The organism is Pseudomonas sp. GW821-FHT02A08 (assembly GCF_059422045.1).
Window position 1 is genome coordinate 1 of the sequence record NZ_JBWKWD010000033.1, and the last position, 52,525, is coordinate 52,525.

The 52,525-nt window shown below is 62.2% G+C and carries 54 protein-coding genes; 21 read left to right on the forward strand and 33 right to left on the reverse strand.

Going from position 1 to position 52,525, the window contains the following annotated elements; translation table 11 throughout:
* Positions 1-149: 149 nt before the first annotated feature.
* Together AC07W4_RS21015 and AC07W4_RS21020 are read right to left on the reverse strand one after the other, a co-directional pair.
* Complete coding sequence (locus tag AC07W4_RS21015) at positions 150-1,466, reverse strand: ATP-binding protein (RefSeq protein ID WP_495033822.1); 1,317 nt, start codon at positions 1,464-1,466, stop codon at positions 150-152.
* Positions 1,463-2,203, reverse strand: coding sequence for a response regulator (locus AC07W4_RS21020; RefSeq protein ID WP_008050458.1), 741 nt, complete (start codon positions 2,201-2,203; stop codon positions 1,463-1,465). Before AC07W4_RS21020 ends, AC07W4_RS21015 begins: the two co-directional genes overlap by 4 nt.
* Positions 2,204-2,509: 306 nt before the next feature.
* Between AC07W4_RS21020 and AC07W4_RS21025 the strand changes: the two genes are divergently transcribed.
* The 3 genes from AC07W4_RS21025 (at position 2,510) to AC07W4_RS21035 (ending at position 4,458) form a co-directional block, all read left to right on the forward strand.
* A complete protein-coding gene (locus tag AC07W4_RS21025; RefSeq protein WP_495033823.1) occupies positions 2,510-2,773 on the forward strand; it encodes a DUF2790 domain-containing protein in 264 nt (87 codons plus the stop codon).
* Between the two features lie 48 nt (positions 2,774-2,821).
* Positions 2,822-3,076, forward strand: coding sequence for a hypothetical protein (locus AC07W4_RS21030; RefSeq protein ID WP_495033824.1), 255 nt, complete (start codon positions 2,822-2,824; stop codon positions 3,074-3,076).
* 164 nt (positions 3,077-3,240) lie between these two features.
* Positions 3,241-4,458, forward strand: a complete 1,218-nt coding sequence (locus AC07W4_RS21035) for a cytochrome c biogenesis protein DipZ (protein ID WP_495033825.1) — start codon at positions 3,241-3,243, stop codon at positions 4,456-4,458.
* A 9-nt stretch (positions 4,459-4,467) separates the two neighbouring features.
* On the opposite strand, the gene AC07W4_RS21040 is transcribed toward AC07W4_RS21035, so the two are convergent.
* Entirely contained in the window at positions 4,468-5,460 is a 993-nt protein-coding gene (locus tag AC07W4_RS21040) for an AraC family transcriptional regulator (protein WP_495033826.1), read from the reverse strand.
* 179 nt (positions 5,461-5,639) lie between these two features.
* Between AC07W4_RS21040 and AC07W4_RS21045 the strand changes: the two genes are divergently transcribed.
* Together AC07W4_RS21045 and AC07W4_RS21050 are read left to right on the forward strand one after the other, a co-directional pair.
* The gene (locus AC07W4_RS21045; RefSeq protein ID WP_008050467.1) at positions 5,640-5,909 is read left to right on the forward strand and encodes a DUF4242 domain-containing protein; all 270 of its coding nucleotides are present in this window, start codon (positions 5,640-5,642) and stop codon (positions 5,907-5,909) included.
* Between the two features lie 44 nt (positions 5,910-5,953).
* Entirely contained in the window at positions 5,954-6,766 is an 813-nt protein-coding gene (locus AC07W4_RS21050; RefSeq protein ID WP_495033827.1) for a class I SAM-dependent methyltransferase, read from the forward strand.
* 126 nt (positions 6,767-6,892) lie between these two features.
* Here AC07W4_RS21050 and AC07W4_RS21055 read toward each other — a convergent pair whose 3' ends face one another.
* Both AC07W4_RS21055 and pcsA read right to left on the reverse strand, forming a co-directional pair.
* Positions 6,893-7,279 (reverse strand): DUF488 domain-containing protein, encoded by a 387-nt coding sequence (locus tag AC07W4_RS21055; RefSeq protein WP_495033828.1) that lies wholly within the window; start codon positions 7,277-7,279, stop codon positions 6,893-6,895.
* Positions 7,280-7,281: 2 nt separating this feature from the next.
* A complete protein-coding gene (gene pcsA, locus AC07W4_RS21060) occupies positions 7,282-8,004 on the reverse strand; it encodes a phosphatidylcholine synthase (protein ID WP_495033829.1) in 723 nt (240 codons plus the stop codon).
* Between the two features lie 257 nt (positions 8,005-8,261).
* Between pcsA and AC07W4_RS21065 the strand changes: the two genes are divergently transcribed.
* Positions 8,262-8,999: a tellurite resistance TerB family protein gene (locus AC07W4_RS21065; RefSeq protein WP_495033830.1), complete on the forward strand. Its 738-nt coding sequence runs from the start codon at positions 8,262-8,264 to the stop codon at positions 8,997-8,999.
* A gap of 101 nt (positions 9,000-9,100) precedes the next feature.
* Here the strand turns inward: AC07W4_RS21065 and AC07W4_RS21070 are convergent, their stop codons facing one another.
* The 8 genes from AC07W4_RS21070 to potE form a co-directional block, all read right to left on the reverse strand.
* A complete protein-coding gene (locus tag AC07W4_RS21070; RefSeq protein ID WP_495033831.1) occupies positions 9,101-9,775 on the reverse strand; it encodes a DUF3313 domain-containing protein in 675 nt (224 codons plus the stop codon).
* Positions 9,776-9,825: 50 nt separating this feature from the next.
* On the reverse strand, positions 9,826-11,094 hold the full coding sequence (locus AC07W4_RS21075; protein ID WP_495033832.1) for an OmpP1/FadL family transporter: 1,269 nt from the start codon (positions 11,092-11,094) through the stop codon (positions 9,826-9,828).
* Positions 11,095-11,163: 69 nt separating this feature from the next.
* Positions 11,164-12,777, reverse strand: a complete 1,614-nt coding sequence (locus AC07W4_RS21080) for an arylsulfatase (RefSeq protein ID WP_495033833.1) — start codon at positions 12,775-12,777, stop codon at positions 11,164-11,166.
* Positions 12,778-12,994: 217 nt separating this feature from the next.
* On the reverse strand, positions 12,995-13,273 hold the full coding sequence (locus AC07W4_RS21085) for a DUF3303 domain-containing protein (RefSeq protein ID WP_116583166.1): 279 nt from the start codon (positions 13,271-13,273) through the stop codon (positions 12,995-12,997).
* 202 nt (positions 13,274-13,475) lie between these two features.
* Complete coding sequence (locus AC07W4_RS21090) at positions 13,476-14,015, reverse strand: HD domain-containing protein (RefSeq protein ID WP_495033834.1); 540 nt, start codon at positions 14,013-14,015, stop codon at positions 13,476-13,478.
* Positions 14,015-14,416 (reverse strand): hypothetical protein, encoded by a 402-nt coding sequence (locus AC07W4_RS21095; RefSeq protein ID WP_015094584.1) that lies wholly within the window; start codon positions 14,414-14,416, stop codon positions 14,015-14,017. Before AC07W4_RS21095 ends, AC07W4_RS21090 begins: the two co-directional genes overlap by 1 nt.
* A gap of 182 nt (positions 14,417-14,598) precedes the next feature.
* Positions 14,599-16,884, reverse strand: coding sequence for an Orn/Lys/Arg family decarboxylase (locus AC07W4_RS21100; RefSeq protein ID WP_495033835.1), 2,286 nt, complete (start codon positions 16,882-16,884; stop codon positions 14,599-14,601).
* Positions 16,881-18,290 carry a putrescine-ornithine antiporter gene (potE, locus tag AC07W4_RS21105; RefSeq protein ID WP_495033836.1) on the reverse strand — a complete coding sequence of 470 codons (1,410 nt, stop codon included), beginning with the start codon at positions 18,288-18,290 and terminating at the stop codon, positions 16,881-16,883. The genes AC07W4_RS21100 and potE overlap by 4 nt, the downstream gene beginning before the upstream one ends.
* A gap of 183 nt (positions 18,291-18,473) precedes the next feature.
* On the opposite strand from potE, the gene AC07W4_RS21110 reads away from it, so the two are divergent.
* Positions 18,474-18,803, forward strand: a complete 330-nt coding sequence (locus AC07W4_RS21110) for a hypothetical protein (RefSeq protein ID WP_008050484.1) — start codon at positions 18,474-18,476, stop codon at positions 18,801-18,803.
* A gap of 124 nt (positions 18,804-18,927) precedes the next feature.
* Complete coding sequence (locus AC07W4_RS21115; protein ID WP_046040328.1) at positions 18,928-19,344, forward strand: organic hydroperoxide resistance protein; 417 nt, start codon at positions 18,928-18,930, stop codon at positions 19,342-19,344.
* Positions 19,345-19,444: 100 nt separating this feature from the next.
* On the opposite strand, the gene AC07W4_RS21120 is transcribed toward AC07W4_RS21115, so the two are convergent.
* From AC07W4_RS21120 to AC07W4_RS21155, 8 genes are all read right to left on the reverse strand, one after another.
* On the reverse strand, positions 19,445-19,954 hold the full coding sequence (locus tag AC07W4_RS21120; protein WP_495033837.1) for a copper chaperone PCu(A)C: 510 nt from the start codon (positions 19,952-19,954) through the stop codon (positions 19,445-19,447).
* Position 19,955: 1 nt separating this feature from the next.
* A complete protein-coding gene (locus AC07W4_RS21125) occupies positions 19,956-20,561 on the reverse strand; it encodes an SCO family protein (RefSeq protein WP_495033838.1) in 606 nt (201 codons plus the stop codon).
* A gap of 179 nt (positions 20,562-20,740) precedes the next feature.
* Complete coding sequence (locus AC07W4_RS21130) at positions 20,741-21,625, reverse strand: ChaN family lipoprotein (RefSeq protein ID WP_495033839.1); 885 nt, start codon at positions 21,623-21,625, stop codon at positions 20,741-20,743.
* 55 nt (positions 21,626-21,680) lie between these two features.
* A complete protein-coding gene (locus AC07W4_RS21135; protein WP_495033840.1) occupies positions 21,681-22,448 on the reverse strand; it encodes a heme ABC transporter ATP-binding protein in 768 nt (255 codons plus the stop codon).
* The gene (locus tag AC07W4_RS21140) at positions 22,448-23,431 is read right to left on the reverse strand and encodes a FecCD family ABC transporter permease (protein WP_495033872.1); all 984 of its coding nucleotides are present in this window, start codon (positions 23,429-23,431) and stop codon (positions 22,448-22,450) included. The genes AC07W4_RS21135 and AC07W4_RS21140 overlap by 1 nt, the downstream gene beginning before the upstream one ends.
* A 50-nt stretch (positions 23,432-23,481) precedes the next feature.
* Positions 23,482-24,366 carry a heme/hemin ABC transporter substrate-binding protein gene (locus AC07W4_RS21145; protein WP_495033841.1) on the reverse strand — a complete coding sequence of 295 codons (885 nt, stop codon included), beginning with the start codon at positions 24,364-24,366 and terminating at the stop codon, positions 23,482-23,484.
* 12 nt (positions 24,367-24,378) lie between these two features.
* Positions 24,379-25,449 carry a hemin-degrading factor gene (locus AC07W4_RS21150; RefSeq protein ID WP_495033842.1) on the reverse strand — a complete coding sequence of 357 codons (1,071 nt, stop codon included), beginning with the start codon at positions 25,447-25,449 and terminating at the stop codon, positions 24,379-24,381.
* 17 nt (positions 25,450-25,466) lie between these two features.
* Positions 25,467-26,276, reverse strand: coding sequence for an energy transducer TonB (locus tag AC07W4_RS21155; protein WP_495033843.1), 810 nt, complete (start codon positions 26,274-26,276; stop codon positions 25,467-25,469).
* A gap of 239 nt (positions 26,277-26,515) precedes the next feature.
* On the opposite strand from AC07W4_RS21155, the gene AC07W4_RS21160 reads away from it, so the two are divergent.
* The 3 genes from AC07W4_RS21160 to metE all read left to right on the forward strand — a co-directional run bounded on the left by AC07W4_RS21160 (position 26,516) and on the right by metE (position 31,725).
* Positions 26,516-28,744: a TonB-dependent hemoglobin/transferrin/lactoferrin family receptor gene (locus tag AC07W4_RS21160; protein WP_495033844.1), complete on the forward strand. Its 2,229-nt coding sequence runs from the start codon at positions 26,516-26,518 to the stop codon at positions 28,742-28,744.
* A 175-nt stretch (positions 28,745-28,919) separates the two neighbouring features.
* Positions 28,920-29,291 (forward strand): nuclear transport factor 2 family protein, encoded by a 372-nt coding sequence (locus AC07W4_RS21165; protein ID WP_495033845.1) that lies wholly within the window; start codon positions 28,920-28,922, stop codon positions 29,289-29,291.
* Positions 29,292-29,436: 145 nt separating this feature from the next.
* The gene (gene metE, locus AC07W4_RS21170) at positions 29,437-31,725 is read left to right on the forward strand and encodes a 5-methyltetrahydropteroyltriglutamate--homocysteine S-methyltransferase (protein ID WP_495033846.1); all 2,289 of its coding nucleotides are present in this window, start codon (positions 29,437-29,439) and stop codon (positions 31,723-31,725) included.
* A 184-nt stretch (positions 31,726-31,909) separates the two neighbouring features.
* Here metE and AC07W4_RS21175 read toward each other — a convergent pair whose 3' ends face one another.
* The 8 genes from AC07W4_RS21175 to AC07W4_RS21210 all read right to left on the reverse strand — a co-directional run bounded on the left by AC07W4_RS21175 (position 31,910) and on the right by AC07W4_RS21210 (position 38,294).
* Positions 31,910-32,581, reverse strand: a complete 672-nt coding sequence (locus tag AC07W4_RS21175) for a class I SAM-dependent methyltransferase (RefSeq protein ID WP_495033847.1) — start codon at positions 32,579-32,581, stop codon at positions 31,910-31,912.
* Positions 32,582-32,676: 95 nt separating this feature from the next.
* Positions 32,677-32,895 carry a DUF4287 domain-containing protein gene (locus AC07W4_RS21180; protein ID WP_046040348.1) on the reverse strand — a complete coding sequence of 73 codons (219 nt, stop codon included), beginning with the start codon at positions 32,893-32,895 and terminating at the stop codon, positions 32,677-32,679.
* A gap of 91 nt (positions 32,896-32,986) precedes the next feature.
* Positions 32,987-33,508: a cytochrome C gene (locus AC07W4_RS21185; protein WP_495033848.1), complete on the reverse strand. Its 522-nt coding sequence runs from the start codon at positions 33,506-33,508 to the stop codon at positions 32,987-32,989.
* Positions 33,509-33,727: 219 nt separating this feature from the next.
* Positions 33,728-34,249 (reverse strand): methylamine dehydrogenase light chain, encoded by a 522-nt coding sequence (locus tag AC07W4_RS21190; RefSeq protein ID WP_008050506.1) that lies wholly within the window; start codon positions 34,247-34,249, stop codon positions 33,728-33,730.
* A gap of 18 nt (positions 34,250-34,267) precedes the next feature.
* Positions 34,268-34,894, reverse strand: a complete 627-nt coding sequence (mauD, locus tag AC07W4_RS21195; protein ID WP_495033849.1) for a methylamine dehydrogenase accessory protein MauD — start codon at positions 34,892-34,894, stop codon at positions 34,268-34,270.
* A gap of 5 nt (positions 34,895-34,899) precedes the next feature.
* The gene (locus tag AC07W4_RS21200; protein ID WP_495033850.1) at positions 34,900-35,439 is read right to left on the reverse strand and encodes a MauE/DoxX family redox-associated membrane protein; all 540 of its coding nucleotides are present in this window, start codon (positions 35,437-35,439) and stop codon (positions 34,900-34,902) included.
* Positions 35,440-35,450: 11 nt separating this feature from the next.
* On the reverse strand, positions 35,451-36,599 hold the full coding sequence (locus AC07W4_RS21205; RefSeq protein ID WP_495033851.1) for an amine dehydrogenase large subunit: 1,149 nt from the start codon (positions 36,597-36,599) through the stop codon (positions 35,451-35,453).
* 222 nt (positions 36,600-36,821) lie between these two features.
* On the reverse strand, positions 36,822-38,294 hold the full coding sequence (locus AC07W4_RS21210; RefSeq protein ID WP_495033852.1) for a PAS domain-containing sensor histidine kinase: 1,473 nt from the start codon (positions 38,292-38,294) through the stop codon (positions 36,822-36,824).
* Positions 38,295-38,630: 336 nt separating this feature from the next.
* On the opposite strand from AC07W4_RS21210, the gene AC07W4_RS21215 reads away from it, so the two are divergent.
* The 9 genes from AC07W4_RS21215 (at position 38,631) to feaR (ending at position 46,576) form a co-directional block, all read left to right on the forward strand.
* Positions 38,631-39,794, forward strand: a complete 1,164-nt coding sequence (locus tag AC07W4_RS21215; protein WP_495033853.1) for an acyl-CoA dehydrogenase family protein — start codon at positions 38,631-38,633, stop codon at positions 39,792-39,794.
* A gap of 32 nt (positions 39,795-39,826) precedes the next feature.
* Positions 39,827-40,198, forward strand: a complete 372-nt coding sequence (locus tag AC07W4_RS21220) for a hypothetical protein (RefSeq protein WP_413705119.1) — start codon at positions 39,827-39,829, stop codon at positions 40,196-40,198.
* A gap of 3 nt (positions 40,199-40,201) precedes the next feature.
* Positions 40,202-40,687, forward strand: coding sequence for a nuclear transport factor 2 family protein (locus AC07W4_RS21225; protein ID WP_495033854.1), 486 nt, complete (start codon positions 40,202-40,204; stop codon positions 40,685-40,687).
* Positions 40,684-41,832 (forward strand): amidase, encoded by a 1,149-nt coding sequence (locus AC07W4_RS21230; protein ID WP_495033855.1) that lies wholly within the window; start codon positions 40,684-40,686, stop codon positions 41,830-41,832. The genes AC07W4_RS21225 and AC07W4_RS21230 overlap by 4 nt, the downstream gene beginning before the upstream one ends.
* A gap of 23 nt (positions 41,833-41,855) precedes the next feature.
* Entirely contained in the window at positions 41,856-43,139 is a 1,284-nt protein-coding gene (locus AC07W4_RS21235; RefSeq protein ID WP_495033856.1) for an aromatic ring-hydroxylating oxygenase subunit alpha, read from the forward strand.
* Positions 43,136-43,636, forward strand: coding sequence for an aromatic-ring-hydroxylating dioxygenase subunit beta (locus AC07W4_RS21240; protein ID WP_495033857.1), 501 nt, complete (start codon positions 43,136-43,138; stop codon positions 43,634-43,636). The genes AC07W4_RS21235 and AC07W4_RS21240 overlap by 4 nt, the downstream gene beginning before the upstream one ends.
* A gap of 10 nt (positions 43,637-43,646) precedes the next feature.
* Positions 43,647-44,387: an SDR family NAD(P)-dependent oxidoreductase gene (locus AC07W4_RS21245; protein WP_495033858.1), complete on the forward strand. Its 741-nt coding sequence runs from the start codon at positions 43,647-43,649 to the stop codon at positions 44,385-44,387.
* 165 nt (positions 44,388-44,552) lie between these two features.
* The gene (locus AC07W4_RS21250; protein WP_495033859.1) at positions 44,553-45,503 is read left to right on the forward strand and encodes a PDR/VanB family oxidoreductase; all 951 of its coding nucleotides are present in this window, start codon (positions 44,553-44,555) and stop codon (positions 45,501-45,503) included.
* Positions 45,504-45,655: 152 nt separating this feature from the next.
* Entirely contained in the window at positions 45,656-46,576 is a 921-nt protein-coding gene (gene feaR / locus AC07W4_RS21255; protein ID WP_008050526.1) for a transcriptional regulator FeaR, read from the forward strand.
* Positions 46,577-46,859: 283 nt separating this feature from the next.
* Here the strand turns inward: feaR and AC07W4_RS21260 are convergent, their stop codons facing one another.
* Entirely contained in the window at positions 46,860-47,489 is a 630-nt protein-coding gene (locus AC07W4_RS21260) for a response regulator transcription factor (RefSeq protein ID WP_008046301.1), read from the reverse strand.
* A gap of 259 nt (positions 47,490-47,748) precedes the next feature.
* Between AC07W4_RS21260 and hpaC the strand changes: the two genes are divergently transcribed.
* A complete protein-coding gene (gene hpaC / locus AC07W4_RS21265; protein ID WP_095057684.1) occupies positions 47,749-48,261 on the forward strand; it encodes a 4-hydroxyphenylacetate 3-monooxygenase, reductase component in 513 nt (170 codons plus the stop codon).
* 245 nt (positions 48,262-48,506) lie between these two features.
* Here hpaC and AC07W4_RS21270 read toward each other — a convergent pair whose 3' ends face one another.
* The 3 genes from AC07W4_RS21270 to AC07W4_RS21280 are packed head-to-tail and all read right to left on the reverse strand — an operon-like array spanning position 48,507 to position 52,119.
* A complete protein-coding gene (locus tag AC07W4_RS21270) occupies positions 48,507-49,523 on the reverse strand; it encodes a phosphotransferase enzyme family protein (protein WP_495033860.1) in 1,017 nt (338 codons plus the stop codon).
* Between the two features lie 9 nt (positions 49,524-49,532).
* Entirely contained in the window at positions 49,533-50,813 is a 1,281-nt protein-coding gene (locus AC07W4_RS21275) for an aspartate aminotransferase family protein (RefSeq protein ID WP_495033861.1), read from the reverse strand.
* Positions 50,806-52,119: an amino acid permease gene (locus AC07W4_RS21280; protein WP_495033862.1), complete on the reverse strand. Its 1,314-nt coding sequence runs from the start codon at positions 52,117-52,119 to the stop codon at positions 50,806-50,808. The genes AC07W4_RS21275 and AC07W4_RS21280 overlap by 8 nt, the downstream gene beginning before the upstream one ends.
* Between the last annotated feature and the right edge of the window lie 406 nt (positions 52,120-52,525).

A 52,525-nucleotide genomic window follows, 5' to 3' on the forward strand; every position in this document is an offset into this window, starting at 1 on the left:
GAAGGCGGCCTGCCAGCCGACCAATTTCTTTCGAATGTACCCAGCCCAACTGTGGGAGCGGGCTTGCCCGCGAAGGCTGCCTGCCAGCCGACCAATTACTCACAGGTATACTCAAGCCAATTGTGCGAGCCTGACAGCCGACGATTCTTTTACGGCTGCACTGGCAATCGTAGCTCCGCACACAACCCGCCCCCTTCGCGATTGCTCAAGGTCAACGACCCACCAATCGCTATCGCCAGTTGCTGGGCAATCGCCAGCCCCAGCCCGGTGCCACCGGTGCTGCGGTTGCGGGAGTTCTCCACGCGGTAGAACGGTTCCATCACTTGCTTCAGTTCTTCCTCTGCGATCCCCGGGCCACGGTCGAGGATCTTGATCGACAGCTTGCCGTCCGCCTGTTTTTCCACGCGCATCTCGGCAGCTCCGGCAAATTTCAACGCGTTGTCCGTCAGGTTGACCAGCACTCGGCGCAAGGCGTGGGGACGAGTGTCGATGACGGCCGCACTCTTGCCGGTGAGCTGAACGTCCTTGCCCATGTCCTGATAGTCGAACACCAGGCTGTCGAGGAACGAGTCGAGGTCGGTGCGGCGGCTTTCTTCGGTGGCGCCGTGGATGCTGCGGGCGTAGGCCACGCCTTCGCGTACCAGGTGTTCCATCTCGCCCAGGTCGTTCCACAGTTTGTCTTTCTCGCTGGAGTCGTCCATGAACTCGGCGCGCAGTTTCATGCGGGTGATCGGGGTTTGCAGGTCGTGGGAGATCGCCGCGAGCAATTGCATGCGTTCCTTCAGGTACGCCGCAATGCGTGCCTGCATCGAGTTGAAGGCCCTGGCGGCGTGGGCGACTTCGGTCGGGCCTTTTTCGTCCAGGAGCACGGGGTGGGCATTGGGGTCCAGGGTTTCTACCGCACCGGCGAGGCGGGTGAGGGGGCGGATGGCGATTCTGACCGCCAGCCAGGAGCAGGCCAGCATCAGCGCCAGTTGCCCGAGCAACACGATGGGCAGCCAGGGCGACAACGGCACCATCGCCGGGCGGACGTCGATGGTCAGCGGGCTGCCGTCCGCCAGGTTCAGGTGCACTTGAAAGTGTTTTTTCGGCCCGGGGATGTCGGTAAAGGTCATCGGGTAATCGTGGCCGATGGCATCTTTGATCGAGGCAATGGCAATGGGTGCATCGGGCATGTCGGTGCGGATGGGCGTGCCGGGCGAACCCTCGTTGAGCAGGTAACTGTAATTGCGCCGCTCCAGTTGTTTGAGCCAGGCGGCTCGCTCATCGACGGGCAAGCGGTCGAGGATGGCAATGGAGGTGGAAACATCGGTTTCCAGGTTGCCGAGCATGGTGTTTTTCGAGGATTCGTAGCGTTCGTAATACTGCGCGCCGAAGGACAATGCCTGGGCGAGGATCAGGCCGATCAGGAATATCAGCGACAGCCGCGAGGCCAGGGTCCGCGGCCAATGCAGCGCCCGCGTCATGATTGATCGCCCAGGATTTCCACCGGCAGGGAAAACACATAGCCTTCGCTGCGCACGGTCTTGATGTAGGCCGGTTCGCGGGCGTCGTCGAGCAAGCGCTGGCGCAGGCGACTGACCAGCAGATCGATGGAGCGGTCGAACAGGTCGGCGTCGCGGCCCTGGGTCAGGTTGAGCAATTGATCGCGGTTGAGCACCCGTTGCGGATGGTCGAGAAACACCCGCAGCAATCGATATTCGGCACCGCTCAGGGCAACCATGGTGCCGTCTTCATCGAGCAGGTGACGGGCCGAGGTGTCCAGGCGCCAACGGCCGAAGGCCAACAGGCGGCTGGCCTCGGTCACCACCAGGTTCGGCGGCAGCATGCGGGTACGTCGCAGCACCGCGTTGATCCGCGCCAGCAGTTCACGGGCGGCGAATGGCTTGACCAGGTAGTCGTCGGCGCCCATTTCCAGGCCGAGGATGCGATCGGTTTCATCGTTGCGGGCGGTGAGCATCAGTACTGGCGTGGCCTTGTGCTTGCCGGCGCGCAATTCGCGGCAGAGCAGCAGGCCATCGTCCCCCGGCATCATGATGTCCAGCACAATCAGGTCCACCGGGGTGGTTTCCAGAAACGCGCGCATCTGCCGTCCATCCGCCACGACCGTGGTACGCAGGCCGTTCTTCTTCAGGTAGTTGCCGACCAGTTCGCGGATTTCGCGGTCATCGTCAACGATGAGGATGTGATCAACGTGATCCATTGGGCCAAACCTCTGGTAAATGTGGAATGCCACACAGTCTATCGAGCCTGGGCGGGCTCGCCTGCCGCCCTTTGTATTGCAGTGTATCTGGCTTGCCTGCGGATACACACGAAGGCAAAAAAGCCGATTTTCAGGGGTTTTGTATTGCTCTGTATCTGCGCCCGGTTCTGATACGTACCGATTGATTCACGCCGATTCCCGACACAGACGAGATACCTCGCAGGCTTTTAATAGGTTCCATCGAGGCAAGCCAGACCGCCTCGGCCCAACGAACCAACGACCTGTTGAAACCTTGAGGAACTCGCCATGAACACCAAAGCCGTCTACGCCGCTTGCCTGTTTGCCGCCCTGAACATCTGCACCCTGTCGGCCCGCGCCGAAGCCGATGTCACGCCTAAAACCTACACCTACGGCACCCATCTTGACATCAGGAAAGTGGTGTCGCTGACCGAAGACGCTACGCCTTCCTGCGGCGTGGTGAATGCGCGGCTGACGTACCTCGACGCCCAGTCGAAAACCCAGGTGCTGGATTACCGCAAATTCGCCGACAACTGCAACTCGGAAAACTGAGTGTTGCGATCAACCACCGCTTAATCCATTTGAGACAGGAAGGACATCATGAACAACGTTTCCCGCTTTTTGACCGCCATCGCCTTTTCCGTCGCCGGTGCGGCGGCCCATGCCAACGCCGTTGTCGAGCAAAGCGCCTGCGCCAGCAACACCTGCTTCCAGCTGACGCCAGTGGCAGAGAAGGGCACCAATGGCTTCCTTGCGCAAGACGGTTCCAGCCGTACGCCGCAAGGGCAGATGCTCGCCGAGAACGGTGCCAGCCGCACGCCTCAGGGGCAGTTGCTGGGCAGCCAGACGGCTTGAAGCCTCACCCGTTGTTGAAAACATCACCGTTCAAATGTGGGAGCGGGCTTGCTCGCGAAGGCGGTGTGTCAGCCGCATCATCGCTGGCTGAAAGTACGCTTTCGCGAGCAAGCCCGCTCCCACAATGATTGTGTGTCGTCCTCTGATTTGTCTTAGGTGATCCCATGTTACTCATCGCTTTCCTGGGCGGCATATTGACCGTCCTCAGCCCGTGCATCCTGCCGGTCGTGCCCTTCCTGTTTGCCGGGGCCGACCGTACACGCTCCTCGATCCTGCTCACCCTCGGCGGCATGGTCCTGACCTTTGCCCTGGTCTCCAGCCTGGCCGTGGTCAGCAGCGAATGGGTGATCCAGGCCAGCAACACCGGCCGCCACGTAGCGCTGCTGGTGATGGTGCTGTTCGCCCTGTCGCTGATTTCCGCCCGGGTCGGCGACTGGCTGGCGCGCCCCTTCGTGTTGCTGGGCAATCGCATCGACCCGAACTCGCGCAAGATGTCCGGGCCGCTGGCGTCGATCATGATCGGTGTCGCCACCGGGCTGCTCTGGGCACCCTGCGCCGGTCCGATCCTCGGGGTGATTCTCACCAGCGCCATGCTGCAAGGGGCGAACGTCGGCACCAGTCTGCTGCTGGTGGCCTATGGCGCGGGTAGTGCGCTGTCCCTGGGCACCCTGATCTTTGCCGGGCGCGGCCTGGTCAATCGCTTGAAACCGTCGATTCCGGTCACCGGCTGGTTGCGCCGTGGCGCCGGGGTTGCGGTGCTGTCCGGTGCCGCTGTGATTGCAACGGGGGCCAATGACCTGTTGCTGGCCAACACCTCCTCGGAAGGTGTCAGCAGCGTGGAGAAAGGCGTGCTGGAAACCGTGCCGAAAGTCGTCGATTACCTGGTCAGCAAAGTCAAGGCCGACAGCACCATGGGCGATGCCCAGGGCGCCATGCCGTCGCTGTCCGGCGCGGTGGAATGGCTCAACTCACCGGCACTGAGCAACGAGGCCCTGAAAGGCAAAGTGGTGCTGGTGGACTTCTGGACCTTCGACTGCATCAACTGCAAGCACACCCTGCCGTACGTGAAGGACTGGGGAAAGAAGTATGAAAAGGACGGACTGGTGGTGATCGGCGTGCATACACCCGAATACGGCTTTGAACGCATCATCGACAACGTCAAGGCCAAGGTGAAGGAATACGGCATCACCTACCCGGTGGCGATCGACAACAACTACGCGATCTGGCGCAACTTCGACAACCAGTACTGGCCGGCGCACTACATCATCGATGCCAAGGGGCAGGTGCGTTACACCCACTTCGGTGAAGGCAGCTACGACACGCAGGAGAAAGTGATTCAGCAGTTGCTGGAGGAGGCCAAGGCCGCCACGCCAGCAGCGTAATCCGCTCGATCAATGGCCCACAGGTCTTGCCTCGTGGGCCATGCTTTTTCTCTCCTGACCGCGCCGCCACGCCGCTGGCGGCGCGCCGAACTCGCGACGGAAGGCCCGGCTGAAGGCGGTATCGGTCTGGTATCCCACTTCTTCGGCGATGCGCGTCAATGAGCTGTTGCTGCTGCGTAACAGGTTGGCGGCGAGCAGCATCCGCCATTGCGTCAGGTACTGCATCGGCGACACCCCCACCAGTTGCTGGAAGCGTTCGGCCAACACCGATCGTGAGGTGCTGGCGGTGCGCGCCAATTCGTCCAGCGTCCAGGCGTGGCAGGGTTTTTTGTGCAAGGCGTTGAGGGCGGCGCCGACGATGCGGTCACGTACGCCGGCCAGCCAGCCGGTGCGGCCTTCGCCCTGTTCGTTCATGTACAGGCGCAACACTTCGATGAACAGCACTTCGGCGAGTTTGGCCAATACCCCTTCGCCGCCAGGGCGGGGCGAGCGGGCTTCGGCGAGGGCATAGCGCACGGAGGATTCCAGCCAGATACCGGCATCCGAACCGCGCACATTGACCCGCACCACGGCCGGCAAGCCCTTGAGCAGCATGCCCGCCAGGCGCGTGTCGCACGCCAGGTAACCGCACACCAACCGGGTGACCGCGCCACCCCCGCCATAGCTCAATTGCCGGGGGCGGCGCGCCAGCACCGCGTCCAGTCGCGCACCCGTGGCCGGGGGCAATCCGGGATGTGAGCACATGCGATGGGCATCGCCCTGGGGGAAGATCACCACATCGCCCGCGCTCAGCAGCAGCGGCGGGTCATCGCCCAATTCCACGTAGCACTCGCCCTCGGTGATCAGGTGAAAGATCACCACCCGTTCCGCATTAGGCTCCAGAAACGGCGCGGCGGTGTCGGCGCTGGGCGACTGGTAGCACCAGGGCGCGGTGAACCGGGCGTTGATGAAGATCGCGCCGACCAGGTGCACGACGCGCAGGGTCTGTGACAGAGCGTCCATTGGGGTTTCCCCGTGGGAGGTTCCTGATTGTGAGCGCGCCTGCGCGCTACGTGGAATCTCCGGACGATCGGGCAGGCTCGGCCGACGATCGGACAGGACGCCAGCGCCCGTCAGGACGATAGTTTGTCTACGGGGCCAATACCGGCCCTGCCATCCAGAACAAGAAAAGAGAGGTTGCCATGCCGAAGTTCGTGATTGAGCGCGAGATCCAGGGCGCCGGAGCATTGTCGGACAGGGATTTGAAAGCCGCTTCGCTAAAGTCCTGCCAGGCGTTGCGTGAGTTGCCAGAGGTGCAGTGGCTGCAGAGCTATGTCACCGGTGACAAACTCTACTGCGTGTACATCTCGCCGAACGAGGAGCAGATCAGGGAGCACGCCAGGATCAGTGGTTTTCCCGCCAACCGCATTTCCCAGGTCATGAACGTCATCGATCCGACGACGGCGGAGTAACCGCGACCGGACCCGACTCGTGTTTCAACCCAGAGACCGTCTCCATGAGTACACCCATTGATCTGACTGCCTTGAAAAACCGCCAGATGGCCTCCTGGGCCAGCGGTGACTACGCCGTGATCGGCACCACCTTGCAGATCGTCGGCGAGCAACTGGCCGAAGCCTGTGACCTGTTGTGCGATGAGCGCGTACTCGACGTTGCCGCTGGCAACGGCAATGCGACCCTTGCGGCGGCACGCCGTGGCTGCCAGGTGACGTCCACCGACTATGTCGCCGCCTTGCTCGAACGCGGTGAAGAACGGGCCCGGGCAGAACGCCTGAAGGTCTCCTTCCAGGTCGCCGATGCCGAAGCCTTGCCCTTTGCCGACGGCAGTTTTGACGCCGTGCTGTCGACCTTCGGCGTGATGTTCACACCGGACCAGCCAAAAGCCGCCGCGGAACTGGCGCGGGTTTGTCGCCCGGGCGGGCGGATCGGCCTGGCCAATTGGACCCCGGAAGGATTCGTCGGCCAGATGTTCAAGACTCTGGGTCAGCACCTGCCACCCCCTCCGGGTGCGAGTCCGCCCTCACGCTGGGGCAGCGAAGCCTGGTTGCACGAGCATTTCGATGAGCGTGAATTCCTGCTCCAGGTGACGCGCCGCACGTTCAATTTCCGCTATCGCTCGGCGGCGCATTTCATCGATACCTTCCGCCAGTGGTACGGGCCGGTGCACAAGGCCTTCGCCGCACTGCCGCCGGACGGCGCCATGGCCCTGGAAACGGACCTGACCGACTTGATCAACCGGATGAACCGGGCGGGTGACAAGTCACTGGTGGTGCCGAGTGAATATCTGGAGGTGGTGATCACGCGGCGTTAAGCGATAACAATGCAAAACCCTGTGGGAGCGGGCTTGCTCGCGAAAGCGGTGTGTCAGTCGCATCAATGCTGGCTGAATGTACGCTTTCGCGAGCAAGCCCGCTCCCACATTGAATGGTGGTGCCGGCTAAATGACCTTCGCCCCACGCGCCTGCAGCAACTCGCGCAACACTGACCGATGACAATGCGCTTCATCCTCGCAATAACAGCCCACGGCCAGGGACGTCTGATGGGACAACGCGGCCAGAAGGTCCAGCAACTGACTGGCAGCGGGCTCGCTCATCTCGGCCTTGAACTTGCGCCGGAACACCTCCCAGGCCTTGGCATCCTGCGCAGCCTTGGCCTCGGCCACCAGCTGCGCACTGGGCGACAGCAGCGGCTGCCAGACATCGTAAAAATCCCGAAGGGCGAATTCGGCTTTCGGTACGCCACGGGGAGGGCGGCGTACTGTGCCCAGACGCAATCCTTCGTTGGGTCGTCGGGGTGAGCCGAGTTGAACGATATGGACCGCCATGGCTACTTGAGCCTCGATTCGTCGAACCACTCCAGCGCCGTGCGCCACAGGCAGATGCCCAGAAAGTACGCCGACATCAACAGCCACAGCCCCATCACCAACGGGTTGATCAGCGGATGGTTGAGCACCAGCGACAAACTGCACAGCAACCAGATGGCCGTCACCGCAATGTTTATCGGCATGAACCGGCGCACGCGGAACGGGTGCAGGAATTTCATCCGGGTCACGGTCAGCAGGGCCAGGCCGATCACGGTCATGAAGGTGATCCACGGCGACGGGGCGATGATGTACAGGCACAGGGCGACCACGTTCCAGGCGGCGGGGAAACCCTGGAAGTAGTTGTCGGTGCTCTTCATGTTGACGTTGCAGAAGCAGAACAGCGACGACACCAGAATCAGCGACACGCTCAGCAGCAAGGTGTAGTCCGGCAACGGGATGTAGCGGTAGATGAACAGTGCCGGGATAAACACGTACGTCAGGTAGTCGATCACCAGGTCGAGGATCGAGCCATCGAAGCTCGGCAACACCGACTGCACGTTGACCTTGCGTGCCAGCGCACCGTCCAGTCCATCGACGATCAGGGCGACACCCAGCCACAGCAGGCAATGGGTCGGCTGGTTATCCAGCAGGGACAGGGTGGCGAGGAAAGCGGTGACCACGCCAGTGGCGGTAAAGCCATGGGCGCCCCATGCTTTGAGCCTGGCGATGTACAGGGTTGAAATCACGGGGGCGTTCTCCAGTGAATGAAGCAAGCCAGTTGTCGTCCCGCGTACGGGGCGGTGGCAAACCGGGTCGGGTTGCAGGTATCGACCGGGTATCCGCGGATAAGGTTCACCACCTATGAATCTTAGCTGCGCCGCAAAGAAATACCCCGGAGCAATCCGCAATAGTGCAGGCGGGTCAGCCCAACGGTGCTGGCACATTCGCCTGCGGGGGCTATCGTTGCCTGACTGGATAAACGCCCTTCAAGAGGACAACCGTCATGAACACCAGCGATCTGCTCGAACAATTACTGCGCGCCGGCCAAGGCTCGATGGCGCAACAGGGGGGCGGTGGCGCGTCGGCCCAGGGCGGGCTCGGCGATCTGGGTGGATTGCTCGGCGGCTTGTTGGGCGGTGGTGCTGGTGCTGGTGCTGGTGCAGGTGGTGGTGGCGCAGGGTTGGGCGATTTGCTCGGTGGTTTGCTGGGTGGCGGTTCGCCGATGGGCGGCGCACCCCAAAGCCGCTCCGGTGGCGGCACCAATTACGCGGCGCTGGCGTCCCTGGGCATGATGGCGTTCCAGGCGTACCAGGCCTGGCAACGCAGCCAGGCGTCGGCACCGCAGGAAGCGCCGCGCACGGTGGACTTGCTCGCCGGCCCGGAAGCCGAGGAACACAGCCATGGGATCCTGCGGGCATTGATTGCCGCGGCCAAGGCCGATGGCCGGATCGATGAATCTGAAAAGCAGCTGATCAGCACTGAAATCGGCCGTCACACCGACGATCCGCAATTGCAGCAATGGCTGGACGACGAGGTTGCCAAGCCACTGGACGCCAAAGAAGTCGCGCAATCGGCCACCGACCCCGGTATGGCCTCGGAGATGTACCTGGCCAGTGTGATGCTGGTGGACGACCAGCAGGACGCCGAGCGCAATTATCTGGATGAACTGGCCGCGGCGTTGCAGATCGAGCCGGAACTGCAATTGCATCTGGAGCAGCAGGCCAAGGGCAGTGCGGCCTGAATCGCTTTGGGCAACACAAACGTGGGGATGAAGGAGTACTGCAAGGGGCAGGAAGGAACTCCAGGTGGCGAGGGCGCAAGATCCCTCGCCACAAGAGTGTGTTACTTGAGGAACGCCTGGAAGTCGGTACCCAGTTTGTCGATCGCCGCCTTGAAGTCCTTGGCGGTAATCTTCTGGCTTTCGTTTTCCAGGGCGGTACCGAACACCTTGCGCACCACTTTGGCCACGGTCTGGTTGCTCTTGGCGTCAACGAACTCGGCTTCGATGAACAGGGTAGTGTCCTGGTCACGGTGACCGGTAGCAGCCTGTGTTGCCCCGACTACGGCCGCGATGGGAACCACTTCATACCACTTCATGCCTTCGTTCTCGGCGTTCACCCCGGTAATTGCCGCACGCATGATCAGAGGGCGGGAACCCGCCGGAGCGGACGAGGTGTTGGACACTACGCGGTACTTCTGACCCAGGGAGGCCTTGGCCTTGCTGGTCATGTAGTTCTGAATGTCGGTCAGCGTCTGCTGGTTGACCCGCTCATCGGGTTTGGGCGCCGGGTACAGCTCCAGCTTGTTGAACACCACAGTGTCATACGCATTCGGGTTCCACGAAGGGCTGACCCAGCGCATCGCGGTGCCACCGCTCGGCGTTTCGACTTCCTGCAGGTTGTTGTAGTTGGACAGGAAGCCTGAGTACTGATCCTTCTCAGTCACTTTCGAGGTGCAACCGCCTAGCAACAGACTTGCCAGCGTGGCGCCGACCAGCAGTTTTCGGGACAGATTCATAGTGGTGTCTACTCCTTGGATAAAATCGTCGTTCTTTCGTTTACAAGATATCAAAATCGCCAGGTCATATTCCCGCTCAGGGCTTGAATCCAGGCATTGTCGAATTCACCGGAAATCTGATTGCCCGATACGGACTTGGCCTGGTCAACCGGCATGTCGCCGAGCCAGACCATGGCCCAACTGACGTTGATATCGGTGTCCTTGTTCAGAGCATAGGTGGCTCCTGTCGCAATGCGCCAGGATTCATTCATCGGCACGATCACGCTGCGGTTGCTGTCCGACACGGCGCTGCTGTCGTACGCCACACCAACGTTCCACAGCCATTGCTCGGTGGCCTGGTATTGCGCACCCAGGGACAGGTGCCAGGTGTCCTTGAAGCCGGCGTCGACCGTTGTCGATTGCGCACCCACCGCGGTGGTGTCGACCTGTACTCCGATGTCACCGAATTCCGACCAGTCCTGCCAGTTGACCGAAGCGAGCAAGGCCCATTGCCGGTCCAGTTGCTGGAACAGGCTCAGGGTGACGGTTTGCGGCACCTTCATGTCCAGTTCGGTCTTGGTGTTGTTGACGCGCTCGAGCAGTCGGCCATCGCCTTTCACATCCAGGCGGTCCTCGAAGTCCAGATCGACCTGGCTGGTGTAGGTCAGGCCAATGCGCGTGCCGGTTTGCGGGGCGTAGATCACGCCCACGTTGGCGCCATAGCCCCAGGTGCCGTCCTTGTATTTGTACTGGCCGTCGGTGCGGTCGGTGAAACCGAAGGGGGAGCGGTCGATGGCTGTTTGCGCCTGCAACATGCCGTACATGGCCTTGACGCCGAGGCCGACCGACCACTGCTCGTTGAAGCGATAAGCCACGCTCGGTACCAGCGACAGGCCGAGCAGGCTGGAGTTCTGCGCGAAGTAACGACCGGACCAGTCGTTGTCGTAGTTGACCGCCAACCCGAAGTCGCCGTACTGGCCGAAACCGACGCTCCAGTGCTCGTCCAGTTCATGGCTGATGAAAAAGCTGCCGCCGGGAATCGGGTCGAGGGCGTTGCCACTGCCGCTGCCCGGGGTGTTGGTGCCGGCGTCGCGGTCGAAGCTCAAGTCGCCGTACAGCACCTGCAAGCCGGCGGTGATTTGCGTACCTGGCAGGTAGCTCATGCCCGCCGGGTTGCTGGCGATGGTCGAGGGGCCTTGGGCGCGGGCAGCGGCACCGGCGTTGGCCAGGCCAGCGTTATCGGTGCCGATTTCGTAAAGCATGATGCCGCCGGCCCAGACCGGCTGGCAGCACAGGGCAAGTAGCGTACAGGCGGGTAGGGCCAGTGTGCTTGTGCGCATGTAACTACCTCAGCAAATGTCCATTTCGAATGTGGGTGGCCTGTGCCGGCCACCCATGATTTCGGCTGTTTACTTGGCCATGGCTGCCCGGGCCGCTTCGATCTTGGCCTTGACCGCTTCAAGATTGAAGCTCGCGCCTTTCTGCATCGGCGGAAACTCCACGGCTGTTTCGGCCAGTTTGACCACTTGTTGCTGCACGAACACATAACGCCAGAACTGGAATTTGAACCACTCGAAATACTCCAGCGAACCATTGGCTGCCATGTTCTCCGGCCATCCGGCACGTTCGAACGGATCGAGGCGCAGGTTGGTCAGGATCGGCATGTCCAGCGTGACCTTGGCCCCCAGCCAGCCTCCGGGCTGATCGATGAAGCGGTACTTGAAGTCATCGATGCGGATCGCACCCAGGGCGCTCTCTCCAAAGTAGAAGATTTCATGCCGGTTCGACGGACCTTTTCCGGTGATCATTGGAGTTTGATCATAGCCGTCCAGGTGAACTTTGTAGGTGGTATCGCCCAATTGTTTGCCTTTGAGCAGCTCTGCCGTGATGTTCGGGTTACCCGCCGCTGCGACCAGGGTCGGGAACCAGTCCATGCCGGACATGATGCCGTTGGCGACCTGGTTGGCCGGTACCTTGCCCGGCCAGCGAATGATCGCCGGCGCCCGGAAGCCACCTTCCATGACCGTGCCTTTGCCCATGGCGAACGGGGTGGTGCCGCCGTCCGGCCAGGTGAAGTTTTCCGCGCCATTGTCGGTGGTGAAAATGACGATGGTGTTGTCGTCCATGCCGTCTTTTTTCAGCTTCGCCATGACTTCGCCGACGATGTCATCGAGCTGCGCCATGCCGGCTTCCTGTTCCGACCAGCCATTTTGCGCATTGCGCATGGCTTCGTACTTGTCGGACAGGTGCGTGACGATGTGCATGCGGGTCGGGTTGAGCCAGACGAAGAACGGTTTGTTGTCCTGCTTGGCCTTGTCGATGAACGAGAAGGCCTTGTCGCGAATTTCGTCGTCGACGGTTTTCATCCGCTCCGGATAGAGCGTGCCGGCATCTTCGATTTTCTGCTTGCCGACCTTGCCCCAGCGCGGCATCACGGTCGTATCATCGGTGGTGGTGGCCCAGCTGTGGACCATGTTGCGCGGGCCAACGGTGGCGAGCAGTTCTTGCGGATAGTTGGGGTGCGCCGGGTCTTCCATGGCGTCGAGGTGGTAGAGGTAGCCGAAGAACTCGTCGAAGCCGTGCACGGTGGGCAGGAACTGGTTCAGGTCGCCCAGGTGGTTCTTGCCGAACTGGCCGGTGGCATACCCCATGGCCTTGAGCGCGGTCGCGATTGTGACGGCTTCGGCGGGAATACCCACGGGCGAGCCGGCCTGGCCGACGGTGGTCATGCCGGTGCGAATCGGCAGTTCGCCGGTGATGAAGTTGGCGCGTCCGGCGGTGCAACTGGCTTCGGCGTAGTAATCGGTGAAACGCATGCCTTCATTCGCCAGTTGGTCGAGGTTGGGGGTTCTGCCGGCCATCATGCCCTGGTTGTAGACGCCGATATTCGACCAGCCGATATCGTCGCCCATGATCACCAGGATGTTGGGGGCTTTGTCGGCGGCCAGGGTCAGGCCGGGAATCGCTATTGCAGACAGCAACAGGGGGACTGCAAGCATCGAGGATAAGGTTGTCCGGTTCATGTCGAGCTCCTGCGTTCTTGCGTGAGTACAACGAGACGAGCCCCCAACCGCCGTTGAAATTCGTTATCCCCCGCGAAGAGCGTAGGTTTGAATGGCGAAATATCCAGTCATGAGTAGTCAGAAAGATGGTGTTTCAGGCGCTTTGCACTGAAATGGCAGACCGGTAAAGTCGCCGGTCAAATCGGGCGGCGAGCGATACTCGCCGCCTCCATCGTCATTACCGGGCGGCAGTGGCAGCCAGCAATGGTGCCATTTGCTCATCGGTCAATGCGGCGTGCACGTCCATGCTCATCAGGTCGTTCCACTCCAGCACCCATTTTTGAATCGGCACCAGATCACTCGCCTCGGCAATGCCGAAGCCGGCCGAGCTCCCTACGGCGTGCCAGCGTCCGTGCATGGTGACGCCTGCGGGCGGCGCGCCACCGGTCTTGAGGAAACGTGCGATTGCGGCATCACGGTTGTCCGGGCTGATTGTCCAACTGACGATGAATAACATCGGCCACCTCCTGTTGCGCATCGGCACCTGTTCTTGCGTGTACCTGGCTGGCGCCGGGGCCGTGGCCACGCTTGGGTTTACACTTCGGTCCTGGCAGGCTTGCAGCAAAATCTCCCAAGGAAGGCATAGCAGTGCCCCGCGACTCACGTACGACCGCTGATCCTGTTTCGGTGCATATTCGAGGGGGTAACAGACGCCTGTTTCACCAGCGAAACATGGGCAGCGGCCGCAGCGGCGAGCGGAGCAATTGCCGGGCTGAAAGCTTCATCAGCATCGAGTGAAAACCGTGATCGGGAAAGGTCGACTGCACGGTTTTGATGAAGCTGCGGGGCAAGCCGAAACGCACCAGGCCCAGGGACACATCCACCAGATCGGCCCGGCGGAAGGGTTCGACGCTGTTGGCACAGGCGCCGTGATACCGGCGCAGCTTGTGGTGCTCAAGTATCAACGCACTGACTTCATCTTGCAGTTGCGGGCGTTGTCGGCTGTCGAGATATTCAGTGGCCAGTGCAATGGACGGCGGCAGGTAGTCAAGGGTGTCATCGGTCCAGATACCCAGGTCATGAAACGCCGCTGCGATCTGTATGGCATCCGGGGGCAAGCCTTCGGTACCGCTGAGGGCCGCATGGAAATTCAGCACCCGGTAAATGTGGTTGCGGTAGCCCTGAAGGTCGGCGCCGATGGCCAGGGCGAACGAGGTGAGGATCTCGTCGGTGAGGGGGAATTCGAGAATGGGTTTCATCAGGCGTCACGCAACAGGTCGTTGGCATTGAGCAGTTCGTAGGCAATCTCCGGGCGCTTTTCCATGGCCCGGCGAATGGCGGCGGGGATGTTGGCGCGGGTCTTGCGGCACAGCCCCGGCAGTTCGCCAATCTGGATGCCGATGCCGCGCATGGTGCGCACCTCATTGAAGCCGGGGGCGATGTCCACGCGGATGCCCAACTGTTCGAGCATGCGCCGTTGCAGGTGCTCCAGGTCGCTCAGGCTCTGCAGGTTTTCCAGGCGTTCGATCAGGCGTTTTTCTTCGTTGCGGGTCAGAAACAGAATGCGCAGGTCCGCCCCTGGTGTTTCCAGCAACGGGTCACGCCCGCAGTCGCAGGCGCCGGGCGGGCAGGGTGAGCGAATTGGAGCGGTGGTGGTCATGGGGATCAATCATAGAGCGCTGTGATCGAGTTTGCCCATAGGGATTTTGGGGGGGAGATGCAATGCAATGTGGGAGCGGGCTTGCTCGCGAAGGCGTCCTGTCAATCGGCAATTGCACCGACTGACACTACGCCTTCGCGAGCAAGCCCGCTCCCACAGGGGTTGCGGTGAGCCTGCTTGACTTACTTCAGTACCAGCATCCGATAAACGCCATCCTCAACCTCGATCCCGTGGGTGTCATGGGTGAAGCCGGGGAAGGATTTGTCGAAGGCTTCCAGTGCCTTGAGATACGCCAGCAACGGACCGTCCGCAGGGCCTGCGTTCTCACCCGGCATGAGCAACGGGATGCCTGGTGGATACGGCACGATACCGGTTGCGGCGAGACGCCCGGCGGCTTCGTTGAGCGTCACCAGCTCGATGTCGTTGCGCACCAGTTTTTCGTAGGCCTCCACCGGGCTGAACTCGGCTTTTGGCAGGGTACCGAAGGCCTGGGACATGTTGGCGGTGGTCTTGTGTTTCTTCATGGCGGCGAAGATTTCGTCGGCCAGATCCTTCAGGCCCATGCCGGCATAACGTTGCTGGTTGGCGTTGTACAGGTCGGGCAGGCACAGCTCGAGCTCGGCGTTGTCGTCGTAGTCACGCTTGAAGTCGAGCAGGGCGTTGAGCAGCGTGCCCCACTTGCCTTTGGTAATGCCGATGGAGAACAGGAACAGGATGGTGAAGTCGGTGGTTTTCTCGACCACGATACCCTGACGGCCCAGGTATGCCGTGACCACGCAAGCGGGGATGCCGGAGGCGAGCAGGCTGCCGTCGTCGCCCATGCCCGGGCTGAGCACCGAGACCTTGATCGGGTCGAGCATGCAGTAGCCGTCTTCGATGTCGCCGAAGCCGTGCCATACCGCGTTCGGGTGCAGGACCCAGCAGTTCGGGTCGGTCTTCAGCGTGGCCGGGTCGACCTCATGGAACGGCACGGTCGCTGCGCCAACCTGTACGGTCGGCGGCTGCCAGCAGGTGAAGAACCAGTCGCTCTTGCCCAGCATCTCGTTGTGCATGCGCGAGAGAACCTGGCGGAAGCTGATGGCTTCTTCAATCGACTCGTTGGTGAGGATCTGCCCGCTCGGTGCTTCCATCATCGCCGAGCTGACATCGCAGGACGCCATGATCGCGTAGTTCGGCGAGGTCGAGGCGTGCATCATGTACGACTCGTTGAAGCGCGCATGTTCGATCGGGTTACGGCCGTCACGCACGTGGATCATCGAGGCCTGGGACAGGGCGGCCAGCAACTTGTGGGTCGACTGGGTGGCGAACACGGTCGGCTTGGACTTGTCGTGATCGGCGGGGTTACCGTGCATGGCATGGCGTCCGCTGTACAGCGGGTTGAAACGCGCATAACCGTACCAGGCTTCGTCGAAGTGCAGACGGTCCACGCTTTCGCCCAGCAGCTCTTCGACGCGGGTGACGTTGTAGGTCAGGCCGTCGTAGGTGGAGTTGGTGACAATGGCGTGCACCGGCGTCGGGTCGATGCCTTGCTTGACCAGCGGGTTGTCGGCGATGGCGGCTTTCACGCCTTCGGCGCTCAGGGTCTGCGGCAGGATCGGGCCGATGATGCCGTAGCGGTTGCGGGTCGGCACCAGGTAGGTCGGAATCGCCCCGGACAGGGTCATCGCATGCTCGGCGGACTTGTGGCAATTGCGGTCGCACAGGGCGATCTGGTTGCGCGTGACGCTGGCCATGAGGATGACGCGGTTGGACATCGACGAGCCGTTGGTCACGTAATACGTGCGGTGGGCGCCGAAGACCTTGGCGGCATAACGTTCGCCCTGGCCGATAGGGCCGCTGTGATCGAGCAGGGAGCCCAGTTCGCCGACCGAGATCGACAGGTCGGAACGCAGCAGGTTCTCGCCGAAGAACTCGTAGAAAGCCCGGCCTGCGGTGCTTTTCAGGAACGCGGTGCCGCCGGCATGGCCTGGGGTGTGCCAGGAGTATTCATAGTTGCGGGCGAACTTCACCAGTGCGCCGAACATCGGCGGCAGGGCGGCCTGGCGATAGCGCTCGATGGCCGCCAGGATGCGCCCGCTGAGGAAGCGGGAGGTGTCTTCGGGCAGCCAGATGAAGTCATCGGCGTGTTGCATGACCAGCAACGGAATGCTCGATGCGGTGGTACGGTCGCTGATCAGGAACACCGGTACGCGGGTGTTGCGCTCACGCAGTTTGACCAGCAGTTTGGTGCAGTCGGCGTGGCCTTCGCTGGTGTCCATTTCCCAGCGGATGAGCACGCATTGAATGGCAGGGTCCGAGCGCAGGATCGAAGCGGCATCGGTGAGGCTTTCCGAGGCCAGTACGCTGACACCACGGCCCTCTACGTCATGGATCAGTTGATCCAGGGCGCGGCCAAACACCGTTCGCTTGTCCGGCGGACTGCTGACCAGTAGCGCCAGCATGCCCAGCGAGTGTTTATATTCCGTCATGCTTGAACCTCCACAGTGGTTTTATTCAGACTGTTCACCGGCACTGGCACGGCAGTGAGGTGCTGCGCGCTGACGGTTTGCGTCGGTACGCTGTTGTTGAGCGCTTCGAGACGGATCAGGCGGTTGTTGACGAAACCGAACAGGGTGTAGCCGACGATCGTGGCCACGCCGCCCAGCATCAGGGCCTGCTCACCGGAACTGTAAAGCGCCAGGTAGCTGTAGGCCGCCGCGATCAGGGCAATGACGTTGGTCGCCAGTGCCTTGCCTTCCGGCACGTTGGAGACTTTCTGCATGGTCATCAGCGCGGCCATGGACAGGATGTACGGCACCAGGTTGGTGACCACCGCGAGGTTGACCAGGGTGTCGAACTGTTTGCTCAGGTCCGGGCTGATGGTAAGCAGGGCCAGCGCGGTCTGTGCCGCCAGCAGCACCAGCATGCCGACAATCGGCGTTCCCGCTTTGTTGCCCTTGGCGAAGATCGACAGGAAGTAACCGGTGTCCGCCGAGCTTTTGTACACCTGGGCGATGGTGAACTGCCAACCCAGCAGCGAGCCGATGCAGGCGAGCACCATGGCCGCCATCACGATGTCGCCGACCATTGGGGTGAACATCTTGGCGAACACCAGGCCGAACGGCGCGGTGGACGCAACCAGTTCTTCGTTGCCGACGATACCGAAGATGACGTTGGTGGAGACGATGTAGATCACCGCCGCGCCCAAGGTGCCGCCCAGCACGGCAATCGGTACGTTGCGCTCAGGGTTTTCCACCGCGTCGGTGTTGGCGCAAGCCGACTCCAGACCGAGGAAGGCCCACAGGGTAATTGCCACCGAGGCGCCTGCTGCTTCGAACCAGCCCTTGTCGTGGGGGTTCCAGCCGGCGGCGTAGACACTGCTGTCGAACCAGAACCAGCCCACCGTGGAGACCAACACCACCGGTGCAATCACACCCCAGACCGTCACCGCGCCGATACGGCCGGTAATGCTGGCACCGCCAAAGTTGGCGAAGGTGGTGATCCACAACAGGGCAATAGTGGCCAGGCCTACTTGCAGCGAATCAAGTTTTATCCCGAACAACACCTGTATATAGCCGACCGCGGTAATACTGATCGCCACGTTGGCAATCAACAGCGAGAGGCCATAGGTGTAGTTGGTGATGTAGTTACCTGCTTTACCGAAGGTGTATTCGGCGTAACCGCCCATGCCACCGGTCTTGCGGCTGAGCATCCCGCATCGCGCAAAGGCGTAGGCCAGAGCGAGGGAGCCGGTGGCCGTAATCAGCCAGGAGAGGATTGAAATTGCACCGACTTCTGCGAGTTTCGTCGGTAGCAGGATAATTCCTGAGCCCAACATGTTGACGGCGGTCAACATTGTCAGTTGCCCCACACTCATTTTCTTTGCGACTGACATTCCGTTGCCTCACTTAGTTGGCGATTGAGAGTCTTAGCTATAGCAAAGGATTGAAAACTCGCAAGAAATGGCCTCAGCCATCTCGTTTTTTGCACTTATTTGCAAAAAAGGCACGATGCTGGCCCCCAAGTTTAAAAATCCCCCGCAAAATTATTTCATTTTCAACTAGTTAGATAGGTCAAGATGCGCAAGATATGGATCGCGTTAATTCCGCTAGTTGTTGCGGGTATCACCAATTCGACGCAAGCCAAAGAACTGGCCACCCAGGATCAATATATGTGCAGTTGGGGGGCTGGCACCGCTGCAAGGGCGCAGGAACTCAAGCTTTCAGGGGTTTCCCTTTACGCCGCGCGGCAGAAAATCCAGGCCTACAAGTTCGCCAAAACATGGATGCGCATGATGGCACTTGGTATTACAGAGCAAACTTATGACAGTTCGTCGCGATTGAAGCCGACTGCCGTGCGGCAAAGCTTTTATGAGGACTGCGTCAGGTACAAGTTGGCGCGTAAATAAGGAAGAAGCGGACGCCGGTCGGATTAACCGCGGTGCGGGGCTGCGACGTCTATATTGATTGACCATCCCAGCGACCCGATGGGGTGCAAAAACCGGTTTCTTACAACTCAATCAGGAGGTCACCATGAGCCAGATCGATAAAGTGTTGTACACCGCCCAAACCCACACCACCGGCGGGCGTGACGGCGCGTCCCGCAGCTCCGACGGAATCCTTGATGTGAAGCTTTCATCGCCAGGCGCGGGCGGTGGCGGTACCAACCCCGAGCAACTGTTCGCTGCCGGGTGGTCAGCCTGTTTCATTGGCGCCATGCAGGTGGCAGCCAGGGAAATGAAAGTGGCGTTGCCCAAGGATGTGGCCGTCGATGCCGAAGTTGATTTGGGCACCAATGAAGGCGGCTACCTGCTGCAGGCGCGGCTCAATGTCAGTCTGCCGGGGCTTGACCGTGAAACTGCGCAGAAAATCGTCGACACCGGGCACCAGTACTGCCCGTACTCGAAAGCCACGCGCAACAACATCAACGTCGTGCTCAAGCTTGTTTGAGTTGACGTGAATCTGAAAAAGATCGCAGCCGGCGGCAGCTCCTACACCGATTTTGCAGGAGCTGCCGCCGGCTGCGATCTTTTTGCTGTTGCGAGGAAAATCAATTCATCTTGCTGTGATCATGCGCCATGTTGCCGTGATCCATGGTGCCAATCGCCTTGGCAACGGCTTCAACCTGGATCGACTCTTTCTCGCCCTTGGCGTCTTCGACGGTCAGGGTCAGCGGCACCTTGTCGCCTTCCTTGATCTGGCCCGTCAGGTTCATGAGCATGATGTGGTAGCCATTGGGGTCCAGGCTCACCGCTTTACCAGCCGGCAGTGCCACGGCGTCCACCTGCTTCATTTTCATCACGTCGTCTTTCATGCTCATTTCATGAATCTGCACCAGCCCTGCCACCGGCGTTTGCACGCTCAACAGTTTGCTGTCGCTGCTCGCGGTGACGGTCATGAAGGCGCCGCTTGACGGCTGGCCGGCCACGGTGGCGCGGACCCAGGCGTCGTCGACCCGGGTTTGCGCCGACGCCTGAAAGGCCAGGCCGACCAGGGACAAGCCAAGTGCCAGCTGCCTGCAACGTTGCGCGAAACGGTTCTTAGTCTGCGGGGCATTCATTTCAGCAAATCTCCATCACGGTGAGCAGGTCTTCTGCGCACTCTTTGGCCGTCAGGGACGCGGACAGTCCCAGGCGCAGATTGCCCCGGGAGTCGAAGACATAGCTGGTCGCGGTATGGGAGAGGGTATAGGTATCGCCGCTCGGGACCTTCTCAAAGAACACGCCGAATTCCTTGGCGGTGGCGGCGGTTTCTTCAAGCGTGCCGTACAGGGCTTCGAAACTCGGGTCGAAAGCCTTGACGTATTTGTCGAGCAACTCTGGCGTATCGCGCTCAGGGTCCAGGGTGATGAAGATCACCTGCAACCTTTCGCCATCGCGGCCCATCAGCTTCTTGGCCTGGGCGGCACGGGCCAGGGTGGTCGGGCACACGGCCGGGCACTGGGTGAAACCGAAGAACACCAACGGCATCAGGCCGCGATAGCTGCCCAGCATCCTGGTTTCGCCCTCGGTGTTCGTGAGCTTGAAGTTACGCCCCATGATCTTGTCGCTGAGGTCTTTGCCGTACTTGAACGACAGCTTGCTGCTGTCGTCGCAACCGGCGAGCAGGCCCAGGCTCAACAGGCCCATGCCTTGCAGGACAGTTCGGCGGGTAAACAAAGTACTCATGGAAAAAAGCATCCTGTTGAACAGGCTGAAACTGACAGCGTGGTGACTGTACAGACGAAAAAATCGGGGGGATCTTAACAAACTGTGCCGGTAGCGGCGGGGTGGATACGACCATTGGACCGGCGCAGAGGCGTGACATAGTGTCGCGCCGTCAGGGCGAGAGAGCTCCCTCGCCACAATTAACGACGCAACTTCGCGCAATGATCCTGTTCCGGCTGTGCAGCCGTGTACCACACGTAATCCGCGCTCTCGGCAGTCACGGTCTTGCCCGCTTCGGCGAGGATCAGCACCGCATTGCCTTCACCGGCACCGAGGTCTTTCAAGTGCAGCGGCACCCCCAGATCCTTGCGCACATGAAAGGCCCCGGCCAGCAGCAACGCCGGCGTCGGCGCGGCCATCAGGCGCTCGGCCATGCGCCGGTCGCGTTGTTGCTGCACGGCGAGCATGGCCGGCATTTGTGATTCGGGCAGCAGACCGCAATGGGATTGGCGGATGTCGTCCAGCAAGGTCGCCTGCACCTGTCGGGTGGTGGACGCTTCGCCTTTCAACTCAGGGCGCTGTCGGTAGATCTGCATGATCTGCGCGCGGTCCAGGTTCGCCGCCAGCAGTGGATAGGGTTGGCGCAGCGCGTAGGTGACGAGGGCACCGTAGACGCTCCAGTCCCAATTGGCCTGCCAGGCCAGCGCCTTGAACGCATCCGCCGGCGGCTGGCCAGCGCGGGTCGCGCTTTGCGCGGCATCGACTTTGGCCTGTTGATCGGGGTTGAGCATCTCCATCAGCAGGCTGCCCTGTGCACGCTGTGCCGCCAGCTCGCGCAGCAACCACAATTGCAGGGCGTGGTGGTCCGGGTTGTCGTGCTGTTCACCGACCAGAACCCGAGGCGCGGCAGCCAGACGCCCGACCAATTCCTGCGGGGTCAGCGTGCGACCGCTGGCCAGTTCGCGGATGACGCCGAGATCGGCATGATCGCGCCCCTGCGGGGCAATCGGCGCCGGGGGCGGCGTTACAGAATGGGTTTGGCAGGCAGCCAACAGGCTGAACGCACACAGCAACAGAAAGCGCATCGGTTTTCCTTGAATAGACAGAAGCCCCCTCGATCAACGAAGGAGGGGGACGGTATCAGCGCGCGATGATCAACGGGTGGCCGCGTTCCGGGTGTTGGTGAATCAGCACCTCCAGGCCATACACCGCCGCCAGCGCCTCGACGGTCAGCACCTGTGCCGGTGGACCGTAGGCGTGGGGCAGGCCCTGTTGCAACAACAGCAGTTGATCGCAGTAACGTGCGGCCAGGTTGAGGTCGTGCAGGATCACCAGCACGGCGGCACCACGCTCGGCGAAGTCGCGCACGGCTTGCAAAATGGTGTGCTGGTGCAGCGGATCGAGCATCGACGTCGGTTCATCGAGCAGCAGGGTTTGCCCTTCGGCACCTGGCCAGAGCTGTGCGAGCACTCGCGCCAGATGCACGCGCTGGCGTTCACCGCCGGACAGGGCCAGATAGCTGCGTCCGGCCAGATGAAGGGCGTCGGCGGCTTTGAGCGCCTCGGCGACGATTTCGGCATCGCGCACGCGGCCGCTGGCATGGGGCAAGCGCCCCATGCCGACGACTTCATTGACCGAAAACGCAAAGTTCAGGCTCGAACTCTGCGGCAGCACGGCCAGGCGTTTGGCTCGCTCCTGACCCGGCCAGTCGGCGAGTGGACGCTCGTCGAGGCTGACCCTGCCTTCACTGGTCGCCAGTTCACCACACAAGGCCGCGAGCAGGGTGCTTTTGCCGGCACCATTGGGGCCCAGCACACCCAGCACTTCACCGGGGCGCAACTCGATATCGATGTTCGCCAGTACCGTGCGGTTGCCACGACGTACCAGCAAGTTGTTTGCCCGCAGCATCAGGAACGCCCTCGTACCAGCAGATAGAGAAAGAACGGAGCGCCGATCAGTGCGGTCACGATGCCGATGGGCAATTCGGCCGGCGCCAATAGCAGGCGCGCGGCCAGATCGGCCAGCAACAGCAGGCTCGCACCGGCCAGCAACGACGCGGGCAGCAACACCCGGTGATCCGGACCCACCAGCAGGCGCATCAGGTGCGGTACCACCAGACCGATAAAGCCGATCAGGCCGGCCGCCGCGACGGCCGCGCCGACGCCGAGCGCCGTGCACAACACCAGCTCAAGCTTGATGCGCTCGATGTCGAAGCCCAGGTGACGGGCCTCCGATTCACCCAGCAGCATGGCATTGAGCGCCGCCGCACGACGTGGCAACCACAGCGCCACGCCCAGGGTGACGATCAGCAATGGCCACAGGCGCGGATAGCTGGCGCCGTTGAGGCTGCCCAGGTTCCAGAACGTCAGGGTGCGCAGGGTCGCGTCATCGGCCAGGTAGGTGAACAGACCGACCCCGGCACCGGCCATGGCCGTCATCGCCACACCCGCCAACAGCATGGTGGCAACATCGGTTTGCCCATTGCGGCGACCGAAGCGATACACCACCGCCGTGACAATCAAGCCACCGGCGAAGGCGCTGACCGACAGCAGATAAGGTTCGATGGCCGGTGGCACGCCACCCAGCAGGCTGCCGCCGACGATGGCGAGGGCGGCACCCAGCGCGGCACCGCCGGAGACGCCGACCAGGCCAGGATCCGCCAAGGGGTTGCGGAACAACCCCTGCATCGCCACGCCGGACAACGCCAGCACCGAGCCCACGGCGATGCCGAGCAGGCTGCGCGGCAGGCGGATCTGACCGAGGATCAGCTCCGCCTGCTGCGTGTCGCCCCCGTCAAGCGGCAACCCCAGCAGGCGCATCCCGGCCAGCAAGATATCGCCCAGGGGCAGGCTGACCGGCCCGAGAGCCAGGGACAGCCAGAACACCAGCACCAGCAACAGCAGCAAAAAGATCAAGGTCGGACGCGGCCGGAAAATGGCCGTCATGGGTTGATTCCGGCGGTCTGCGCTTTGGCATCCGGGTAAAACGCCGTGGAAAGACGGGTCAACGCGTCCGGTACCCGCGGGCCAAGGCCACCGACCAGCAGCGTCGGGTCGATCACCACCACCCGGCCATCACGCCCGGCCTGGGTTTGCGCCAGGATCGGGTTCTGTTCCAGCAGGGCTTTGCGGGCCGCATCGCCTTCCAGTTTACCGCCGGCAAAGATGATCACCTGCGGGTCCAGGCTCAGCATCGCTTCACTGGAGACCGGTTTGTAGCCGTTGTGCTCACCCAGGCTTTTACCGCCGGCCTGCTGGATCATCCAGGCCGCCAGGGTGTCCTTGCCCGCCACTTGCAGGTTGCCACCGGAATGGCTGAGCAGCATCAGCACCCGGGGAGCCGGTTGCTGTTGCTGCGCCAGCCTGACCCGGTCGGCCTGGGTGTGCAGACGCTTGAGGTAGCCTGCCATCAGCGCCTGGGCCTCGGTTTCCTTGCCCAGCAACTGGCCGAGTTCGGTCAGGTTGTGTTGCAGGGCCGGCACGTCGGCCTTGGCCGAGAGCAATTCAATGCGCACGCCGGCAGCCTTGAGTTGCTCCAGCACCGGCGGCGGGCCCATTTCGTTGCTGCCCACCAGAATGTCCGGCTTCAGGGCCAGGATGCCTTCGGCCGCCAGCGCACGCTGGTAGCCGACGCCCGGCAGGCTGTGCAGCGACTGCGGGTACTGGCTGGTGCTGTCGACTCCCACCAGCTTGCTTTCGCCGCCCAGGGCAACCACCCATTCGCTGAACGCACCGCCGGCGCTGACCCAGCGCTGGGGCAGGGCGTCGGCGACGGCCATCTGGCTGACGAGCACGCTGGCACAGGCCAGCAGTGTTTTCATACGCATCGGGACTATTCCTTAGCCGATCAGAGGGGTGGCGGTTTCAGCCAGGGCACGCCAGTCGTCACGCTCAGGGATGCCCGGCTTGCGCACGCCGAACAACTGGATCACCAGTTCGCCTTCGGCATCGAAACCTTCGTAGCTGGTGATGATGCCATCGACGCTCGGCTTGCGCACACGCCACAACTCGGTCACGCCGGTCGTCTTCAGGTGCAGGTTGAACATCGGGTCGAGCACGTTGAACCAGGTGTCCATCCAGCGCAGGTTGCTGACGGGGCCTGAGTGAATCTGGATGCAATGCTTGTTGCCGACGAACACCATGATCGGCACTTCGCGCTTGCCGGCTTCTTCGATGACCTGGGTCAGCTCGACGGTGGCCAAGGGTTCTGCCCACTCGTTTCCGGCCAGGCGCAGGGCCTGGGTGCGCGCTACATCGTTGCGCTTGAGCAGCATGAAGAAGTCGTGGGTATCCTTGAGCTGCGACCATTCGCTGCGCAGGGTGTCGACGTCCACTTCGCTGTCGACACGCGGGGCCTTGGCTTGCGGCAGCGGTTGCAGGTCCAGTTCGGCGCTTTGTTCCTCGGCACGGAAACGCTCGACCAACGGCGCCCAGGCGGCATCGAAGCTGGTGGCGGTCAGGTAGACCTTGTGCACGGCCAGGCCCTGGCGGTCGAACACCTGGACGCTGCGCTGCGGGCCGCGCGGGGTGCTTTCATCGACGGCGAACACGCTGGCCCAGCCGCTGAGGAACAGGCGCAGGTCGATGTCCGGCGACAGCACCATACCCATCTGGCCGCTGCCCATCACGGTCACTTCGCTGTACACGCCTTTGCGCTCGTGCACGCAATGCTCGTTGCGGGTCAGGGCCATGATGGTGCCCAGTTCCCCCAGCGCCGGCAGCAGTTCCTTCCATTCCGGGCGCAGACGCACGGTGTCGGTGCCCAGGCGGCTGGCGGTCAGTTCAGCTTCGCTGACACCCAGTTTGGCGGCGGCGTCGCGGGCGCGCAGGCCGGGTTGTTCGGCGCGCAGTTGTTGCCAGGTCTGGTACAGCGCCGGGGCGACTGGCAGGGCGGAAGTATTGGCGGTCATGTGATGCTCCTTCAGGATCAACGGTTCGCCGTGAGGGCGAATTCTATTGGTATCTCTACACGGCTGGGCACAGCCCGGCCGTCGACAATTTCGGGGCGGAAACGCCAGGTGGTCACTGCTTCGAGAGCGGCCTGGTCAAGGCTCTCCACCCCCGAGGAACGCACCAGCGTCAGCTTGAGTTGTTGGCCGCGCTCATCGAGGCGCACCTCGATCCGCACCACACCCTGCTGGTTGCGACGGCGGGCAGTGTTGGGATAACGGGGCGCCGGGGGAGGGGTGACGAAGGACGGGCGCAGGCTGACCACCGGGGTGAGCATGGGCGCCGGAGCGGCAGCGACGGGGAGGGTCGGGTTGGCGTTCTGTGCGGGCGCGGCGGCGGGCGTCGCTGCCGGTGCCGGTCGAGTCGGGGTCTGCGCCATGGTGGCCGGAAGCTCAACGGGTTCGACACGACGGGGTTCCGGTTTGGTTTCGCCACGAGGTTTGGCAGGCGGCTGTGGCTTGCCTGGCGCCTTGACCTTGGACGGCTGGGTACTGACCGGCAGCGGTTTGACCGGTATCGGTGCAGGCGGTGCGGTCTCGGCTTTCGCCGTTTCAGGTTGCTTCGCAGGTGCAGGCGCAGGTGCTGGTGCCGGCATCGGGGCAGGCGCGCGCACGGGCTGCGGCGCAGATGGTGTGGGCACGGCAACCGGCGCCAGCGTCACCAGTTGAATCGCCATCGGCGGCTGAAAGGCCAGCGGTTCGGGCGCGGCCTGAATCTCGCGAACGAGCCATCCGGCGCTCAAATGCAGCGCAATCGATAACCCCAGACAACCCCAGAAGTGCTTCATGCACGCTCGTTCTGATTTTGAAATATAATGCACATGATAATAATTTGCATTTACAAGTCAAGCTGGTTATCTTCGCCGCCGCTGCCGACAAGCGTTTTTGTATACATCCCTTCGACAGAAAGGGGCCAAACGCTTGGTTCATACAAAACACACGCCGGACAGTGTCCGTCGCCCATGCAGACCCCCTTCAACACCCTGCATGCAAGTGACCACTGTCAGATCCCAGGAGTAAAAGTTAGATGTCGATCCGCCCGCCATTCGCCAAGCGTCCCTGGCTCTGCTTGCTGTTGCTCTCGCCTTCGCTGGCCTTTGCCGCTGAACCCGTTACCCAGTTCGATACCGTCAGCGTGACCGCCACCCGCACCGAGCAGACCCTGCTGAAAGTGCCGAGTACCGTGTCGGTGCACAGCGAACGTGAAATCGATCAGCAAAACGACAAGGACCTCAAGGATGTGGTGCGTTACGAGCCGGGTGTTTCGGTCAGCGGCACCGGCAGCCGTTTCGGTCTGTCCGGGGCGAACATCCGCGGTATCGACGGCAATCGGGTACTGACTCAGGTCGACGGCGTGCGCGTCCCGCAAAGCAACGCTTTCAGCCCGTTCCAGGACGTGCGCAGCAACTACGTCGACCTCGACACCATCAAGCAGGTGGAAATCATCCGCGGCCCGGCGTCCTCGTTGTACGGCAGCGACGCCATCGGCGGTGCGGTCAGCTACCTGACCAAAGATGCCGGCGAGTACCTCGAAGACGGTGACGACACCTACGCGCGCTTCAAGACCGGCTACGACGGCAGCGATGACAGCTGGCAGCGCAGCGCCACGTTCGCCGGGCGTACCGGTACTGTCGACGGCCTGCTGCACCTGGGTCGCCGCGACGGTCAGTCCACCGACACCGCAGGCAACGTCGGTGGCGTAGGCGCATCGCGCACCGAAGCCAACCCGCTCAACTACACCACCGAAAACGTGCTGGCCAAACTGGGCTGGGACTACGGCGAGGGCGACCGCCTGCAGTTCACTTACGAGCGCTACCAGGATGACGCCAACAGCAACCTGCTGAGCGATATCGTCACCCGCGCCACCATCACCAGCCCGGCGATTCTCGGCTCCACGGCCGATGACAGCATCGACCGCACCCGCTACAGCCTGGCCCATACCCTGGCCCTGGACAGCGCGATGGCCGACAAGCTGCAATGGCAGTTGAACTATCAGGAAAGCAGCAACGACCAGGACACTTATCAGCAGCGCCAGACCACCTCGCGGGTCAACCGCGTGCGCACCCGCCAGTCGACTTACGACGAGCGCCTGTGGAGCCTGAACACCCAGCTCGACAAGGAGTTCGCGATTGCCGACACCCGGCACCACCTGATCTACGGTGCCGAGGTCAAACGCATCGAGTCGAGCAACAAGCGTACGGGTAAAGAAGTGCGCCTGGACACCGGCGCCACTGTGCCGGCCACGGAGAACTTCCCGGTCAGCGACTTCCCGGATCCGACCAGCGAATCCCTGGGCCTGTTCGTCCAGGACAGTATCGAGGTCGGCCGCTGGACCCTGTTGCCAGGCCTGCGCTACGACTACTACCGTCAGACACCGCACGTCACCCGGGAATACCTCAACGGCTTGCCCTCGGACACCGATCCCTCGCGCCTCTCCGACGATCACATTTCGCCGAAGTTCGGTGTGACCTATCAGCTGACCGAACACGAAAGCGTCTACGGCCAGTACGCTGCCGGCTTCCGCGCGCCGAACCCGGTCAACATGTATGGTGAGTTCAGCAACCCGCAATTTGGCTACAGGCAAATCGGCAACCCGAACCTCAAGCCGGAAACCAGCAACAGCTTCGAGACCGGCCTGCGCGGTCGCTACGACCTGGGCAGCTTCGGCATCGCGCTGTTCTACAACAAGTACAAGGACTTCATCGAAACGGTCAGCTTCACTGATCCGACCAGCGACATCCCGCTGACTTTCCAGTCGCAAAACGTGAGCAAGGTCACCATCCGTGGTGCCGAAGCCAAGGGTGACATCAAGCTGGACGCCTTCATGCCGGCAGGTACCCGTGCCCTGGGTTCGATTGCCTATGCACGCGGCAAGAATGAGGAAACCGGCGAGGCGCTCAACAGTGTCGACCCGCTCAAGGCGGTCATGGGCCTGGCCTACGATGCACCGAGCGGCGTGTATGGCGGCCAGGTCATGTGGACCCTGGTTCAGTCCAAGGACCGCGTCGACCACAGCGGCGATGCCGACTTGCTGATCAACAGCCAGTTCGAGACCCCGGGCTACGGCACCCTCGACCTGACGGCCTGGTGGCAGGTGACGCAGGAAGTATCGATCAACGGCGGCCTGTTCAACGTCACCGACAAGAAGTACTGGAACTGGGGTGACGTGCAAGGCCGCGACGAAAACGCAGCGGGTCTTGATCGTCTGACTCAGCCTGGGCGTTATGCAGCGGTCAACCTGATCTGGGAGATCTGATCAGGCAGAAACAATTCCATTGTGGCGAGGGGGCTTGCTCCCTCGCCACTGTTTTTTTGCGCTGTGGGCTCAGCGCCTCCGGTCGTAAAACCGTGCAACTGCACAGGTGCTGCCTAAACTTTCTGCTTGATCAGCCTTGGGGAGACTGTCGGTCAAGACAACCAGAGGTTCAATCATGAGCACTCAATCGATAGATACCGATCAGATCAACCTGGTGGTGCGTCATTACGTGGAGGGCATGGTCTTCGCCGATGAAGCGCTGTTGCGCAAGGCCTTTCATCCAGACTGTCGCATCATCGGTCACTTCCAGAAGGTGCTCGAATGGGCTTCCCTGGATGAGTTTGTCATCGCCATCAAGGCCGAAATCCCGGCGCCTGCCGGTACGCAGCCGTTTTGGCAGGTGATCAATCTCGATGTCACCGGCGACGCCGCGGTGGTCAAGGTCATCGATGATTTCGCCGGGATACGGTTTACCGATTACCTGTCGTTGCTGAAGGTGGACGGTCGATGGGTGATCATCAACAAGCTTTATTACTATCAGGAGTAGTGCGTCGCGCCCCGACGTATTCGAAGCAAAGGCCTGCGTCTATCTTCATGAAATAAACTCGTGATCATCACGATTTAAATGAGTTTGTCTCACCGGGGCTCAACTACCGACAATGACTCCATTAACCAGATGGAGTTTTATTGTCATGGCTTTGGCCCATTCCCTTGGATTTCCGCGCATCGGCCGCGACCGTGAACTGAAAAAGGCCCAAGAGGCGTTCTGGAAGGGCGAACTCGACGAAGCCGGTCTGCGCGCCGTGGGCCGCGACCTGCGCAAGACCCACTGGGACTTGCAGAAAAAAGCCGGGATCGAGCTGCTGCCGGTCGGTGACTTTGCCTGGTACGACCAGGTCCTGACCCACTCGCTGATGTTCGGTGTGATCCCGGAGCGGTTCCGCCCGCACGATGGCAAGGCCAGCCTGCAAACCCTGTTCGGCATGGCTCGCGGTGTTAGCGACAGTTGCTGCGGCGGCGCGCACGCCCAGGAAATGACCAAGTGGTTCGACACCAACTATCACTACCTCGTCCCTGAATTCAGCGCCGACCAGCAGTTCCAGCTCGGCTGGGACCAGTTGTTCGAAGAAGTCGAAGAAGCCCGGGCACTGGGGCACAACGTCAAGCCGGTGATCATCGGCCCGTTGACTTATCTGTGGCTGGGCAAGGCCAAGGGCGCCGAATTCGACAAGCTGGAGCTGCTGGATCGTCTGTTGCCGCTGTACGGCCAGATCTTCCAGCGCCTGGCGGCACAGGGCGTCGAGTGGGTGCAAATCGACGAGCCGATCCTGGTGCTCGACCTGCCACAGGACTGGAAAAATGCCTTTGAGCGGGCCTACAACCTGATTCAGCGTGACCCGCTGAAGAAGCTGGTGGCCACTTACTTCGGTGGGCTGGAAGAGAACCTCGGCCTGGCCGCCAACCTGCCGGTGGACGGCCTGCACATCGACCTGGTGCGCGCCCCTGAGCAGTACCCGACCATCCTCGATCGCCTGCCGGCCTACAAAGTTTTGTCGCTGGGCGTGGTCAACGGTCGTAATGTCTGGCGCTGCGATCTGGAAAACGCTTTGGCCACCTTGCAGCACGCCCAAGAACGTCTGGGTGATCGCCTGTGGGTCGCGCCATCCTGCTCGCTGCTGCACAGCCCGGTTGACCTGGGTCGTGAAGACAAGCTCGATGCCGAACTGAAAAGCTGGCTGGCGTTTGCCGTGCAGAAGTGTGAAGAAGTCGCGCTGCTGGCTCAGGCGGTGAATGAGCCGGAAGCGCCAAAAGTGCTTGAAGCGCTGACTCAAAGCCGCGCCGTGCAGGCAAGCCGTGCTGCGTCGGCACGCATTCACAAGCCAGCCGTGCAGGCGCGTGTTGCCGCCATCACCGTCCAGGACAGCCAGCGGCATTCGCCGTTTGCCCAGCGTATCGAGAAACAGCGCGCCGGCCTGAACCTGCCGCTGTTCCCGACCACCACCATCGGTTCGTTCCCGCAAACCGCGTCGATCCGTCTGGCTCGCCAGTCGTTCAAGCAAGGCAAGCTGACCGAAGCCGAATACACCGAAGCCATGCACAGCGAGATCCGTCACGCCGTGCAAGTGCAGGAACGCCTGGGCCTGGACGTGCTGGTGCACGGTGAAGCCGAGCGCAACGACATGGTCGAATACTTCGCCGAGCAACTCGATGGCTACGTGTTCACCCGTTTCGGCTGGGTCCAGAGCTACGGTTCGCGCTGTGTGAAACCGGCGGTGATCTACGGCGACCTGAGCCGTCCGAAAGCCATGACCGTGGCGTGGATCCGCTACGCCCAAGGCCTCACCGACAAGGTGATGAAGGGGATGCTGACCGGTCCCGTGACCATGCTGATGTGGTCGTTCCCGCGCGAAGACGTGACCCGCGAAGTACAGGCCCGTCAACTGGCCTTGGCCATTGGCGACGAAGTGATGGACCTGGAAGCCGCCGGGATCAGGATCGTGCAGATCGACGAGGCTGCGTTCCGTGAAGGCTTGCCGTTGCGCCAGGCGCAGTGGCAGCACTACCTGGACTGGGCGACCGAAGTGTTCCGCCTGTGCGCCTGCGGCGTGCGTGACGAAACCCAGATCCACACCCACATGTGCTACAGCGAGTTCAACGATGTGATCGAGTCCATCGCCGCCATGGATGCCGACGTGATCACCATCGAAACCTCGCGCTCGGACATGGAACTGCTGGACGCGTTCGAAGCCTTCGCCTACCCGAACGAAATCGGCCCGGGTGTGTACGACATCCACTCGCCACGGGTGCCGGACTCCTCGGAAATGGCCAACCTGCTGCGCAAGGCCGCCAAGCGTATTCCCGCCGATCGCCTGTGGGTCAACCCGGACTGCGGTCTGAAGACTCGCGGCTGGCCGGAAACCGAAGCGGCGCTGGTGCACATGGTCAACGCTGCGCGCCAGTTGCGTAAAGAATGGGCCTGATGCGTTAGTAGCATGAGCGCACCGGAGTACTTCACAGTGCTCCGGCTTCTATGTTGGCTGTGCCGACGCCTTCGCGGGCAAGCCCGCTCCCACAGGTTTTGTGAACACTGAGGAACCTTGTGGGAGCGGGCTTGCCCGCGAAGGCGGTAGATCAATCGCTGATGATGTTGGTCGTGCCGCGCTCCTACAGCCTTGGCTCGGCCACCAACAGCAACGACTGCGGCACAGAGCTTTGCGGATGCTGTGGTTCCTGCAAGCCGGCCAGCACAAAACCCGCCATGTCCAGCGCGTTGAGCCAACTGGACAGGGTGCGGAAATACCACGGCATGGGGTGCCACTGCCCCTTGAAGCCGGCGAAGGTCTCTTCCCGCCAGCCATCCTGATAGTCGCCTGCCGCAGCAGTCCACGGATGCAGCGTCTGGATCACCAGCGCGCCGCCAGGGGTGAGCAGGGTGTTCATGGCGGCGAGCAGGGGGATGATGTCCTGATGCAGCAGGGCGAAGTTGGCGCAGATCAGGTTGTAGTCGCGGCCGATGTCGACTTTCGCGTCTGCCAGTTGTTCATAGCTCGCCAAATACACCGGCGCAGCGCCCGCCGCCCGCGCCGCCTCCACCAGCGTCCCATCGCCATCCACGCCGACCGCCTCGATACCCCGGTCCGCCAGCGCACGCAACAACCAGCCTTCGCCGCAGCCCAGGTCGAGCACCCGCTCGGGCTGGCGACCCAGCACCGCCAGCAGGATGGCCTGGTCGGTGACCTTTTGGCGGCTTTCGATGGTGCCGCCGCGGATGGCGTCGACCCAGGCCCGGGCGTTGTGGTGCCAGCTGTCGAGGAGGGTGGATTCGGGGGCTGACATGGTCGATGTCCGGCGTGATGGGTTGGATGAAAGGATAGGGCAACAGAAAATTTACGGTGGAGCCGGTTTTACCCGGCTCCACTGACTGCGCATGGCTAGGCGCTTTTAGTGGCTGCCAGATGATAGGCAACCAGCGCATTGGCGTGACCATGACCCATGCCGTGTTCGGCTTTGAGCCAGGCCACCAGTTCCATGTGTTTCTTGTCGCTGACGGTCTTGAGCAGGTCCAGCCAGTGGCTGATCGGCTGCCCATACTTTTTTTCAATGGACGGGAAATACGAAGCCGGTCCTTTGGTTTTTGTCTCTTCGGTCACGATGCAAACTCCCTTTTCGATTTTCCAGGTTCGAAAACAGCACCGGTTACGTTACTTATTTGCCGTCAATGCGTCCATCGGCACGGCGTTCTCAGTCATTCATCCCGTCATCGATCGCGATGCCCTGGGCACGCATGGCCTTGATCAACTCGCTGCGGGTGCCGGGCAGGTTGAGCATGGTCTTGGCGCGCAATACCGTGACCTCTTCGGTGGTGTAAGGCTGATAGTCGGCCGGCAGGCTGTTGCCCGCCATGCCGTCCTCACGCATCAACCAGTTGAGCAAATCCGCCAGTTGCGCGTTGTTCAACGCCGATTGCGACATGCCCGGCACCCGCACGAGGAATTCGCGGCCACCGGGGACCTTCAGGAAGTTGCCGACAAAGCCTTTCATCCGTGGCGTGTCGTTGGCGGCGGAACCGCTGCCGTCGCCCAGGTGGCAACCGGCGCATTGCAGCTGGTAGTTCACACCGACGCTGTAGCCGGCCTGGGCAATCGGGGTTTGCAGCGATTCATTACCCGGCGCATGACTCTGCGCCGGGTCGGGAATAGCCCGGGCGAACGCGAGCGGAGCGCCAAGGGCGCAGACGAGACCGAGCAATATCAAACTACGCATTTAACCGAACTCCGCTGATGACCGTTTGGCACCTGTAGGAGCGAGCTTGCTCGCGAAGAGCTCAAGGGCGACGCGTTAAACCAGATAGCCCGCGTTATCGTTGACGTTCTTCGCGAGCAGGCTCGCTCCTACAGGTACACACACAAAGCAGTAAAAAAAGAAAAGCAGCCACAGAAAAAAGACGCCGATTGCGCGAACAACCGGCGCAAAGCGCGTTTTTTAAACGGCGACGCCGCGGATGACCGAAACGGTGCAGTGGTAGATGTGCGATTTGGCGGCCAGGCACCAGTTCACATCATTGTTGTTGAACGGGCGGTAGGCCGGTTCTTCACTGTCGTTACGGGTGCAGGCGCACTGGGCGCAGCTTTGCTTACCGCAGCAGTCGTTGTACGAAATGATGTAGTCCTTGCCGTCGGCCGGGTTGCGGCAGGTGCCGATCCAGGTCACTTGCGAGGCTTCGGTGCCCGGTGGGCAGGACGTCACCGACCCACCGCAGCAGCTGCACAGAAAGCCGTCGATGGAGCAGTAGCGCCAGTAGTCGCAGCTGTTCGGATCACCCGGGTCGCCGGCCTGAGCAGGTTCCGCGGCCAGGGCCTTGCTGGTGCGATCCAGCGGCAGCAGCAGGGGCAGGGCGGCACCGGCGACCATCAGCGACCCCATGCGTGCCAGCAGCTTGCGGCGCGAAGTGGTGTCGGCGACACGGCGGGACGAACGCTCAAACAACAGATCCAGCAGTTTCATAAAGGTCTCCCTGCCTTATCAGTGGCTATGGCCGTGGCTGTGGTCGTGATCGTGGGTGTGCGGTTGGGCATTGAGGTACTGCTGCAGCGTGGCGTGCTTGAGGTGCTCGACTTCGAACAGGCTGTCCAGGTGCTCGCGGGAGTTGACCAGGCCTTTGGCCCGCAGGGTGCCGGCCTTGTCGATCAGCGCGGCGTACGGCAGCTTGCCGATCTGGTAGGTCATGCCCACTTGCGGGCCGACCACGTAGGTGGCGTCTTCGAGTTTGTGTTCGCGGATCAGCGCTTGCTGGGCGTCCATGTCGCCATCGCTGACGAACACCACGTCCAGGCTCGCGGCCTGCTCCTTGGCGATGGATTTGATCGCCGGCAGCAGCGACTTGCAGATCGGGCAGGTCGGCGAAAGGAAGAACAGCAATTGCGACTTTTCACCGGCATAGCCGAAGTTCACCGGGCGACCGTGACGATCGCTGGCAGTGATTTGCGGCGCGGGTTCATTGACCGCCACGCCTTTGTCCACCATCAGCGCGCCAGCCGGGGCCAGACGCCCGTGCAGTACGCCAATCTGCCGCACCAGGCCCATGACGACAAACGCCACGGCCACCAGCAGCACCCAGAGCAGAACGTTGGAAACAATCAAGCCTTCCATTTCGATTACCTACCAATCAATTTGAGCAGAAGAGGGGAATTCGCCAGCAAGCCATCGGCCGAGGCGTAGATGAGCAACGCGACCGCGGCGGCGGCCAGGGTCACGAAGCCATCGAACAGGTTCAGGTCGCGGACCACCGGCGCCACGCTGGCCACCAGCGCCAGTGCCACCAACGCACTGTTGCGCAGCAGCAGTACCGGGCGCAGTGGCTGTGCCTGGTCGGGCCCGGTGCAACCGCAGTCGATGTCGGCGCGACCGCGCCACAGGTTGATGCCGATGGCGGCGGCGTACAGCGCCAACAGGCTGGCGGCGCTCAACGCGGCATAACCACGGCTGACCGGCACCAGCAGGGCAAAGGCGATGGCCAGTTCCAGCAGCGGCACCAGCCGTGCCGTTGGGCGCACCAGCGCTTCGGGCAGCAGTTGATAGTCCGCCAGTTGCCGGGCGAAGCGGGCCGGCGCGCGCAACTTGTGGGTCGCGGCGCTGGCCAGCAACACCGCGATGGCGATGGCGCTGGCAATGATGAAGATCGGATCTGTGTGCATGGCCGAACCTCTTAGTAGCTCAGGACCTGAGTCGCGGTTTTGGCGACTTTCGGCATGCTGCCGGTGAGCTTGTTGGTCTTCAGATCGAAAATCTGCAAACCGCCTTCCACGTCGGTGCCGAGCAACAACGGCTTGTCGTCGCCAGTGGCCTGCATGCTCCACACCGGAACCGGGGCTTCCAGGGTCGCCACCTTTTTGTGGGTCTTGAGGTCGAACGCCCAGATCAGCGGGCTCGGGTCTTCCCACTTCATGGCTTCGTGGGCGTCGTGCATCAGCACGTACAGGCGGTCCAGCTTCGGTGCCACGGCCATCAACTGCCAGCCACCCGGCGCCCAACCGGCTTTCTTTTCCTCGTCGGAAACCAGCGACCAGGACGGCAGGACCTTCGGCGCATCACCGGCGAAATCCACCGGGCGTACGGTGCCGGTGGTGGTGGTGAAGTAGTAGATGTCGCCGACGTTGACCGCGCGCTCTACCAGTTTTTCCGCATTCGGATCAAAGAACGGCGTGCGGCTGCGCGCGGTTTCCTGGCCCTGATCGTTGAGGGTCACCACTTGCAGGCTGCCGTCACCGCACAGCGAGGCGAAGCGGCGGTTGCCGATCGGGTAGTTGAGCACACAACCGGGGATGGCGATTTCCGTGACAACGGCCTTGGCCTGGGTGTCGACCACAGTGACCGAAGTCGACGGCGTGAAGTTGTAGACGTAGACGAACTTGTCGTCGCCGCTTGGCTTGAGTGAATAACGCTGGGTCAGCGATTCGGCGCGCTTGTTCGGAATCAGCACTTCCCAGGCGGGCGACAGGGTCGAACTGTCCCAGGCGGTCAGCACGTCGGTGCGGGTACCGCGGGTGCCTCGGGAATACCAGATGTCCGCACTGTAGAGGGTTTTCTTGTCGTGACTGAGGGTCGACGGCGCAGCGAAACCGGTCGGCACCATGCCGAGGATGCGCTTCTGGTCCGGGTCGACCACGGTCACCCGGCCAGCGACGAAACTTTCGAACTCGACGTCGATGACAAACGCACGGTGAGCCTCGGGTGGAAACGCCAGAACGGTCTGGCCAATCGTACCGGCGGGCAAATCCGCGCGGGCACTGTTCAAACCGAGTACAAGCAGGCTCAGGCCTAGCGCTGACTGTACGGAGATCCTGTTTGTTCGCATAAGGGGAACTTCCTGAATTGTTGGTAACGCGGATCGCGGGTGCTTCGGCAGATTTTTACCCTTTGATTCTGCCGTGCCCCGCGATCGGGAGAATTGCCCTGCCTGCCAAGTGTTTGTGTGTCTGTGCCAGTCGTGGGCAAGAGCGAAAAGATCGCAGCCTGCGGCAGCTCCTACAGGGTAATGCGCACCCTGTAGGAGCTGCCGCAGGCTGCGATCTTTGCTTTATGCGAGGGGGAGGGAGAAGCTGAACACCGCGCCGCACGGCTCCAGGTTTTGCGCCCAGATATCGCCACGGTGGCGGCCGATGATGTTCTTGCACAGCGCCAGGCCAATGCCGTTGCCGCTGACCTTGGAAGAAAAAAAGCCGTCGAACAGCTTCTCCTGCGCCTGGGCCTGAATGCCCCGGCCGCAGTCTTCGATGCGCACCAGGGCCACATCGTTGTCGCGGCTGGCATGGATCCGCAACACGCGCCGTTCGGCGGGCAGGTCGGCCATTTCTTCGATGGCGTTGAAGGCCAGGTTGAGGATCACCTGGCCGATCAACACCTTCTCGCAACTCACCCGCAGTGGTTCGGGCGCGGTGACGATTTCCACGCGCACCAGGCTCGGATCGGCCCGCAGGCTGATGAAGTAGCGGGTTTCGCGCAGCAGCTCATTAAGATCGACCAGCTCTTCGGATTGCTCCAGCTTGACCACGTAATCGCGCACGCTCTTGATGATCACCGAGGCATGCTCGATTTGCCGTACCGCACTGTGCAAACCCCAGGCGACGCCTTGATCGGTTTCGCCGGCGTTGCCCAGGCGAATCACCGCACCTTCAATAAAGTTGCGAGTCGCGGCCAATGGCTGACTCAGTTCGTGGGCAATGGCCACAGCCATTTCGCCCATGGCGTTGTAGCGCGCCAGGTATTCGAGTTTCTGCTCGCTGACCCGCCGCGCCTCTTCGGCCAGCACCTGTTCGGTCACATCGCGGAACAGCAGCAGATGGCCGACCAGATCGTCCTCGATCTCGATGTAGCGGCAGGTCGCGTCATGCCAGCGCCACTCGCCATCCCGGCGCTGCACCTTGTAATGCACGTTGAACGGCGCGTGTTCCGGTGTCTCATGGGCAAGCTGTTGCAACAGGCGCTGGCCGGATGCGTCGTCACACCAGGCCAGGAAGTTCTTGCCCATCAGCTTGTGCACTTCGCTGTTGAGCAGGTGCGCGCCGGAGTCACTGATAAAACCGATATCGCCCTCGGGGCCTAGCACCGCCACGCCTTCGGCCAGGTCCTGCATGAAGGCCTTGAGCCGGCTCTCGAAACGCTTGAGGTCGCGCTTGACCTTGTCCTCTTTGGAGATGTCGCGGAACTGCACCATCAGCACATCGCGACCGTCCAGGTGCACCAGGGTCGCCACCGCCTCGGAAAGAATCTCCACCCCTTGCTTGGAGCGATAGCACCACTCGATGGCCCGCTGGCCCGTGCGCGCGGCGCCTTCCAGCCAGCGCAAGCCCACCGAACGGCGGTACTTCGGCGCGTCGCGGGTCATGTCCGGGGCCTTGAGCGGCGTCAGTTCTTCCAGGGTAAAGCCCAGCGCCGCCAGGGCAGCGGCGTTGGCCCAGAGAATTTCCTTGGTGTGCGCGTCATGAAGAATGATGCACAGCGGCATGGCTTCGATCAGCGCATAAAAGTCGTTCGGTTTTGGCAGGTACATCGCACGGCCCCTGGCGGCAGAGATTTGCAGTATGGCGTTTTATACCTGCTCGCACAGCGGGATGCGCTCAGAGGTAATCGGTGGGGGGCTAGGGGTTTTCTTTAGCGAGGGGGTTGCACGCACCAATGGTTGCGGCCGGATGCGGTTTTTACACTGGACTCCAATTCAAGGGCAACCACCGCGCTCTTTGTAGGAGCGAGCCTGCTCGCGATGGACGTCAACGATAACGCGTCCCGTCTGAATGACCGCGTTGTCCGGACGTTTTTCGCGAGCAGGCTCGCTCCTACAGGTACCGGTTCAGCCTCACTAACAATAATCAAAACGGAGAACTAGCCCATGCTGCGTTCAGCTGTCGCGCAACAAGACCCTGTGTCCGCCCCGGTCGTGCCAATGGTCGAGAGTCAGCTATTCCAGCAAGTGCTGGATGAAGTCCGCCAACGTCGCGAAGAATTCGACGCCGGCTCCCACGTGCCTCGGGACATGATCGAGCGCTTCAAGCAGGTGGGCATCTACCGCGCCGCCACGCCGAAATGCTTCGGTGGTGACGCCCTGGCACCGTCGCTGTTCCTGCAAATGATCGAGCGCATCTCCGAAGCCGACGGCTCGGCGGGCTGGGTGGCCAGCTTCGGCAGCGCCGGTGTCTACCTGGCCGCCTTGCCGCGGGAAACCCTGGCGCAACTCTACGCCGAAAGCCCGGACCTGGTATTCGCTGGAGGTCTGTTCCCCTTGCAACCGGCCGAGACCGTGGAAGGTGGCTATCAGGTCAACGGCACCTGGAAATTCGCCAGCGGCTGCAAAGGCGCAGACTTGTTGGGCGTTGGCATTGGCGCCGCTGGCGGCAAGCCGCGCACCGCTGTATTTCGCCCGCAGCAGGTAGACATCGTCGAGAACTGGGAAGTGGTCGGCCTCAAGGGCACCGGCAGCCATGACCTGCGGGTGAGCGATAAACGCGTTGACGAGCGCTGGACGTTCATCCGTGGCGGTGCCGCGACCATCGACGAACCACTGTTCCGCTACCCGTCGATCGCCTACGCCGCGCAAGTGCTGGCAGTGGTCAACCTCGGCCTGGCCCGTGCAGCGCTGGACGAAATCAGCCGCATGGCTGGCGGCAGCGGCATCACCGGCGCGCCGAAATTGTCCGACCGCGCCTACGTGCGCATCGAGATCGCCAAGGCTGAAGCCAAGCTCAGCGCCGCCCGCGGTTTCTTCTACAACGCCACTGAGCAGGTGTGGAACTCGATCCTGGCGGGCAACCCGGTCACCCCGGAGCAGACCAGTCTGTTGCGCCTGTCGGCGATTCATGTATCCCAGGCTGGTGCCGAGGTCGTGCAGAGCGCCTACAGCCTGGCCGGCACCACCGCCATTTACCTGCGCCATCCGCTGCAACGCTACCTGCGCGACTCGATGGTGGTGACCCAGCACGCCTTCCTCAGCGAAGGCCTGTACGACGGCGCCGGCTCGGTGTTCCTCGGCGTTCCGCCGTTCCCGGGCTACATCTGAATCCCCATTACTTTTTTCAAGGAGTCGCACCCATGTCGCAAACCACCCAAGAGCCATTGCGCGTTGTCTTCTGCATCGGCATCACCCAGAACTTTTTCGACCTGCCCACCGGCGAAGGCCTGAGCGTGTGGAAAGGCTTCAGCCAGATGATGGGCTCCCTTGGCGCCATGCCCGGCATCACCGTGCTCGGTGCCATGGACGACGACCGCCTGATGGTCGGCCCGTCCACCACCTCGCCCTGGACCGTGTACATCATGGCCGACGTCGACTGCCACCAGTCGGTGATCGACGCCTGCAACCTGTTTCGCACCACGCCGGTGGGCGAGTACAGCCTGTGGCGCTACGCCAAGGTCGAGGCGCGCATCGGTCGCCCTCTGACCATCCCTGACGCGGCCAGGGTGTAAGCCATGAACGAGGCCTTGCTGCAGCGTCTGGCGACGCTCGAAGGGGAGAGTGAAGTGCGCCGCTTGATGGCGCGCTACATGGACCTGTGCGATGTGCCGAGGGCTGTCACCCACGTCAGCGATCTGGCCCGGTTGTTCACCGAGGATGCGATCTGGGAAGGCATTGGCAGCCAGACCGCGCAGACCTTCGGCCAACACCGTGGACGCGAGGCCGTGGCCGCATTTGTCGGTGGTTACCTGCCGCCTTCGGACCACTTCCGACTGAACCTGCATTACCTCACCAGCGAGTCGATCAGCGTCGACGGCAGCACGGCGCAGGGGCAGTGGATCATGCAGCAGATTTCCACCTACGACGATGGGCGCAGCGAGCTGTTCGGCACGCGCCTGAACATCGATTTCCGCTGCGTCGACGGCACCTGGCTGATTGCGCATTTGCGCACGCAACGGCTGTTCAACTCGGAGCTCTTCACTTTGGGAGCGGGCACATGAGTACTTTCATCAGCGAATTCCTCCTCGGTGGCAACGGCAAGCGCGTCGCCATCAAGGACTCCATCGACATCGCCGGGCATCCGACCCGCTCGGGCAGCCGTGCCTTCGCCGATGCACCGGCGGCGATGAAAAACGCCGAAGTGGTCGATGCGATCCTCGACGCCGGCTGGCAGATCGTCGGCAAGACCAACCTGCATGAGCTGGCGTTCGGCGTGACCGGCATCAACGACTGGACCGGCACACCGATCAATCCGCAAGCGCCCGACCGTGTTCCTGGCGGCTCGTCCAGCGGTTCGGCTTCGGCGGTCGCGGCTGGCCTGGCGGACATCGCCATCGGCACCGACACCGGTGGTTCAGTGCGGGTGCCGGCAGCGTGCTGCGGCATAGCCGGGCTCAAGCCGACTTATGGTCGCGTCAGCCGTGTCGGCGCCCATCCGCTGGAATCCAGCCTCGATTGCGTCGGGCCGTTCGCCAAAAGCATGGACGACCTGATCGCCGCGATGCAGGTGATCTGCCCGGGCTTCACCGCTCAAGGCCTGCCAGGTGATGGCGCCAGGGTCGGCTTTCTCGAGGTGGCCTGCGATTCGCACCTGCAAGCCAGCCTGGGTGCCGCCGCGGACCGCGCCGGATGGCGTCGCGGCAACCTGCACCTGAGCGAGTTCGAAGCGGCGTTCGCCGCCGGCCTGACCGTAATCAATTTCGAAAACTGGGCGGCCTTCGGCCACCTGACCGGCAAAAGCCTGATCGGCATCGATGTGGAAACACGCTTGCTGGCGGCCAGCCGCACCACTCGCCAAGAGCTGGCCCAGGCCGAGGCCGTGCGCACCGCGTTCACCCAACAAGTGGACGCGGCGCTGCAAGACTTTGCGGTGCTGCTGCTGCCGACGCTGCCGACCCTGCCGCCGACCCTCAGCGAAGCTCGCGCCGGCAGCAAGGCCGTGGCCGGCATGACCCCACTGGTTCGGCCTTTCAACCTCAGCGGCCATCCGGCGTTGACGGTGCCGGTGGAGCTCGACTGCGGCGGGCTGAAGGTCGGCCTGCAAATCGTCGGTCGTAAAGGTCAGGACGAACTGGTCTGCGCCTTTGGTGCGCAGCTGCAACAGAGCATGGCCGGTGAACGCGCCGGCGCTAAAAACAAATCATAAAAAAAAGCCATGAGGAGAACCGCATGAGCACTCATGAATACCGGCTGATCGCAACGTCGAAAAGCCCCGAAGACCTGGTCCGGCATGACCGCGTCGACGTCTCGCTGTACAACGACCCGGCGCTGTTCGAAGCCGAGCTGGACAAGATTTTCTACCGCACCTGGGTGTGGGTTGCCCACGAAAGCGAAGTGCGCAACTCAGGCGACTTCAAGACCGCTACCATCGGCCGTCGCCCGGTGATCGTCGTGCGCGACAAGAAGAACAACATCAACGTGCTGGAAAACCGTTGCCGCCATCGTGGCGCCACCGTGTGCGAGAAGCACAAGGGCAACGCCACCGGCTTCACTTGCCCGTACCACAGCTGGTCCTACGGCCTGGACGGCAAGCTGCGTGCGCTGCCGTATCCGGACGGCTACGAAGGCATCCTGGAGAAATCCGAATTGCCGCTGACCAGCCTGCGCGTCGAGAGCTACGCCGGCATGGTGTTCGCCAGCTACAACGACGAGATCGAACCGCTGGAAGACTTCCTCGGCGGGGCCAAACACTGGATGGATCTGTTCATGAAGCAGGGCGCCGGCTACCCGATCAAGACCCAGGGCGAACACAAGTTCAGCTTCAAGGGCAACTGGAAGATCCAGCTGGAAAACACCACCGACGGTTACCACTTCCCGATCGTGCACAAGTCGTTCATGTCGTCGGTGGATGAAGAAACCTCGGAAATGCTCTCGTTCATGACCGACGAGCAAGCCGTCACCCACTCCCTGGGCAACGGCCACAGCGTGATGGTCATGGTGCCAGAGCACGTCGATCTCGATCACGACGACGGCACCGAGCAGTTGCAGGAGCGCTTCGCCCATGTGACTGAAGAACTGTCGAAAACCATGCCGGCCGATCAGGTCCGTCGCATCGTGCGCTCGCTGCACGGCGCCGGTTTCAACCTGAACCTGTTCCCCAACGTGGCGATGTCGATGTCGTTCTTGCGTGTGCTGCGCCCGGTGTCGGTCACCGAAACCGAGATCCGCCACGTTGCCCTCGGCATGGACGGCGGCCCGGAAATCGCCAACCGCGAACGCATGCGTATCCACGAACACTTCCAGGGCCCGTTCGGTTTCGGCAGCCCCGACGATGCCGAGGCCTGGGACCGCGTGCAGCGCGGCTCGTATGCCGGCGTCAATGCGCCAATCCTGGTCAACCGCGGCCTGAACCGCGAAATCACCGCTGAAAACGGCGACAAGGTCAGCCACGCGACCGACGAAGGCGGCATGCGCGGTGCCTACGACATGTGGAAAAGGATGATGAGCCAATGAGCAATCACGACACCCTGAACGGCTTTTCCGGCCCGTTGGCCCAGGCCATCGAATTCATCTGGCGCGAAGCCGAACTGCTCGACCACAAGAATTACGCCGAGTGGGCGACCCTGTGGAGCGAAAGCGGCAAGTATATCGTGCCGATCGACCCGGACACCGAAGACTTCGAAGCGACCCTCAACTACGCCTACGACGATGCGCGCATGCGTGACCTGCGCATCGAACGCCTGACCTCCGGCTACTCGCCGTCGGCGGTGGACGCAGCGAAAACCATCCGCACGATCTCGCGCTTCCGCCTGGTGGAAGCGGCGGGCAACATCGTCGAAGTCAATTCGGCGCAGCTGCTGTACGCCTACAAGCGCGGTGTGCACACGCCGTTCGTGGCCGACCTGAACCACCGCATCCGGTTCACCGATGGCGTGCCTGCGTTGGAGCGCAAAGTGGTGCGGCTGATCAACTCCACCGATAGCCTGAGCGCGCTCGGCTTCCTTCTGTGAGGGCTACATCATGAGTCGAGTAGCCCTTGTAACGGGTGCCTCGCGTGGACTGGGCGAGTGCATCGCCCGCCGTCTGCATGCGGCGGGTTATCGCGTCGGTCTGGCGGATGTGCGCCTCGAGGGCGTGCAACAGTTGGCTTTGGAACTCGACGGCAGTGGCGTCAGCGCCATGGCCATCGAACTGGATGTGCGCAGCAAGGCCGACTTCCAGCGTGCTCGCGACTTGCTCACTGAGCAGTGGGGCGGGACTGACATTCTGGTGAATAACGCCGGTGTGTCGAAAGTCGCGGCGCTGATGGACATCACGCCGGAAGAATTCGACGAGTCAATGGCGATCAACCTGCGCGGCACTTTTGTGGCCTGCCAGGTGTTCGGCGCGCACTTCGCCGAGCGCGGCTTCGGACGCATCGTCAACATCGCGTCCCTGGCCGGACAGAACGGCGGCACCGCCACCGGCGCGCATTACGCGGCGGCCAAGGGCGGCGTGGCGACGCTAACCAAGGTCTTCGCCCGTGAACTGGCACCCCAGGGCGTGACGGTCAACAGCATCTCGCCAGGTCCGCTGGACTTGCCGGTGGTGCGCGAAACCGTGGCGCCTGAGCGTCTGGAACAGATCCTGAAAATGATCCCGGCCGGCACCCTCGGCGACCCTTCGTACATCTCCGACAGTGTGTTGCTGCTGATCGCCGATAACGCCGCCTCCGTAACGGGCGCGTGCTGGGACATCAACGGCGGCTTGTTCATGCGCTGAAGCGCAGAGCCTGTAGCAGCTGCCGAGCCCGCGAGGCTGCGTTCGAGGACGTAGTCCTCGCCAGTACTGTATGACGACTGCTTCGCAGCCGAACGCAGCCTCGCGGGCTCGGCAGCTGCTACAGGTCGTGTTCTTTAACCGAAATAAATGTTTTCAGGTGATGCAATGATGAAGGTGAAGATCGAAAGGATCGTTGACGAAGCGCTGGATATCCGTTCCTTTCGCCTCGTGCGCAGTGACGGCCAGCCGCTCGACACCTATGAACCGGGTGCCCACGTCGACCTGACCGGGCCGACCGGCGTGACCCGCCAGTATTCACTGTGCAGCCCGCCACAGGATCGCCGTGCGTATCTGGTGGCGGTAAAGAAAGAAGCGCAGTCACGCGGTGGTTCGCTGGCGCTGCACGAGCAAGTGGAAGAGGGCATGGAGCTGGAAATGGGTGCGCCGCGCAACCTGTTCCGTCTCGACGAAACGGCCAGTGAACACGTGCTGTTCGCCGCCGGAATCGGCGTCACGCCGCTGCTGAGCATGGCCTACAAATTGGCGGAAAGCGGCCAGCCGTATCGCCTGCATTATTTCGCCCGCTCGGCGCAGTACGCGGCGTTTACCGAGCTGTTGGCGATGAATTTTTCCGATCACGTGGAATTTCATTACGGCGTGGAGCCCACCGATCTCGACGCCGCGTTGAGTGAATGCCTGGAGCGTGCCGACAGCTGCGCCCACGTCTACACCTGCGGCCCGGCACCTTTCATGAACAAAGTGGTGGAAGTGGCGTCCCGCAGTCGCTCGGACGATGCCATTCACCTGGAACACTTCGCCGCAGACCCGGCCGCCAACAGCGCGCCGGCGGGCACGTTCGAAGTGGAACTGGCCAGTTCCGGCGTGGTGCTGCAAGTGCCGGCCAACACCAGTCTGGTGGATGTGCTGCAGGCCCACGGTTGCGACATCGACACCGAGTGCCGCGAAGGCATCTGCGGTACCTGCATCGTCGAGGTGCTGGACGGCTTGCCGGAGCACCGCGACAACTGTCTGTCGAACAAGGAAAAGGCGTCCAACAAGCAGATTTGCGCCTGTGTATCACGGGCGCTTTCCGCTCGTCTGGTACTGGACCTTTAAACCGAAAGTTCACTGGAAAGCTTGGGCTGGAGCCTGTTGAATGGGCGCCCGGCGGCCGTCGAGGGAGGAGATGGCTACAGAAACAACCGTTTTGACGAACCGCTCGATGAAGCGGTCGAAAAATAACAACAAAAACGTGAGGCTTTGCGGACATGATTACAGCATCGACGGTGCGCAACGAGGCGTTCGAAAGTTGGTTGAGCCAGGTGAACCAGGCCTGTGGGCGTTTCGATGCCCGGGCGCTGGACACTGATTTCTACGGCGAACTGGCGGAATTTCGCAGCGGTGCGATCAACCTCAGTGTGGTCGACATGGCGCACGTGCATTTGTACCGCACCAGCAAGGACGTCAGCACCAGCAGCGACGGCCACTATTACGCGGTGTTCCAGATGCGTGGCAGCTCGCAACTGGAGCAGGGCGACAACCGCGCGCAACTGGGCTGTGGCGACATCGCCCTGATCGACGCCAGCCGTCCGAGCGACATGATCTACAACGACGATTGCCGACAGTTGTCGCTGATTTTGCCGCGCCAGGTGGTCGAGCGGGGTTCGCACTTCAATGCCGTCAACTGCGCCACGCGCATCGCGGCCAGCAGCCCCCTGGCGGCGATGGCCAACAAGCTGGTGCTCGACACCCGCCAGCAGGAAGGGCTGGACATGCAGGAAAGCGAGGCCGTACTCGATGCCCTGGCCAGCCTGTTGCTGCCGGGCATCAGCGCTCGCGACTGCGGTGCAGATGCCCATGAGCGGCAATTTCGCAAGATCATCGCCTTCATCGATGCGCACCTGAGCGACGAAGAACTGTGCCCCGAGCTGATTGCCCGTGAAGTGGGGATTTCCGTGCGTGGCCTGTACCGGATGTTCTCCAAGCGCGGCCTGGTGGTGGCGCAATACATCAAGCACCGCCGCCTGGACTTCTGCGCCGAAAACCTGCGCCGCGCCGATGTCGAGCAGAAGCTTTCGGCGCTGTGTTATGCGTGGGGGTTCTCGGATTCAAGCTACTTCTCGTCGGCGTTCAAATCGCGCTTTGGTGTGTCTCCAGGGGCATATCGCAAGCGGTATAGCCAGATCTGACACCCACCATTGATGGTGTGTTTGCTGGCCTCATCGCGGGCAAGCCCGCTCCCACAGTATCTGCTTCGTACACAAATGCTGTGTGCACTGAAGAACCTGTGGGAGCGGGCTTGCTCGCGAAGGCGTCGTGTCAGTCGCCTTCAATTTCGGATGTGCCGGCCTCATCGCGAGCAAGCTCGCTCCCACAGTAGATCTGCGGTGAACACAAGATCTGTGTACGGCCGGGATCAACCTGTGGGAGCGAGCTTGCTCGCGATGGCGGCCTGACGGCGAGTACGGAATGTCAGTGCCGCGCCGGCTCATCCACCGGTAAATGCAGCACCTCGCGCACCAGCATGGCTATGCTGCTCACGCCCATCTTTTCCTTGATCTTGGTGCGGTGCACATCAACGGTCTTCACGCTGATGTTCAGCTCCCGGGCAATCACCTTGCTGGCCTTGCCATCGATCACCAGCATCAACACTTCCCGCTCTCGGCTGGTCAGCAGTGCCAGTTTGCCTTGCAGGTTCTGACGCTGCTGCTGATCGGCCTGGGCGTGCACGGCGGTCTTCAGCGCGGCCTGGATGCGGTCGATCATCTGCTGCGGGTTGTAGGGCTTCTCGACGAAATCCAGCGCGCCGTTCTTCATCGCCGTGACCGACATCGGAATGTCGCCATGGGCCGAGACGAAAATGGTCGGCAGGGTGCTGCCGCGCTGGTTGAGGATTTCCTGCAACTGGAAACCGCTGGTCTCCGGCATGCGCACGTCGAGCACCAGGCAGGCGGGCTGCTTGGGGTCGTATTGGCTGAGGAACTCTTCGGCGCCGGCAAAGCATTGCGCCTGCACGCTCACCGACTCCAGCAACCAGGCCAGTGAGGTTCGCAGGTCCTTGTCGTCGTCAACGATATAAACAATCGGTTTACGGATTTCCATCGGGGCTGCCACGAAAGTCTTCTAATTATTGTTTTCGCACGGGAACGTGCGGCACGCATTGGCTCATCTTTCTGGAACCAGTATGCAGAATACCCACTGTGGCCGGCCCTTGCGATAAAGAAACCACCTAGTCGACTAGCGGAAACCCAACCCCGCCATGGGGATCGCGAGAATGGTTGCGGCGCGCCCGCAGCCTTAGTCTTGTTCCATCACCTACGGGCCGCCAGATAGCGGTCCTCCTGAAGGAAGGGGCATCGACATGGCCGACCTGAGCCAGCAGCAAATCGACTTTCGCAACGCCATGGCGCAGTTGCCTGCCGCGGTGAACATCATCACCACCAACGGCCCCGGCGGACGTTGCGGCATCACCGCCAGCGCCGTGTGCTCGGTCACCGACTCGCCGCCCACCGTGCTGGTGTGCGTCAACCGCAACAGCGCCACCCACGACGTGTTCCGCACCAACGGCCATCTGTGCATCAACGTGCTGTGTGGCGAGCAGGAAGAATTGGCCCGTCATTTCGCCGGCATGACCAAGGTGCCGATGGACGAACGCTTCGCCTGGGACCTGTGGGACGATGGCGCGGCCGACGTGCCGGTGCTGCGCGATGCCCTGGTGCAGCTTGAGGGGCGGATCAGCGAGTGCAAGGAAGTGGGCTCGCATTCGGTGATGTTCGTGGAACTGACGAAGGTGGGCGTGCGCGAGCCGCGCGACAGCCTGGTGTACTTCAACCGGCTGTTTCATCGCGTTGAGCATGCCGGGGCGCATTGCTGATAGACCGCGTTATCGTTCAATCGCGAGCAAGCTCGCTCCCACAGGGGATCTGCGGCGTACACGGATTTTGTGTGCAGCAGAGATCCAATTGTGGGAGCGGGCTTGCTCGCGAAGGCGGCGTGTCAGTCAGTGGAGATGTTGGATGTGATGGCCTCTTCGCGGGCAAGCCCGCTCCCACAGTGGATCGTCGTCGAACACAAGCTCTGGGTTCGCTGAAAATCCACCGTGGGAGCGATAGCGGTGTATCAGACCTGCAAATATTCCCGAGCCAACAAACAAGCCCGCTCAATCAACATCGGTGCCATTTCAATCGCTGTCGGCGTGCCCTGGCGGGTGTGAATCCAGCCCAGGTACGTGGTGCCGCGCAGCATCAGGAACAGCGCCAGGGTCTTGCGATCCCCTTCGGTCAGCGGCTTGACCGCGTTGTAGCCGTCGAGCAATGCCGCCTTGATCTGCTCATGACGCGGGTCATCCAGGCAGAAGTACAAGGCCGTGGCCAACTCGAACATGTGCCAGCCGAACCCGGCATCGTCGAAGTCGATCAGGCGCAAACGCGGGCCTTCGATCAGCAGGTTCTCGGGCACCAGGTCCGCGTGGATCATGCCGAAGTTGCCCAGGTGTCGACCATACTCACGCAAGTCCTTGCGCGCCGTACGCCGGGCCTGTTGCAACAGATCCCGTTGCTCATCGCTGAGCTGCTCAAGCTCCCAGAAACGCCCCCAGAACGGATTGGCGCCGATCAAGCCTTCTTCATCCCAGGCATGGCGGACAAACTCGTCCGGCTGTTGCCAGTGCGCCGAATGCAAGTGAATGCGCGCGGCAATCGCGCCGGCCTCACGGAACAGAAAATCGATTTCGGTATCGGCCTGTACCCCGTTCTCCGAGGTGCCGGCGGTGGCGCCCGGCAGCCAGGCGAGCATGTCGATGTGGCGCGGCTCGCCGATGGCCTGATGGGTGACTTCGACCAGGTGGCTTTGATTCTGCGCACGGATGATTTGCGGCACGGTGATGCCGGCGCCGGCCAGTGCCTCCATCCATTGCAGCTCTGAACGCAGCGCGGCTTCGCCGTGATAGCCATTGCGGTGGATGCGCAAGGCGACCCGCTGACCATCGTGGCGGTGGGCGGAGAACACCGCGTTCTCGCGAAACTTCACCAGTTCAATGTCGGCGAACTCGCCGTCCCACTGTTGCAGGGCATGGCGCGCCAGTTCGTGCAGGCGGGTCACTTGCTGGTCGTGTGGCAGGGTGTGGAATTCAGTCATGGCAGGGCCTCAAATCGCGCTCAGGGCGTGGTCCAGGGTGTCGACGAACAAGTCAGCGTGATCACGGCTGAATACCAGCGGCGGGCGCAGCTTGAGAATGTTGTCGCCGGCGCCGATCTTGCTGATCAGCACGCCGTTCTCGCGCATGTCGTTGACCACCTTGCGCGCCTCCAGACCTGCCGGCTCCTTGCTGGCGTGGTCGCGCACCAGCTCCATGGCGAAGAACAGGCCCTTGCCGCGCACGTCGCCGATGATCGAGTGCCTCGCGGCCAGCGCTTGCAGGCGTTGTTGCACGTAAGCGCCGACGTTTTGCGCGTTTTTCAGCAGTTGCTGTTGCTCGATCACGTCCAGCACCGCCATGCCCACTGCTGCCGCGACCGGCGAGCCGCCGAAAGTGTTGAAGTACATGGCGTGGCGTCCGAAGGATTCGACCAGCGCCTTGTGGGTGATCAACCCGGCCAGGGGATAGCCGTTACCCATGGGTTTGCCAAGGGTAACGATGTCCGGCACCACGCTGTGTGCCTGATGGCCCCACAGGTGATCGCCGGTACGACCGAACCCGGATTGCACTTCGTCAGCGATGAACAAACCGCCCGCAGCGCGGATCAGCGCCGCCGCCTTGTTGACGAAGCTGGCCGGCACCCGTGGCAGGCCTTCGTTGGCGAACAGGGTGTCGATCAGCAATGCGGCGGGGCGAATGCCCTGGGCCTGCATCGAGGCAATCGCCGCCGCGATGTTGGCCGCGTATTGCTCGGCCAGTTGCGCCTCGGTGGTGCCGGCCGGCGCCCGGTACAGACACGGAATCGGCACGGCGCGGGCGTGTGCGGCAAAGGGTTCCGGTGAGGGCAGGGCGGTGGTGACTTCGGCCAGCGACGCCGAGTTGCCGTGGTAGTTGTAGTCGCTGACGATGATGCCGGTGCCGCCGCTGGCAAACCGCGCCAGGCGCAGCGCCAGTTCATTGGCCTCGCTGCCGGTGCAGGTGAACATCGCGGTGTCCAGCGGCTCGGCGAAGGTCGCGGTCAGGCGCTCGGCGTAGCGCACCACCTGTTCATCCAGGTAGCGGGTGTGGATGTTCAGCGTGGTGGCCTGGCAGTGCATGGCCTCGGTCACGTGGGGGTTGCAGTGACCGACGCAGGGCACGTTGTTGTAGACGTCGAGGTAGCGGCGGCCATCGACGTCGAACAGCCAGACGCCTTCGCCACGCACCAGGTGCAAGGGTTTGTCGTAGAACAGTGGCGAGGCGCTGCCGAGCACGCGATGGCGGCGTTGCAGCAGGGTGTCTTCAGGCATGGTCTGGAACCTCGATGTCGGTGGTGCGGCGGTTGCGCAGCAGGTAGTTGAAAATGCACAGGGTGAAGGTCACGGCGAGGGCGATCAGCATCAGCATGTCGAGCTGGAAGCAGGCAGCGATCACCACCAGCGTCAAGGCCAGGCCCAGCCAGGCAACCAGTTTGCCGCCGACCAGGGTGAAGGGCCGTGGCAGGTCCGGTTGGTTGTGTTTGATGTGCAGGTAGGCGCCGAAGATGAACAGGTAGCAAGTGTTGAGCAGCAGCACGACCGCGAGCATCACCGTGGCCGGGTCCACTTCGGACAGCGGCAGGCCGATCGCAGCGATCAGCAGCAGCGCCGGCCAGGGCGTGCCGTGTTTGCCGGTCTTGCCCAGCCATTGCGGGAACAAGCCGTCCCGGGCCATGGCGAACAGTTGACGGGAAGCGGCGTAGACCAAGGAAAATAAAGTCGCGATCAAGCCGAACACTGCGCCGCAACCAATCACCTTGGCCAGCCACGAACCCTCACCGAAGGCGCTGTTGCTGGACATCGCTGCGTACAGCGGGTCGCCCGCCGAACCCACCAGCTCGACACTACCGGCACCCGGTGCGCACACCAGCACCACCAGCGCAGTCACCAACAGGGTGCCTATCGCCGCCAGAATGCCCCGGGGCATGGTACGGCCGGGGTTGTGCGCCTCCTCAGCTGCCGAGCCGGTTTGCTCGACAGTGATGAACAGCCAGATCGCGAAAGGCACGCAGGCGAAGATGCCGCCGAGGCTCACCGGTGTTGCGACGTTGGCCGGCAATGTCAGCAAGTTGGCCAGTTCGACCTGGGGCGCCATGGCCACGCCAAACGTGAGCAGGGCGACCACGGCGATCACGCCGGCAATGAACGTCAGGCCCATCGCCTCACCGACACCGCGCATGTGGATGCCGATGATCACCGCGAACAGGGCGATCTTCACCGGCCAGCCACCGAGGCCGAATATCGATTCGGTGTAGGCGCAGATAAAGGTCGCGGCTGCACCGGTGCCAATGGTCAGCGCCAAGGCACAGGCGACGCCGACCAGATAACCCACGAACGGCCCGAAGGCGCTTTGCGCATAGACGAATACCCCGCCAGCGCTGGGCAGCGCGGTGGACAACTCCGCCACGCATAACGCCAGGCCACCACAGAGCAGGGCCATCAGCAATGTGGCGATCAACATGTTCAACCAGCCACCGGCCGCCAGCCCGAAGTTCCAGCCGGAAAACTGCCCGGCTACCACCAACGCAATTCCGAGACCGGCAATCTTTGGCCAGCCCAGCGCACTTTTCTTGAGCACAGAAATCTCCCGCGACCCGAAGGCCGATTTATTGTTTTAGTGAGAAATGGAGGGGTTTGAGCTTTGTCTTGCAGGGCACGCGGATGCGGGTTGTGCCCTGAGGTCGGCTTCGATACTACGCCCGGGGTACGCGGCGACATGTTTGCGCGCATGCCATGTGGTTGGTTGTGGGTGCCAGATTTATGTGGGGTGGCGTAGATCTCTGTGGGAGCGAGCTTGCTCGCGAAGGCGGCGTGCCAGTCAGTGGAGAAGTTGGATGTGCTGGCCTCTTCGCGGGCAAGCCCGCTCCCACAGGGGATCTGCGGTGTACACGGATTTTGTGTGCAGTGGCGTGCCAGTCAGTGGAGAAGTTGGATGTGCTGGCCTCTTCGCGGGCAAGCCCGCTCCCACAGGGGATCTGCGGTGT

Bases quoted from the DNA above. Each gene is read 5' to 3' on its own strand.
- AC07W4_RS21015 (WP_495033822.1), bottom strand. From the start codon at position 1,466: ATGACGCGGGCGCTGCATTGGCCGCGGACCCTGGCCTCGCGGCTGTCG.
- AC07W4_RS21020 (WP_008050458.1), bottom strand. From the start codon at position 2,203: ATGGATCACGTTGATCACATCCTCATCGTTGACGATGACCGCGAAATC.
- AC07W4_RS21025 (WP_495033823.1), top strand. From the start codon at position 2,510: ATGAACACCAAAGCCGTCTACGCCGCTTGCCTGTTTGCCGCCCTGAAC.
- AC07W4_RS21030 (WP_495033824.1), top strand. From the start codon at position 2,822: ATGAACAACGTTTCCCGCTTTTTGACCGCCATCGCCTTTTCCGTCGCC.
- AC07W4_RS21035 (WP_495033825.1), top strand. From the start codon at position 3,241: ATGTTACTCATCGCTTTCCTGGGCGGCATATTGACCGTCCTCAGCCCG.
- AC07W4_RS21040 (WP_495033826.1), bottom strand. From the start codon at position 5,460: ATGGACGCTCTGTCACAGACCCTGCGCGTCGTGCACCTGGTCGGCGCG.
- AC07W4_RS21045 (WP_008050467.1), top strand. From the start codon at position 5,640: ATGCCGAAGTTCGTGATTGAGCGCGAGATCCAGGGCGCCGGAGCATTG.
- AC07W4_RS21050 (WP_495033827.1), top strand. From the start codon at position 5,954: ATGAGTACACCCATTGATCTGACTGCCTTGAAAAACCGCCAGATGGCC.
- AC07W4_RS21055 (WP_495033828.1), bottom strand. From the start codon at position 7,279: ATGGCGGTCCATATCGTTCAACTCGGCTCACCCCGACGACCCAACGAA.
- AC07W4_RS21065 (WP_495033830.1), top strand. From the start codon at position 8,262: ATGAACACCAGCGATCTGCTCGAACAATTACTGCGCGCCGGCCAAGGC.
- AC07W4_RS21070 (WP_495033831.1), bottom strand. From the start codon at position 9,775: ATGAATCTGTCCCGAAAACTGCTGGTCGGCGCCACGCTGGCAAGTCTG.
- AC07W4_RS21075 (WP_495033832.1), bottom strand. From the start codon at position 11,094: ATGCGCACAAGCACACTGGCCCTACCCGCCTGTACGCTACTTGCCCTG.
- AC07W4_RS21080 (WP_495033833.1), bottom strand. From the start codon at position 12,777: ATGAACCGGACAACCTTATCCTCGATGCTTGCAGTCCCCCTGTTGCTG.
- AC07W4_RS21085 (WP_116583166.1), bottom strand. From the start codon at position 13,273: ATGTTATTCATCGTCAGTTGGACAATCAGCCCGGACAACCGTGATGCC.
- AC07W4_RS21090 (WP_495033834.1), bottom strand. From the start codon at position 14,015: ATGAAACCCATTCTCGAATTCCCCCTCACCGACGAGATCCTCACCTCG.
- AC07W4_RS21095 (WP_015094584.1), bottom strand. From the start codon at position 14,416: ATGACCACCACCGCTCCAATTCGCTCACCCTGCCCGCCCGGCGCCTGC.
- AC07W4_RS21100 (WP_495033835.1), bottom strand. From the start codon at position 16,884: ATGACGGAATATAAACACTCGCTGGGCATGCTGGCGCTACTGGTCAGC.
- potE (WP_495033836.1), bottom strand. From the start codon at position 18,290: ATGTCAGTCGCAAAGAAAATGAGTGTGGGGCAACTGACAATGTTGACC.
- AC07W4_RS21110 (WP_008050484.1), top strand. From the start codon at position 18,474: ATGCGCAAGATATGGATCGCGTTAATTCCGCTAGTTGTTGCGGGTATC.
- AC07W4_RS21115 (WP_046040328.1), top strand. From the start codon at position 18,928: ATGAGCCAGATCGATAAAGTGTTGTACACCGCCCAAACCCACACCACC.
- AC07W4_RS21120 (WP_495033837.1), bottom strand. From the start codon at position 19,954: ATGAATGCCCCGCAGACTAAGAACCGTTTCGCGCAACGTTGCAGGCAG.
- AC07W4_RS21125 (WP_495033838.1), bottom strand. From the start codon at position 20,561: ATGAGTACTTTGTTTACCCGCCGAACTGTCCTGCAAGGCATGGGCCTG.
- AC07W4_RS21130 (WP_495033839.1), bottom strand. From the start codon at position 21,625: ATGCGCTTTCTGTTGCTGTGTGCGTTCAGCCTGTTGGCTGCCTGCCAA.
- AC07W4_RS21135 (WP_495033840.1), bottom strand. From the start codon at position 22,448: ATGCTGCGGGCAAACAACTTGCTGGTACGTCGTGGCAACCGCACGGTA.
- AC07W4_RS21145 (WP_495033841.1), bottom strand. From the start codon at position 24,366: ATGCGTATGAAAACACTGCTGGCCTGTGCCAGCGTGCTCGTCAGCCAG.
- AC07W4_RS21150 (WP_495033842.1), bottom strand. From the start codon at position 25,449: ATGACCGCCAATACTTCCGCCCTGCCAGTCGCCCCGGCGCTGTACCAG.
- AC07W4_RS21155 (WP_495033843.1), bottom strand. From the start codon at position 26,276: ATGAAGCACTTCTGGGGTTGTCTGGGGTTATCGATTGCGCTGCATTTG.
- AC07W4_RS21160 (WP_495033844.1), top strand. From the start codon at position 26,516: ATGTCGATCCGCCCGCCATTCGCCAAGCGTCCCTGGCTCTGCTTGCTG.
- AC07W4_RS21165 (WP_495033845.1), top strand. From the start codon at position 28,920: ATGAGCACTCAATCGATAGATACCGATCAGATCAACCTGGTGGTGCGT.
- metE (WP_495033846.1), top strand. From the start codon at position 29,437: ATGGCTTTGGCCCATTCCCTTGGATTTCCGCGCATCGGCCGCGACCGT.
- AC07W4_RS21175 (WP_495033847.1), bottom strand. From the start codon at position 32,581: ATGTCAGCCCCCGAATCCACCCTCCTCGACAGCTGGCACCACAACGCC.
- AC07W4_RS21185 (WP_495033848.1), bottom strand. From the start codon at position 33,508: ATGCGTAGTTTGATATTGCTCGGTCTCGTCTGCGCCCTTGGCGCTCCG.
- AC07W4_RS21190 (WP_008050506.1), bottom strand. From the start codon at position 34,249: ATGAAACTGCTGGATCTGTTGTTTGAGCGTTCGTCCCGCCGTGTCGCC.
- mauD (WP_495033849.1), bottom strand. From the start codon at position 34,894: ATGGAAGGCTTGATTGTTTCCAACGTTCTGCTCTGGGTGCTGCTGGTG.
- AC07W4_RS21200 (WP_495033850.1), bottom strand. From the start codon at position 35,439: ATGCACACAGATCCGATCTTCATCATTGCCAGCGCCATCGCCATCGCG.
- AC07W4_RS21205 (WP_495033851.1), bottom strand. From the start codon at position 36,599: ATGCGAACAAACAGGATCTCCGTACAGTCAGCGCTAGGCCTGAGCCTG.
- AC07W4_RS21210 (WP_495033852.1), bottom strand. From the start codon at position 38,294: ATGTACCTGCCAAAACCGAACGACTTTTATGCGCTGATCGAAGCCATG.
- AC07W4_RS21215 (WP_495033853.1), top strand. From the start codon at position 38,631: ATGCTGCGTTCAGCTGTCGCGCAACAAGACCCTGTGTCCGCCCCGGTC.
- AC07W4_RS21220 (WP_413705119.1), top strand. From the start codon at position 39,827: ATGTCGCAAACCACCCAAGAGCCATTGCGCGTTGTCTTCTGCATCGGC.
- AC07W4_RS21225 (WP_495033854.1), top strand. From the start codon at position 40,202: ATGAACGAGGCCTTGCTGCAGCGTCTGGCGACGCTCGAAGGGGAGAGT.
- AC07W4_RS21230 (WP_495033855.1), top strand. From the start codon at position 40,684: ATGAGTACTTTCATCAGCGAATTCCTCCTCGGTGGCAACGGCAAGCGC.
- AC07W4_RS21235 (WP_495033856.1), top strand. From the start codon at position 41,856: ATGAGCACTCATGAATACCGGCTGATCGCAACGTCGAAAAGCCCCGAA.
- AC07W4_RS21240 (WP_495033857.1), top strand. From the start codon at position 43,136: ATGAGCAATCACGACACCCTGAACGGCTTTTCCGGCCCGTTGGCCCAG.
- AC07W4_RS21245 (WP_495033858.1), top strand. From the start codon at position 43,647: ATGAGTCGAGTAGCCCTTGTAACGGGTGCCTCGCGTGGACTGGGCGAG.
- AC07W4_RS21250 (WP_495033859.1), top strand. From the start codon at position 44,553: ATGATGAAGGTGAAGATCGAAAGGATCGTTGACGAAGCGCTGGATATC.
- feaR (WP_008050526.1), top strand. From the start codon at position 45,656: ATGATTACAGCATCGACGGTGCGCAACGAGGCGTTCGAAAGTTGGTTG.
- AC07W4_RS21260 (WP_008046301.1), bottom strand. From the start codon at position 47,489: ATGGAAATCCGTAAACCGATTGTTTATATCGTTGACGACGACAAGGAC.
- hpaC (WP_095057684.1), top strand. From the start codon at position 47,749: ATGGCCGACCTGAGCCAGCAGCAAATCGACTTTCGCAACGCCATGGCG.
- AC07W4_RS21270 (WP_495033860.1), bottom strand. From the start codon at position 49,523: ATGACTGAATTCCACACCCTGCCACACGACCAGCAAGTGACCCGCCTG.
- AC07W4_RS21275 (WP_495033861.1), bottom strand. From the start codon at position 50,813: ATGCCTGAAGACACCCTGCTGCAACGCCGCCATCGCGTGCTCGGCAGC.